At 27.9% G+C, this 57,671-nt stretch carries 54 protein-coding genes and 1 tRNA gene (1 of these 55 running past the window's edge); 37 read left to right on the top strand and 18 right to left on the bottom strand.

All coding sequences use genetic code 11. The features are described from left to right. The 4 genes in view from F1B92_RS01240 to F1B92_RS01225 are tightly spaced (at most 24 nt apart) and all read right to left on the bottom strand, a layout consistent with a single transcriptional unit that may run on beyond the window. Positions 1-519, bottom strand: partial view of a diguanylate cyclase domain-containing protein gene (locus F1B92_RS01240; protein ID WP_154570100.1) — the start only. It extends 576 nt beyond the left edge of the window; the window shows 519 of its 1,095 coding nt (coding positions 1-519); the start codon lies at positions 517-519; its stop codon lies beyond the left edge, outside the window. A 24-nt stretch (positions 520-543) separates the two neighbouring features. After that, positions 544-1,884: a DNA repair protein RadA gene (gene radA / locus F1B92_RS01235; RefSeq protein WP_154570099.1), complete on the bottom strand. Its 1,341-nt coding sequence runs from the start codon at positions 1,882-1,884 to the stop codon at positions 544-546. Then, complete coding sequence (ftsY, locus tag F1B92_RS01230) at positions 1,871-2,749, bottom strand: signal recognition particle-docking protein FtsY (RefSeq protein ID WP_154570098.1); 879 nt, start codon at positions 2,747-2,749, stop codon at positions 1,871-1,873. The genes radA and ftsY overlap by 14 nt, the downstream gene beginning before the upstream one ends. Beyond that, positions 2,749-3,297, bottom strand: coding sequence for a TlpA family protein disulfide reductase (locus F1B92_RS01225; protein ID WP_154570097.1), 549 nt, complete (start codon positions 3,295-3,297; stop codon positions 2,749-2,751). The genes ftsY and F1B92_RS01225 overlap by 1 nt, the downstream gene beginning before the upstream one ends. A 65-nt stretch (positions 3,298-3,362) precedes the next feature. Between F1B92_RS01225 and F1B92_RS01220 the strand changes: the two genes are divergently transcribed. From F1B92_RS01220 to F1B92_RS01205, 4 genes are read left to right on the top strand one after another with little or no spacing between them, the layout of a single operon-like run. After that, positions 3,363-3,989, top strand: coding sequence for a 5-formyltetrahydrofolate cyclo-ligase (locus tag F1B92_RS01220; RefSeq protein WP_154570096.1), 627 nt, complete (start codon positions 3,363-3,365; stop codon positions 3,987-3,989). After that, a complete protein-coding gene (gene rny / locus F1B92_RS01215; RefSeq protein ID WP_154570095.1) occupies positions 3,922-5,475 on the top strand; it encodes a ribonuclease Y in 1,554 nt (517 codons plus the stop codon). Before F1B92_RS01220 ends, rny begins: the two co-directional genes overlap by 68 nt. 8 nt (positions 5,476-5,483) lie before the next feature. Beyond that, positions 5,484-6,065 (top strand): lipid-binding SYLF domain-containing protein, encoded by a 582-nt coding sequence (locus F1B92_RS01210; protein WP_154570094.1) that lies wholly within the window; start codon positions 5,484-5,486, stop codon positions 6,063-6,065. Position 6,066: 1 nt separating this feature from the next. Then, positions 6,067-6,645, top strand: a complete 579-nt coding sequence (locus F1B92_RS01205; protein WP_154570093.1) for a DedA family protein — start codon at positions 6,067-6,069, stop codon at positions 6,643-6,645. A gap of 103 nt (positions 6,646-6,748) precedes the next feature. Here F1B92_RS01205 and F1B92_RS01200 read toward each other — a convergent pair whose 3' ends face one another. Beyond that, positions 6,749-7,393 (bottom strand): potassium channel family protein, encoded by a 645-nt coding sequence (locus F1B92_RS01200; protein WP_154570092.1) that lies wholly within the window; start codon positions 7,391-7,393, stop codon positions 6,749-6,751. Then, the gene (locus F1B92_RS01195) at positions 7,390-8,709 is read right to left on the bottom strand and encodes a TrkH family potassium uptake protein (RefSeq protein WP_154570091.1); all 1,320 of its coding nucleotides are present in this window, start codon (positions 8,707-8,709) and stop codon (positions 7,390-7,392) included. The genes F1B92_RS01200 and F1B92_RS01195 overlap by 4 nt, the downstream gene beginning before the upstream one ends. A 192-nt stretch (positions 8,710-8,901) precedes the next feature. Between F1B92_RS01195 and F1B92_RS01190 the strand changes: the two genes are divergently transcribed. The 16 genes from F1B92_RS01190 to F1B92_RS01120 all read left to right on the top strand — a co-directional run bounded on the left by F1B92_RS01190 (position 8,902) and on the right by F1B92_RS01120 (position 20,293). Continuing rightward, a complete protein-coding gene (locus F1B92_RS01190; protein ID WP_154570090.1) occupies positions 8,902-9,234 on the top strand; it encodes a hypothetical protein in 333 nt (110 codons plus the stop codon). After that, complete coding sequence (locus F1B92_RS01185) at positions 9,231-9,830, top strand: hypothetical protein (protein ID WP_154570089.1); 600 nt, start codon at positions 9,231-9,233, stop codon at positions 9,828-9,830. The genes F1B92_RS01190 and F1B92_RS01185 overlap by 4 nt, the downstream gene beginning before the upstream one ends. Positions 9,831-9,851: 21 nt before the next feature. Continuing rightward, a complete protein-coding gene (locus F1B92_RS01180; RefSeq protein WP_154570088.1) occupies positions 9,852-10,052 on the top strand; it encodes a hypothetical protein in 201 nt (66 codons plus the stop codon). 4 nt (positions 10,053-10,056) lie between these two features. Then, the gene (locus F1B92_RS01175; RefSeq protein WP_154570087.1) at positions 10,057-10,356 is read left to right on the top strand and encodes a hypothetical protein; all 300 of its coding nucleotides are present in this window, start codon (positions 10,057-10,059) and stop codon (positions 10,354-10,356) included. Beyond that, positions 10,353-10,643 (top strand): YtxH domain-containing protein, encoded by a 291-nt coding sequence (locus tag F1B92_RS01170; RefSeq protein WP_154570086.1) that lies wholly within the window; start codon positions 10,353-10,355, stop codon positions 10,641-10,643. Before F1B92_RS01175 ends, F1B92_RS01170 begins: the two co-directional genes overlap by 4 nt. Then, positions 10,633-12,690 (top strand): heavy metal translocating P-type ATPase, encoded by a 2,058-nt coding sequence (locus F1B92_RS01165; RefSeq protein WP_229770858.1) that lies wholly within the window; start codon positions 10,633-10,635, stop codon positions 12,688-12,690. Before F1B92_RS01170 ends, F1B92_RS01165 begins: the two co-directional genes overlap by 11 nt. Before the next feature lie 109 nt (positions 12,691-12,799). Beyond that, a complete protein-coding gene (locus F1B92_RS01160) occupies positions 12,800-13,033 on the top strand; it encodes a hypothetical protein (protein ID WP_229770861.1) in 234 nt (77 codons plus the stop codon). A 56-nt stretch (positions 13,034-13,089) separates the two neighbouring features. After that, positions 13,090-13,165 (top strand) — tRNA-Glu (locus tag F1B92_RS01155). Positions 13,166-13,436: 271 nt separating this feature from the next. Further along, positions 13,437-15,983, top strand: coding sequence for a TonB-dependent receptor plug domain-containing protein (locus F1B92_RS01150; RefSeq protein ID WP_154570083.1), 2,547 nt, complete (start codon positions 13,437-13,439; stop codon positions 15,981-15,983). Between the two features lie 12 nt (positions 15,984-15,995). Further along, positions 15,996-16,355, top strand: coding sequence for a MotA/TolQ/ExbB proton channel family protein (locus F1B92_RS01145; RefSeq protein WP_326833056.1), 360 nt, complete (start codon positions 15,996-15,998; stop codon positions 16,353-16,355). Continuing rightward, positions 16,333-16,416 carry a hypothetical protein gene (locus F1B92_RS09450; protein WP_326833058.1) on the top strand — a complete coding sequence of 28 codons (84 nt, stop codon included), beginning with the start codon at positions 16,333-16,335 and terminating at the stop codon, positions 16,414-16,416. The genes F1B92_RS01145 and F1B92_RS09450 overlap by 23 nt, the downstream gene beginning before the upstream one ends. Then, positions 16,413-16,799, top strand: coding sequence for an ExbD/TolR family protein (locus F1B92_RS01140; RefSeq protein WP_154570082.1), 387 nt, complete (start codon positions 16,413-16,415; stop codon positions 16,797-16,799). The genes F1B92_RS09450 and F1B92_RS01140 overlap by 4 nt, the downstream gene beginning before the upstream one ends. Then, positions 16,792-17,646 carry an energy transducer TonB gene (locus F1B92_RS01135; RefSeq protein ID WP_154570081.1) on the top strand — a complete coding sequence of 285 codons (855 nt, stop codon included), beginning with the start codon at positions 16,792-16,794 and terminating at the stop codon, positions 17,644-17,646. Before F1B92_RS01140 ends, F1B92_RS01135 begins: the two co-directional genes overlap by 8 nt. Positions 17,647-17,661: 15 nt before the next feature. Next, the gene (locus F1B92_RS01130) at positions 17,662-18,489 is read left to right on the top strand and encodes an ABC transporter ATP-binding protein (RefSeq protein WP_326833055.1); all 828 of its coding nucleotides are present in this window, start codon (positions 17,662-17,664) and stop codon (positions 18,487-18,489) included. Continuing rightward, positions 18,489-19,163 (top strand): hypothetical protein, encoded by a 675-nt coding sequence (locus F1B92_RS01125; protein ID WP_154570080.1) that lies wholly within the window; start codon positions 18,489-18,491, stop codon positions 19,161-19,163. The genes F1B92_RS01130 and F1B92_RS01125 overlap by 1 nt, the downstream gene beginning before the upstream one ends. Further along, entirely contained in the window at positions 19,160-20,293 is a 1,134-nt protein-coding gene (locus F1B92_RS01120; protein WP_154570079.1) for a DUF4857 domain-containing protein, read from the top strand. Before F1B92_RS01125 ends, F1B92_RS01120 begins: the two co-directional genes overlap by 4 nt. Positions 20,294-20,405: 112 nt before the next feature. Here F1B92_RS01120 and F1B92_RS01115 read toward each other — a convergent pair whose 3' ends face one another. From F1B92_RS01115 to guaA, 11 genes are all read right to left on the bottom strand, one after another. After that, on the bottom strand, positions 20,406-23,384 hold the full coding sequence (locus F1B92_RS01115) for a TonB-dependent hemoglobin/transferrin/lactoferrin family receptor (protein WP_154570078.1): 2,979 nt from the start codon (positions 23,382-23,384) through the stop codon (positions 20,406-20,408). 1,075 nt (positions 23,385-24,459) lie between these two features. Continuing rightward, positions 24,460-25,452 (bottom strand): CRISPR-associated endonuclease Cas1, encoded by a 993-nt coding sequence (gene cas1 / locus F1B92_RS01110; RefSeq protein WP_154570077.1) that lies wholly within the window; start codon positions 25,450-25,452, stop codon positions 24,460-24,462. Between the two features lie 9 nt (positions 25,453-25,461). Continuing rightward, entirely contained in the window at positions 25,462-25,740 is a 279-nt protein-coding gene (cas2, locus tag F1B92_RS01105) for a CRISPR-associated endonuclease Cas2 (RefSeq protein WP_154570076.1), read from the bottom strand. Positions 25,741-25,748: 8 nt separating this feature from the next. Beyond that, the gene (locus F1B92_RS01100) at positions 25,749-26,246 is read right to left on the bottom strand and encodes a Dna2/Cas4 domain-containing protein (RefSeq protein ID WP_154570075.1); all 498 of its coding nucleotides are present in this window, start codon (positions 26,244-26,246) and stop codon (positions 25,749-25,751) included. Then, on the bottom strand, positions 26,243-28,426 hold the full coding sequence (cas3, locus tag F1B92_RS01095; RefSeq protein WP_229770857.1) for a CRISPR-associated helicase Cas3': 2,184 nt from the start codon (positions 28,424-28,426) through the stop codon (positions 26,243-26,245). The genes F1B92_RS01100 and cas3 overlap by 4 nt, the downstream gene beginning before the upstream one ends. Continuing rightward, on the bottom strand, positions 28,392-29,096 hold the full coding sequence (cas5, locus tag F1B92_RS01090; protein WP_154570074.1) for a CRISPR-associated protein Cas5: 705 nt from the start codon (positions 29,094-29,096) through the stop codon (positions 28,392-28,394). The genes cas3 and cas5 overlap by 35 nt, the downstream gene beginning before the upstream one ends. After that, positions 29,080-30,015: a type I-B CRISPR-associated protein Cas7/Csh2 gene (gene cas7b / locus F1B92_RS01085; RefSeq protein WP_154570073.1), complete on the bottom strand. Its 936-nt coding sequence runs from the start codon at positions 30,013-30,015 to the stop codon at positions 29,080-29,082. The genes cas5 and cas7b overlap by 17 nt, the downstream gene beginning before the upstream one ends. Beyond that, a complete protein-coding gene (locus F1B92_RS01080) occupies positions 30,008-31,774 on the bottom strand; it encodes a TM1802 family CRISPR-associated protein (RefSeq protein ID WP_154570072.1) in 1,767 nt (588 codons plus the stop codon). Before F1B92_RS01080 ends, cas7b begins: the two co-directional genes overlap by 8 nt. 173 nt (positions 31,775-31,947) lie before the next feature. Continuing rightward, positions 31,948-32,619 (bottom strand): CRISPR-associated endoribonuclease Cas6, encoded by a 672-nt coding sequence (locus tag F1B92_RS01075; RefSeq protein ID WP_154570071.1) that lies wholly within the window; start codon positions 32,617-32,619, stop codon positions 31,948-31,950. A gap of 666 nt (positions 32,620-33,285) precedes the next feature. After that, positions 33,286-35,058: a DUF262 domain-containing protein gene (locus F1B92_RS01070; protein ID WP_229770856.1), complete on the bottom strand. Its 1,773-nt coding sequence runs from the start codon at positions 35,056-35,058 to the stop codon at positions 33,286-33,288. A 289-nt stretch (positions 35,059-35,347) separates the two neighbouring features. Next, positions 35,348-36,886, bottom strand: coding sequence for a glutamine-hydrolyzing GMP synthase (gene guaA / locus F1B92_RS01065; RefSeq protein WP_154570070.1), 1,539 nt, complete (start codon positions 36,884-36,886; stop codon positions 35,348-35,350). A gap of 167 nt (positions 36,887-37,053) precedes the next feature. Between guaA and F1B92_RS01060 the strand changes: the two genes are divergently transcribed. The 5 genes from F1B92_RS01060 to F1B92_RS01040 are packed head-to-tail and all read left to right on the top strand — an operon-like array spanning position 37,054 to position 44,396. After that, the gene (locus F1B92_RS01060) at positions 37,054-37,539 is read left to right on the top strand and encodes a hypothetical protein (protein ID WP_154570069.1); all 486 of its coding nucleotides are present in this window, start codon (positions 37,054-37,056) and stop codon (positions 37,537-37,539) included. Continuing rightward, complete coding sequence (uvrC, locus tag F1B92_RS01055; RefSeq protein WP_154570068.1) at positions 37,526-39,331, top strand: excinuclease ABC subunit UvrC; 1,806 nt, start codon at positions 37,526-37,528, stop codon at positions 39,329-39,331. Before F1B92_RS01060 ends, uvrC begins: the two co-directional genes overlap by 14 nt. Before the next feature lie 50 nt (positions 39,332-39,381). Further along, positions 39,382-40,194, top strand: coding sequence for a hypothetical protein (locus tag F1B92_RS01050; protein ID WP_195836263.1), 813 nt, complete (start codon positions 39,382-39,384; stop codon positions 40,192-40,194). Continuing rightward, positions 40,166-44,026, top strand: a complete 3,861-nt coding sequence (locus F1B92_RS01045) for an ATP-binding protein (protein ID WP_154570066.1) — start codon at positions 40,166-40,168, stop codon at positions 44,024-44,026. The genes F1B92_RS01050 and F1B92_RS01045 overlap by 29 nt, the downstream gene beginning before the upstream one ends. After that, entirely contained in the window at positions 44,019-44,396 is a 378-nt protein-coding gene (locus tag F1B92_RS01040; protein WP_154570065.1) for a response regulator, read from the top strand. Before F1B92_RS01045 ends, F1B92_RS01040 begins: the two co-directional genes overlap by 8 nt. Before the next feature lie 4 nt (positions 44,397-44,400). Here F1B92_RS01040 and dnaJ read toward each other — a convergent pair whose 3' ends face one another. Then, entirely contained in the window at positions 44,401-45,483 is a 1,083-nt protein-coding gene (gene dnaJ / locus F1B92_RS01035) for a molecular chaperone DnaJ (protein WP_154570064.1), read from the bottom strand. Between the two features lie 114 nt (positions 45,484-45,597). Here dnaJ and F1B92_RS01030 point away from each other — a divergent pair, with 114 nt between their 5' ends. From F1B92_RS01030 to hemE, 12 genes are all read left to right on the top strand, one after another. Then, positions 45,598-46,269 (top strand): response regulator transcription factor, encoded by a 672-nt coding sequence (locus F1B92_RS01030; RefSeq protein ID WP_154570063.1) that lies wholly within the window; start codon positions 45,598-45,600, stop codon positions 46,267-46,269. Then, positions 46,266-47,555 carry an ArsS family sensor histidine kinase gene (locus F1B92_RS01025; protein ID WP_154570062.1) on the top strand — a complete coding sequence of 430 codons (1,290 nt, stop codon included), beginning with the start codon at positions 46,266-46,268 and terminating at the stop codon, positions 47,553-47,555. Before F1B92_RS01030 ends, F1B92_RS01025 begins: the two co-directional genes overlap by 4 nt. Further along, on the top strand, positions 47,556-48,125 hold the full coding sequence (recR, locus tag F1B92_RS01020) for a recombination mediator RecR (protein ID WP_154570061.1): 570 nt from the start codon (positions 47,556-47,558) through the stop codon (positions 48,123-48,125). Positions 48,126-48,134: 9 nt separating this feature from the next. Beyond that, positions 48,135-49,847 (top strand): M3 family oligoendopeptidase, encoded by a 1,713-nt coding sequence (locus tag F1B92_RS01015; protein WP_154570060.1) that lies wholly within the window; start codon positions 48,135-48,137, stop codon positions 49,845-49,847. Continuing rightward, positions 49,844-50,248 carry a hypothetical protein gene (locus tag F1B92_RS01010; protein ID WP_154570059.1) on the top strand — a complete coding sequence of 135 codons (405 nt, stop codon included), beginning with the start codon at positions 49,844-49,846 and terminating at the stop codon, positions 50,246-50,248. The genes F1B92_RS01015 and F1B92_RS01010 overlap by 4 nt, the downstream gene beginning before the upstream one ends. A 65-nt stretch (positions 50,249-50,313) precedes the next feature. After that, complete coding sequence (locus F1B92_RS01005) at positions 50,314-50,853, top strand: YajG family lipoprotein (protein ID WP_154570058.1); 540 nt, start codon at positions 50,314-50,316, stop codon at positions 50,851-50,853. A gap of 9 nt (positions 50,854-50,862) precedes the next feature. Next, positions 50,863-51,432: a ComF family protein gene (locus F1B92_RS01000; protein WP_154570057.1), complete on the top strand. Its 570-nt coding sequence runs from the start codon at positions 50,863-50,865 to the stop codon at positions 51,430-51,432. 80 nt (positions 51,433-51,512) lie between these two features. Next, a complete protein-coding gene (gene gyrA, locus F1B92_RS00995; RefSeq protein WP_154570056.1) occupies positions 51,513-54,077 on the top strand; it encodes a DNA gyrase subunit A in 2,565 nt (854 codons plus the stop codon). Further along, positions 54,064-55,086, top strand: coding sequence for an aspartate-semialdehyde dehydrogenase (locus F1B92_RS00990; protein WP_154570055.1), 1,023 nt, complete (start codon positions 54,064-54,066; stop codon positions 55,084-55,086). The genes gyrA and F1B92_RS00990 overlap by 14 nt, the downstream gene beginning before the upstream one ends. Further along, entirely contained in the window at positions 55,086-55,832 is a 747-nt protein-coding gene (locus tag F1B92_RS00985) for a hypothetical protein (RefSeq protein WP_154570054.1), read from the top strand. Before F1B92_RS00990 ends, F1B92_RS00985 begins: the two co-directional genes overlap by 1 nt. Next, positions 55,813-56,322, top strand: coding sequence for a YqhA family protein (locus F1B92_RS00980; protein ID WP_154570111.1), 510 nt, complete (start codon positions 55,813-55,815; stop codon positions 56,320-56,322). Before F1B92_RS00985 ends, F1B92_RS00980 begins: the two co-directional genes overlap by 20 nt. 15 nt (positions 56,323-56,337) lie before the next feature. After that, positions 56,338-57,360 (top strand): uroporphyrinogen decarboxylase, encoded by a 1,023-nt coding sequence (gene hemE, locus F1B92_RS00975; RefSeq protein WP_154570053.1) that lies wholly within the window; start codon positions 56,338-56,340, stop codon positions 57,358-57,360. Positions 57,361-57,671 lie beyond the last annotated feature (311 nt).

Below are 57,671 nucleotides of genomic sequence, written 5' to 3'. Positions count from 1 at the left end.
TGAATTTTCTTCTTTAAATTTTTGGTTTATTAATAGTGCAGAATCTAAAATTTCATTAAAAATTTTAACAGTATCTGTTTGAAAATTTATCAAATTTGTCATTTCAAATGCCTCTTTTGGAGATTTTCCGCTATTTATCAAAAGTATTTGTTGCAACAAAATTTCATCTTGTTTTAAAATTTTAAAATCAGCAAAATATATTAAAAAATTTAGTAAAATTCTGACATTATTTGTATCTTCTTCTATTTTGGAGCATAAAACACTAAGCTCTTTTATAAATTTATCTTGACTTGTTTTATGGATTTGCACTTGTCTTTCGTCTATTTGGTAATTATGCATTAAATTTAATATATCTTCAAATTGATTTGCACTATAGTGTGCCATCTTTTTGAAAAATATCTGAATTTCAAAATAAGCTAAAGAGTTATTTACTAAATTTTTACCTAAATCGCTTACTAATTTCATATAATTAGAGTTTCTATTTTTTATATGATTTATTTGTTCAACACAATTTTTCATCTATTGCTCCTATAAATTTTTATTTTACATCCATTCTAAAATTTGTTTAATCTCTTTGGCTACAAATGTTTTTATTCCTTTTGTTTCAAGAGGTTTTGAGGGGGCGATTATAGTTTGAAAATTTTGCATTAAAGCCTCTTTTGCTCGTAAGTCCAAATTTGAAATCTCTCGTATCTCGCCATTTAAACTAACCTCACCCAAAAAAATACTCTCCTTGCTAAGCGGTCTGTTTCTAAAACTACTAACAATTGCCGCCACCACTGCTAAATCAGCCGCTGTTTCGCTAATCTTAACCCCTCCAGTTACATTCACAAAAACATCATAATGCCCAAGCAAAATTTCCATTTTTCTATCAAGAAGAGCAATTATCATATCTAAGCGATTTTTATCGTATCCAGTTGAGCTTCTTTTAGGATAAGAGCTCTCACAAACTAAAGCCTGAATTTCCACAATTAAAGGGCGAGTGCCTTCCATCACAACCGTGATTGCACTTCCACTAATTGCTTTTCCTCTTGTGAAAAATTTACTAGCTATATCTTTTGTGCTTATTAAGCCTTTAGCACTCATCTCAAAAATTCCAACCTCACTTGTTGATCCAAAGCGATTTTTAAATCCTCTTAAAATTCTAAGCTCTTTGCTTGCATCGCCCTCAAAATAAAGCACCACATCAACCATATGTTCCAAAATTCTAGGACCAGCAATTGATCCTTCTTTTGTAATATGACCTATGATAAATACGCAAATATCGCGTTCTTTTGCAATTCTCATCAACTCAAAAGTAATCTCTCTTACTTGTGAAATAGAACCAGGTGCTGATGAAATTTTATCACTAAATAAAGTTTGAATGCTATCGATTATTAAAATTTGATAATCTTTTTTTAATAGTTCCGATTTTATATTTTCTAGTGAAATTTCAGCTAAAAGATATAAATTTTGAGTTACACTATCAAGTCTGTTGGCTCTTATTTTTATCTGACTCAAACTCTCTTCGCCACTTACATATAGTACATTTAGCCTTTTTTTGGCTAAATTTGATGCTATTTTTAAAAGCAGGGTTGATTTGCCAATCCCAGGACTTCCGCCTATTAAAATCAAACTTCCTTTTACCACACCGCCACCCAATACCAAATCAAGCTCTTTATCATCTGTTGAAATTCTGCTTATATTTTCTACCTCTATATCGCAGATTTCTTGTGCTAGAGAGGGCTTTTTGTTAAATTTATTTTGACTTTCTATAAATTTAATTTGCTCTTTATTTAGTTCTATAAAGCTATCCCAAGATCCGCATTCTGGACATTTCCCCATCCATTTTGATTGTTTATTGCCACACGCTTCACACTCAAAAATTACTTTATTTTTCGCCATTATCAAAAATCGCTTCTAATATAGTTTCTATAAATTGATCTGCATCAAATTTAATTAAATCTTGCATTTTTTCACCGACACCTATATATAAAATCGGCAACTCCAACTCTCTTGCTATCCCAAATAAAGCTCCTCCTTTTGGTGTCCCGTCTAATTTAGTTATAATAACCCCATCTATTTTTACAATATCATTAAACGCATAAGCTTGATTTACGCTATTGTTTCCTTGTGTGCCATCAAGAACTAAAATTTTTCTATGAGGTGCATTTTCTAGAGCTTTACTTGAAATTCTAACTATCTTTTCTAACTCTTTTGCTAAATTTTTTTGATTTTGAAGCCTACCTGCCGTATCGATGATGACATTATCAAATTCCTTTGCAACAGCAGAACTTATCGTATCGAATGCAACAGCTGCTGGATCGTGACCTTGATTTGATGCGACAATTGGTATATTTAGGATATTAGACCATTGTCTAAGTTGTTCAATCGCTCCAGCCCTAAAAGTATCGCAAGCACCAAGCATTACTTTTTTACCACTATTTTTATATAAATTTGCAAGTTTTGCTATGGTTGTTGTTTTACCTGCACCATTTACGCCTAAAATTAACTCAACAAATGGCTTTTTTTTATCTAAATTCTTGTTTTCATACATAAAATACGTACTCATAACTCGCTTTAAATCACTTCTTTGAATTTCATCATTTGGCGGAAGATAGTAGATTATCTCCTCTACTATTTCATAATCGACATCAGCTTCTAAAAGCATCTCTTCTAAAATTTCTTTTGAAATTTTTTGATTTTGTTTTTTGACAGATTTGATTGCATTTGCAGTTTTTTCAAGCCCTTTTTTAAAAAAATTAAACATCATTCCATCCTCAATATCTCTTTATCTAACATCTCTTCAGCAATAATTCCTCTATAATGCCTAAAATAATCCCCATTTTTATGATATAAAATCATAAATGGAATTTGTGTTATATCATCAAAATGTTTTAAAAGAGATTCATTATTTAAGCTTATGCTAAATTTTATATCCATTTCTTTTAAAAACTCATCTAAATTTTGAGCCTTTAAAACAATACCTATTATATCCAAATCATCTTTATATCTTTCTTGCAAATTATTGAGTAAGGATATTTGGGCGTTACAAGGTGTGCAATTTTCTGTTAAGAAAAAAAACATAATATTTTTATTGTTGTTTATAAATTCAAACCCAGTTTTTGTTTTTTTGAGTGTTAAAATTTTTCCATTATTTAAATTTAAATTAAAAGGTGCAAATAAATTCTCACTAAGATAAGATTCTTGATTTTTTGTATCATTTAAATCATCGCTAATATCATCAACTGCTTTTTTATCATCACAAGCATTTAAAAAAAACATTAAAAATATAAAAAATATAAAACGAATTATCATTTAAATTCCTAAAAATTTATAATTAAAGCTAAAATTATACAAAATTATACTAAAATAAGCGTTAAATGGATAGTATAACAAAAGAAAAATTTAGAAAAATTGCCAAAATAAGTTTAAAAAAAGAGGTAAAAATTTCTGCTAAATGCAGGCATTACGCTATTTTGTTGAATTTAAAAGAAATTATTAAAATTACAAATTCAAAAGATATTTTATTTTTTGTTCCGACAAAATATGAACCAGATTTGTTACTTTTAAGAAGAAATTTATCAAAGAAACATCACATTTTTATTCCGTTTATGCAAAATCTTAGCTTTAAAATGGTAAAATTGAAACTACCTTTTTATAAATTTCGTTTTGGCATAAGACAAAATAAATTTAAAAACGAATTTAAAAAAAGATTAGATTTAGCCGTTGTTCCAGTTATTGGAGTTGATGGAAAAATGGCTAGAATTGGGCATGGAAAAGGATTTTATGATAGATTTTTTTCAGGCTTAAAATATAAACCTATTGTGGTATTTGTGGAGATAAAAGATATGTTTATAAAAGATATTATTTCAGAAAATCACGATGTTAGATGTGATTTTTATCTAACTCCAAGTAAAAATTATTTAATAAGAGGAAAATATGATAGAAATTTTAATAGGCTTAGGAGCCGGTGCAGTGGGAGTTGGCATAGGATACGGTGTAACTAAAAAAATTAACGATGCAAACTACTCAGTATTTGTAGAACAAGCAAAAGCAAAAGCAAAAGCTATTGAATTTGAAGCAGAAAGTATCTTAAAAGATGCTAAACTTAGTGTGCAAGAGGCGGAATTTTCAGCCAAAAAAAAGTATGAAGATAAAGAAATCAAACTTCAAAAGGAATTTGATTTAAAAGTAGATGAACTTGAAAAAGAGGGAAAAAATTTAATTACTGAAAAAGAAAATTTAGAAAAAAAATCAAAAGAGATTGAAAATTTTAAAATAGATGCTAAAAAAATATATGATGAGGGTCTAAATTTAAAAAAAGATTACGAAGATAAAATTAACGAAGCTTTAAGAGTTTTAGAGCATTCTGCTGGACTTACTCAAGATGAGGCAAGAGAGGAGATTTTAAGGCGGGTTGAGGAAAAAAGTAGAGGCGATATAGCTCATATAGTCAGAAAATATGAAGAAGAAGCTAAAAAAGAGGCCAAAAAAAGGGCAAATTATATATTAGCACAAGCTACGACTCGTTTTGCTGGAGAGTATGCTGCTGAAAGACTTATAAATGTTGTAGATATTAAAAATGATGATTTAAAAGGCAGAATTATCGGAAAAGAAGGGCGTAATATCAAGACTTTAGAGATGGTTTTGGGTGTTGATATTATAATTGATGATACCCCGCACGCCATAGTTTTAAGTAGTTTTAATCTTTATAGGAGAGCTATTGCTACAAGAGTGATTGAGATTTTAGTAGAAGATGGTAGAATTCAGCCAGCAAGAATTGAAGAAATTCATAAAAAAGTAAGTGATGAATTTGAATCAAGTATATTAGAAGAAGGCGAAAATATAGTGATGGATTTAGGATTAAATGGAATTCATCCAGAATTAATAAAGCTTATTGGAAAGCTTAAATTTAGGGCTAGTTATGGACAAAATGCTTTAGCACATAGTTTAGAAGTAGCTCATTTAGCAGGAATTATAGCTGCTGAAACGGGTGGCAATGAAAAATTAGCAAAAAGAGCAGGGCTTTTGCATGATATTGGTAAAGCTTTAACTCATGAATTTGAAGGAAGCCATGTTGATTTAGGGGCTGAAGTTTGCAAAAGATACAAAGAGCATCCAGTTGTAATTAATGCAATATATGCTCATCATGGACATGAAGAAGCCTTAAGTGTAGAGTGTGCAGCAGTTTGTACAGCTGATGCTTTAAGTGCTGCAAGACCGGGGGCTAGAAGAGAGGTTTTAGAGAGTTTTTTAAAAAGAGTAAGTGATATTGAAGAGATAGCTTTAAATAAAAATGGCGTTAAGCAAGCTTATGCTATAAATGCTGGTCGTGAAATTCGCGTTATGGTAAATGCAAATTTAATTAACGACGATGAGGCGGTTTTGGTGGCTAAAGAGATTGCAGAAGATATTAAAGCAAATGTACAATATCCAGGCGAAATAAAAGTAAGTGTTATTAGGGAAACAAGAGCGGTTAATTACGCTAAATAGAGGAAAATATGAAGAAAATTTTAATTTGTTTTTTAGTGATGTTTGGAAATTTATGGGCCTTAAATGAGGAAATTTTAATAAGCTCAGCAAATGCTTATGCTATAACAATGGAAGATGTGGATATTAAAAATAAGTTAGTCGAAAAATCAAAAGCAATTTTAATTTTTCCAAGCGTAAAAAAGGTGGGTTTTATAGTTGGCGGTCTTTTGGGAGATGGCGTTTGTTTGATGAAAAACTCAGATAGTTTTATACCAATGAAAGCCAAAATATCAAATGCTAGTATAGGTTTTCAAGTAGGATATGAGGATAATTATATGGTAATTTTTATTATGGATGATGAGACTTTAAACAATATACTCAACTCAAAAGCAAGTTTAAGCCTAGATGCAACAGCTTCTATTTATAAGCTTAGTGCAAACGTTGGTGCTATAAATGCTTTTAATAAAAATATTTATGCTTACACTAATAAATCTGGAATTTTTGCTGGTGCTAGTTTGGGTGGATTTAAAATAAGTGTTGATACAAAATCTATCTATAAAACACAAAGTTATGGTTTTAAAAATTTAATATCGGTTATAAATAAGGATTAGCATGGAAGATATGCTAACTTATTTATCAACTTATGGTTATATTATATTATTTGCCTACACTCTTGGTGGAGGTATGGTGGCTATCATAGCAGCTGGAGTTCTTAGTTATGCTGGTAAAATGGATTTAACTTTAATTATAATCGTAGCCTCTATTTCAAATTTCTTAGGCGATACTTTGCTTTTTTATTTGGGACGGTATAATAAGCAAGCCATTATGCCATATTTTAAAAAACAGACTAGAAATTTAGCTTTAGCACAAATTCTATTTAAAAAACATGGCGGTAAAATTATATTTTTTAAAAAATACATTTATGGACTTAAAACTTTAGTTCCTATTGCTATTGGTCTTACCAAATACTCTTTTGGTAAATTTAGCATTATAAATTTAATAAGCTCTATAATTTGGGCTATTAGCTTAGGATTTTTGAGTTATTATATGGCCGATTTATTGATTGATTTTTTTAAATTTATGGAAAAAAAACCTTGGATAACACCTCTTATTTTATTGTTTATTTTAGGAGTTATTGTTTTTTATTTTAAAAAAGCAACTAAAAAAGGTAAAGTTGTAAGTAAAATTTAGCTTTTTATTGAAATAGATAATTTAAATTTTACAAAGATAGGAAAATTTTATAATCATAAATTTAATCTCAATTATAAAGTTTTCTTTATTTAGCTAAATTTAATTAAATTTCATATTTTTTTATAAATTTATCAATCTCTTCTTTTGTGCCAATTATTATTAAAGTATCTCTAATTTTTAGAGTATTAAGTTCATTTGGATGTTGCGTCCACTTATTTTCATTTTTATGAGCAATCACGCTTACATTTTGATTAAAATCAGAAATCTTTTTTTCAGCCAATTTCGAGTCAATATGAAGTTTTAAAATTTTCATTGATGTAGTTATATTAAAAATAGTATAATTAGGATGAGCCAATAAATCATTTGCTAAATTTAATGCAATATCTCTGTTTGGATATATTACTTTATTTGCTCCAAGTTTTGAGTAAATTTGACCATATGTTGTATCTTCGGCTTTAACTATAATCTCTTTTACACCAAGTTCTTTTAATGCCATAAGGCTTAAAATAGCACTTTGATTATTATCTCCAAGACTTATGATTGCAGTATCGGCTTGAGTGACGCCACTTTGCTTGAGAATTTCTATATTGCTTGCATCTGCTATTACGCAATTTTCTGGTATGTGTGTTAAATTTTTAAAGCTATTTTTATTTTTATCTATACATATTAAATTCGAATTACTCTTAATAAGCTCATTGACCAGTACAGAGCCAAATTTTCCAACGCCTATTACCACATATGTTTTCATAATATAACATCCTCTTCTAAATATGAAATTTTTTCTTTATTCTTTTTTGTTATTATCACTACACTAAAAGCAAACACCCCAACCCTGCCAAGATACATCAAAATAATTATATAAATTTTACCAAAGTCGTTAAATTTAGATGTTAAAGATGCCGACCCTCCATCTCCTATGCTTAATCCTACTGTTCCAAAAGCAGAGCAAATTTCATAAAATATATCTAAAAACTGTTTATTTTCTCTATCTTGAGTAGCACTTAAGATTAAAGTAGATATCATTATATAAAATAAAGCACTTACTAAAATCAAAAAAGCTTTGTTTACTGTTTGTTTTGGAATTTCTCTTTTAAATACAACGCAATCCTCATTTCTAAAAGATTTAAATGTGTATATAAGAAAAATTGCAACTGTTACTGTTTTTATACCTCCAGCTGTTCCGCCAGGACTAGCACCTATAACCATTAAAATAGACGAAAAAAATATGCTTTGATCGTTTAAATTTGATATATCAAATGTATTAAATCCAGAAGTTCTTAAATTTACAGAATAAAAAAAAGCATTTGAAATTTTATTAAATATATCAAAATGGCTTAGAGTATTATTGTATTCAAACAAAAATATAAGAGCAAAACCAATAAATAAAAATACGATAGTAGATATTAGGACGATTTTTGAATGCACACTTAATCTATAAATTTGCTTTTTATAATACAAAATACACTCATCTATTACCAAAAATCCAAGACCGCCTAAAATTATTAAAATGCTAATTATAAAATTTAATATGAAGCTTTGATTGACTAAGTTATTTGAAAATGTAGAAAAACCTGCATTATTAAAAGCAGAAATAGAGTGAAAAACAGCATGAAAAATACTTTGTTTTATACTCATATTAAAAGATAAATCTAAAAATATCAAAAAAGCACCAATGCACTCTATCGTAAAAACAAAAATAAAAATTTTTATACTAAATTTTATAATTCCTTTAAAATTTGGATAGCTTGTTTGTTGTATTAGTAAATTTCTGCCAAAATAGCCTATTTTTTGCCTAAACAAAATAAAAATTAAAGCAGCCATAAGAATAAAACCAAATCCACCAATTTGTATGAGAGCTAAAATCACGCTTTGACCATAAATGCTAAGATCTGTAGAGATATTAAAAGTGCTAAGTCCAGTTACACAAATAGCAGAAGACGTTACAAAAAATAACTCCAAAAAGCTTAATTGTTTAGTTCTCATAATGTCCATATTAAGTATAAAAGCTCCAATCAAAGCCATACACACATAAGACAATAATATTATCTTAAAAGCTTTATTCATCTTTTCTCCAAAATCAGTGTAGAATTATATCATTTTTATTTAAATCTTAGCAATTTTAAAAAAGTTTATAAAATTTTAATATTAGCAAATTTGTATAAAATTTTATCCATATTTAAATAATAATGATTTTCAAATGATATTAAGTTTAAATTTAGGTTATTTTTGCATAATTACATCGCAAAAGGAAAAAAAATGGTAACAAAAGATTTTTTAATTAGTATTTTATCACATTGTTCGATAATTCACCATACTCATGGGCGTTTAAGAGTTAGGGTTTCTAGTAAAATAAAAGATGAGTTAAAAAAGATTAATAATGTAGAAAAAGTTGATTTAAACAAACTAAATCAAATGCTTCAAGAGATAAAAGGCATTAAAAATTTTAAATTTAACTCACTACTTGGCTTTATTACTATAGAATATGATAAAAATGAATATAGTAAGGAATTTTGGATCGATATAATTGAAAATAAAAAAGTCGAAAATTTCATATCTAAAATAGATGAAAAAATGAAAGAGGTTTTATGAAAGAGTTACAAATAGCATTAAACTATGAAAATGAAGGGATTTTGCTTTACAGTGAGCTTTTTAATAAATTTGGTTGTGAAATTTTTAATCAAATTTTAGAAATCAAAAAGTCTGGTTTAAATTTATTACAAAATTTCAAAACAGATGAAAGTTTAGATGAAATTGCACCACAAAATTTAATATCCTTAAAAGATGGAATTATACTTGCTTTAACTTATGAAAATAAAGCATCATTTATTTACGATGATATTACAAATTCCGTAACAGACAATGCTTTAAGAGATATATTTTTCAGACTTTGGGCAACATCTGAAAATGAGTATAAAAAAGCGTTAAATTTAGAGCTTTCAAAATGCGAAGATGTCTTAAAACAAGATTTTTTTGGTATTGAAAATTTAAAACAATTTGGTTTAAATTTAGATGTAAATTCTATCAAAGAATTGAGTAAAATTTTAAAAAAACTTAAAAATGGTAAAGCATCTCAAAATGAAATTCAATCATTTCTAAATCATCCATATTTTTCTTTTTTGTTGGGTGCTGGAGTTGGAGCGTTGGGCGGAATTTTTATAAATGAAATTCTCAAAGAAAAAATATAAATTTAGATTAAAGGAGATATTATGGCACTTCCATTTATAGCTGGTTTGGCTGTTGGTTCATTGGCAGTAGTTGCTTTTAAAAATAGAGACAAAATCGAAGATTTTTTTTATCAAAGCATTGAAAAAGGTAAAGATATAGCACAAAATTTAAAAGATAATTGTTGCACAAATACATGTGATGAAAATATCAATTCATCAACAAAAAATATCGATAAAGGATAATAATATGTTAAATTTACAAATATCAAATACAAGGCTTCCTGCTGATCATTTTATTAGTGGTGCTTTGATTGGCGGTATTACAGCTGGTGCTATTGAAATTCAAAACAAAAACACCACAAAAACACAAATTGCAAAAAATATTGCAAAATATTCATTAAAGAGTGCAATCGCAACCTCGCTTGCAATTAGTGCATCAAATAAAATCGTGCAAAAAAACTATCTCAAAGCTAGTTTTGACATAGCTCTTGGAATTGGTTTTATAATTGCTTTAGAAAATATTTTTAAACAAAAGGAGATAAAATGAAAAATCCATACATTCAACAAAATCAAGAAAAAATACAACATAATTTATCAAATTCTCAAAATAGCGGAATTTTAGGATCTTTATTGCCTAATAGCTTTAACTCTGCTAGTTTTTTTCAAGGTGCAGTTATTGGAGCAGTTGGTGCATATCTTTTAACAAACGAAAAAGCTCAACAAACACTATTTAAATCAATCCTTAAAATCAATCAATTAATTCAAGCTGGAAGTGAAGAGATAAAAGAGAGATTTGAAGATGCAAAAGCAGAGCTTGAAGAAAATGAGTTTTAAAATAGTTCATCAAACTAAAAATCGCGTTAGATTTTTGCATAATGGATTAAAACGCAATACTGATGAAAGAAATTTAGAAAATGAAATCTCAAATTTAGATGGAGTTTTTGGAGTTAGGGTTAATAAAATTTCTCAATGCATTGTTTTGAAATTCAATGGAAATTTAGATGAAATTTTGGAAAAAATTTCTAAAATTTCACTAACTACAAAACAACAAAATTCTATCAGCAAGAAAAATATAGCCATTGCTGGTATTTCTTGCTTGATAACTCCATTTTTAACAAAATCAAAAGCTTTGGTTAGTATATCTTCATCATTTCCTGTCCTAAGAGAGGGATTTTATGAGCTTTTAAAACAAGGTCTTACATCAAAAGTCTTAGAAGCTCTTGCAATTACAATATCTCTTTTTAGAAAAGATTATTTAGCAGCCAATAGTACAAATTTAATGCTAAGTATAGGCGAATATATGGAAGAAAGCACTATCCATAAAAGCGATGATTTAATCAAGGAATTAGCTAAGCCTAATATCAAAGAAGCTTGGGTCGAAATAATAGAAAACGAAAAAAAAGTTCTTAAAAAAATAAGTGCTAATGATATTAAAAAAGGTGATATTGTAGTAGTTGGGGCTGGAGAGAGTATTGCTATTGATGGATATATAGTTGAAGGTAGTGCTAGTATAAATCAAGTATCTATGACAGGAGAGGCAGGCTCTATTATAAAAGAACGCGGGCAACACGTAATGAGTGGAACTGTTGTTGAAGAAGGAAAGATTAAAATTTGGACAGAATTTTCAGGAGAAAATACAAGCACGCAACGTATAAAAAAATATATCCAAAATTCTCTTAATGAAAAGTCTCAAATAGGATTAAAAGCCACAAAACTTGCTGATAAATTAGTTCCTTTAACTCTAAGTTTAGCAGGCATTTCATATCTTATAAACAAAAACACAACAAGTGTAGCATCGGTTTTGCAAGCTGATTATTCTTGTGCTTTAAAACTTCCAACACCAGTTGCTTTTAAAAGTAGCATTTCAAAAGCAGGAAAAGCAGGAATTTTAATAAAAGGTGCTAAATCTATTGAAGCTTTAGCAAAAAGCGATGTTTTTGTTTTTGATAAAACTGGCACTTTAACAAATGGGGTTTTAAGGGTTCAAGATGTTATTAGCTTTGATGAATTTTGGGATAAAGAGAGTCTTTTAAATTTAGCCGCTAGCGTTGAAGAACATTATTTCCATCCAATAGCAGAAGCTGTTGTGGATGCTGCAAAGAAGCTAGGTTTTGAACATATGCACCACGATGAGGTTGAATTTATAGTAGCTCATGGCATAAAAACACACTATAATAAAAAAGAGGTATTAATTGGCAGTAGGCACTTTTTAGAAGATGATGAAAAAGTTTCATTTCAGGAAAATACTCAAGAAATTCAAAGTGCTTTAAATACGGGGTGTGCTGTGCTTTATATAGCTTATGATAAAAAATTACTTGGCATTATCACGTTAAAAGACGAGATAAGATCAAATGCAAAAGCTACCATTAAAAAACTAAAAAATCTTGGCGTAAAAGAGATTGTGATGCTTACAGGAGATATTAAGGATAAGGCTGCAAAAGTAGCAAAAGATTTGGGTATAGATAATTTTTATGCTGAGCTTTTACCAACTGATAAAGCAAAGATTATAGAAAATTTAATAAATAGCGGCAAAAATATTACTTTTTGTGGCGATGGAATAAATGATGCACCATCTTTAGTTAAAGCAAATGTAGGTATAAGTATGCAAAGAGGTGCTGATATAGCAAAAGTTACGGCTGATATTAGCTTGTTGAAAGATGATTTTTATGCAGTTGCAACGACAAAAGAGCTAGCAAACAAAACCATGAATTTAATAAATAAAAATTTTAAAATCACGGTTTTAATTAACTCATTAATTTTATTTGGTGCAACTATCGGTCGTCTAAGCCCTGCAATTACTGCAGTTTTACACAATGGAACTACAATTGGGCTTTTACTAAATTCAATAAAAGGTATAAATTTAAGCAAGAAATCAGAGTAAATTTAATACAATAGCATCTATCATAATTGAGGATTTTATATGCCATTTGTTTTAATAAATTCTGTTTTATTAGTGATTACAGGAGTGATGATTTATGAAGCTAGTTCAAATGCAAAAAGAAAATTTAGCAAAAGAAAAAAAGACGAAATTTCTTGATATAACAACTCAAAAAGAGATAGCAAAGCTTGGAATGACTATCTCTATGGGGCTTGTTGTTTTGAGTGCTTTTAACACAAAAAGTAAATTTGGTAAAAATTTACACATAATCTCAGGTGCTGCGTTGGTAGGATTTTCTTACTATCACACTAAACTTTACACAAAAAATAACACAAATAAGGAGTAAATTTGATAAAATTTTAAATTTATTTTAATAATCTAATTCTAAAATTGAACTTTCAAGACCCTTTCGTCTAGTGGCTCAGGACATTGCATTCTCAGTGCAAAAACGGCGGTTCAAATCCTCCAAGGGTCGCCATTTAAGACTTTTTTATATAAATTTATTATTTTTTAAATTCTCAACATTAGTATAAAATTAAGTTAAATTTTAAGTTAATTTCATTAAAATTACTGATAATAATTTTAAAAATTGAAAGTATATTTAAGATATTTTATAAATTTTTAAAAAGCTTGCAGAAAAATAGAGTTTGTTTTATGATTGGAAGTTTATATATTTGTAGCTAAACTTTATTATCTTAAATTTATAGTCTATTTTCTAATAAAATTACAAATTTAACGGAGGGAAAATTATGAATAAAATATCATTATTATTTTTAATAACAATATATAGTTTAAGTTATGCGGGGAGCGACGTAATCTTAGAAGATGTAAATGTTAATGCAAATTTAAACGATATAAATTTTAAAAATGGCATTATAAAAAGCAGTGCTTTTAATAGCTCTTTAACTTACACAAGAGAGTATTTAGACAATACAAATGCTGGCGATGGCACAATTTCAGATATCATAAAAAGAAACCCAAATGCTAGGGTTAGTAGAGGTGAGAGAACTTCTCAAAACTCAGGCGAGATAATCCAACAAAATATCTCAATAAACGGTGCTGAAGTTTATCAAAACAACTTCTTGCTTGATGGAGTAAATATAAACAACGATATTAATCCAAAAGGTGGTGTTTTATCAACTGGAAGTGTGGCAAATATAACACCATTTTTAACAAATCCATCCCAAGGCATAGGCGTTGATACCAATCTACTTGAAAGCATTGAGGTTATGGATAGCTCAGTTTCAGCTAAATATGGAAATTTCCAAGGCGGAGTTGTAAGGGCTAAAACAAGAGATCCAAGATATAGATTTAATGGAAAAGTAAGCTTTAGGCATACTTCTGATAGTTTGCAAAAATTTCATATCAACAAAAATAGACAAGATGATTTTGACTACGCTACAAATTCAAATTTTCAGCCTGATTTTAAGAAATTTAAAACAAGCATTATACTTGATGGATATGTAATTGAAAATTTTGGACTTCTTATGAACTATAATAGAACAAAATCTGAAATTTTGCAAAGAATGTATAGTAAAGATTACGATGATAAATCAAAACTAAATGAAAAAAGAGAGCTAAAAAGAGAAAATGAAAATTTCTTTTTAAAAGGAATTTACTTTGCAAATGATAATTTAATCATTAGACCAAGTATAATGTATGCACCTTATGAAGCAACTTATTATAGTATAGGTGGTGAAAATGCAAAAGCCGAAATTCAAGGCGGAGGACTAACAACTGCACTAAATATAGAATATAAATTTAATCTAGGAAAATTAACTCAAAACCTAAGCTATACAAAATCTGAGATGTCAAGAAACACTAATACAAATAAAATGCTTGTTTGGTATAAGACACAAAATCGTCTCGGATTTACACCCAGTAGAACTACAACTGTTATAGAAGGAGTGGGTGGAGATGTAGAACAAAAGCAAGATAAATTTAACTACAGTCTTGATATGGAGTTTAATGAGTTTGATTTAGGATTTACAACTCATAAATTTATTACCGGATTTAGTTTTGAAAAAACAGATGCTAAGTATGACATAACAAAGCCTTATTATCACGCAGTTGTTGCTAAAAATTTAGGTAGTTTTACTTGCAATAAAAATGATATATTTTGCTTAAACGAGCCTGTCATACCCACTAAAAAAATCAAAGGTTGGAATGGTCAGTATTTTGATGAATATAATTATTACTCAGGTAAAACTAAGGCTGATTTAAAATATTTTAGCTTTTATTTAGAAGATAGTATTGAGATTGAAAGATTTACTTTTAGACCTGGAGTTAGGATAGATAAAAATGACTATATGGGAGATTTAAATATTGCTCCTAGAATAAATGCAAATTTAGATCTTTTTAATGATGATAAAACAAATATTTTTGGTGGATATAATAGATACTATGGAAGAAGCATTTTTGCATATAAATTAAAAGAAAATAGACAATCCCTAAGAAGCACGTATAAAAGAGCAAATCCAAACTCACCGTGGATATATGATAGCACTAGGGCTAATAACTATAAATTTACAGATCTAGATGTTCCTTATGATGATGAGTTTGCATTAGGACTATCTCAAAAATTTAGGAATTTCCAATTAAATGCAAAATATTTAAGAAGAAAAGGAAGAGATTTAATTAGACAAATGACTAATCAAGCAGCCGGACTTCCTGCTGGCGATGGTGTAAATTTAGCAAGGAATTATAATATCTATACAAACAATGGAAGAAGTAATTCAAATATCTATACTATAAGTTTAAAAACTTTAAGCCCATTTGAGATAGCTAGCATAAAAAATAGCTTTGAGATATCTTATAACTATATAGATACAAATAGAAATTTTAATACCTATGATGATATCTATGATTTAGGGTATGAAAGAGCAAGTAGAGTTGCATATAAAGGAAATATAATCCACAAAAGCGAACTTCCTGATAACGATAACGATACTCCTTGGACTGTAACTTTATCAACCATAACTCAAATTCCTCTTATAAATTTAACTTGGTCAAATTTCTTTACTCTTCAAGGTGGTTTTAAAGCAACTGTAGCTGATGGCAGAGTTGATATTGGGGGAAGAAGATATATAAATTATATAGATAAAGATTTTGATGAAACATTTGTTTGGGACTCAAGAGTTGTTTTAGATATACCAACTGCTAAAAATCAAAAAGCTTACGTTTCGCTTGATATAAATAATGTTTTAAATGAAAAAAATGTAGTAATGCTTGATAAAGGCTATGAAAAATATGACAATGGGCGTCAGTTTTGGTTAGAATTTGGATATAAATGGTAACTTGGAGATAAAATGGAGTTTTTAAGCAAATATATTGATTTAATGATTTTTGGAACGCTTGGATTTATGGGGTTTATAATTATTACTTTAAGCATAGAAAGAATTATATTTTTTATGACTTTTGATATGAATAGATATAAGACTTTGCAAGATTTAGAAATAGATCTAACTAGAAATTTAACAGGTATTGGGGCAATTGGAGCAAATACCCCTTATGTTGGATTACTAGGAACTGTTATAGGCATAATTATAGTTTTTTATGATATGGGTTTGAGTGGGGATTTTAATACAGCAACTATATATGGCAGGTCTTTCAACTGCACTTTATGTAACAGCATTTGGGCTTTTAGTGGCTATACCTACGCTTTATAGTTTTTTTATAAGATTGGCTCAAAAAAACGTAACTATATATGAAAGAGATAATGAGTTATGAAAATAGAAAATGATTTTAAGCTCAATGTCGTTCCTTTGATAGATGTTATGCTTGTTTTGCTTGCTATAGTTTTATGTGCGGCAAGCTTTATAGAGTATGGCAAAATCGATATGACTCTACCTAAAAGTGGCGAAAGTAGCGATGACTTTCCTAAGCAAAGAGTTGAAATTTCACTTTATGATGATGGAAGTATTAAATTTGATGATATGGTGGTTGATTTAGAAACTTTAAAGCTAAATTTACAAGACTTAAATAAAGAAACTCCACTTATTTTTAAAGGAGATGAAAAGGCTCATTTTAAAAGTTTTGTTGAGATCGTTCAGCTTCTAAAAAAACATAATCTATCAAATTTTCTCATTATGACTGAGATAAAGAATGAATAAAGATACAAAAAGGCTTTTAATCTCTTTAGCTATCTCTATATCGCTTCACACTTTTGCACTAGGGATATACTATGCCATAACTAATAGCAAAGATGATGAGATAAATTTTGGAGATGAAGCGATGATGGGTGGGGCTTTTAGCTTAGTTTTTGTTCAAATAGCCTCCACTCAGACAAATACCGAATTAAGTGCTAGACAAGATTTAATAGATAAACAAATTTCAGATATAGATAGTATAGAATCAAATGATGATATGCCTAAAATAGTAGAAGATGTTGAAGCAGTAGAAGAAAATATTATAGATGAGGTTGTAGAGCTGATCGAGCCTATTCCTGAAATAGATGAGAGTATAGTAGAGAAAAAAACTCCCCTAAAAGAGCCCATAAAAGAGGTTAAAAAACAACCTAAAAAGAAAAAAGTTGAGAAAAAACCTATCAAAAAGCCCTGTAAGGATTGCAACGTAGCAAGCGTAAAAAGTAGTGCCTCAACTAAAGCCTCAACCGTAGTTGGCTTAAACGATGCAAATATAGCAGGTGGAAATTTAGCAAGTGGAATAAGTGGCTCTAGCGGTGGATTAAATTTAAACGGACTTATCTATCAAGCTATTTTAAAGCACAAAACATACCCAGATAGAGCAAAGAAAATGAGAGCAGAAGGTAGAGTAATAATTACTTTTCAATTAAGAAATAAAAATAGCTTTGAAATTTTAAAAATAAAGCAAAGTTCAGGGATAAAAATACTTGATGAGCACGCCTTAAAAATCATAGATAAAGCAAAAATTGATTTTCCATCTGAAGCAATTGGAAAAAGTATAACTGTGCCTATAAATTTTAACTTAAAGGAGTAAAATGAACGCAGTAGAGTGTATAAATTTAACTCACTATTTTGGAAAAAAAAAATCTATGAAAACCTAAATTTCACTTTAAAAAAGGGAAAAGTTGTAGGGCTTTTAGGCAAAAACGGAGTAGGAAAAAGCACAACGATAAATATCTTGATGGGAAATTTAGCCCCAACTAGTGGAAAATGCTTAATTTATGGCGAAGATAGTTCAAATTTAAGTGCTAAAACTAAAGCAAAAATCGGGCTTTTATATGAAGGACATATCACATATGATTATTTAAAAATCAAAGATTTATATCAAATTTATGCTAAGCAGTATAAAAAAACCTTTAAAAAAGAGAGATTTTTTGAGCTTTTTTCAAAACTTGGTGTTGATATGAGTCAAAAAATTTCTAGTCTATCTTGTGGGCAAAGATCTCAAGTCGTTTTAGGGCTAATTTTTGCAAGTAGCCCTGAACTTTTGATTTTAGATGATTATTCGCTTGGGCTTGATACTGGATATAGAAGGCTTTTTATTGACTATTTAAAAGAGTATTTAAAAAGTGGAGAAAAAAGCGTCTTAATGACAACTCATATCGTAAATGACCTTGACACGCTTCTTGATGAGATAATTATAATGCAAAAAAATAAGCCCCCTTTAAGTATGGATTATAAAGAATTTAGAGATAAATTTAAAGGCTATGCTTTAGAAAAAAGTACAAATTTAACCAGCATAAAAGGCATAACAAGTAGCCTTGAATTTGATAATAGACTTGAAATTTATGGTTTTATAGACAGCCCTCCATCAAATTCAAAAGAGTTAAATTTAAGTTTTGAAGATGCATTTTTAGGATATACAGGACGGTATTAATGATAAAAAAAGAGTTTTATAAATTTAAAGAGATTTATTTTGTATTTATAGGGATAATAGCTTGTTTTTTACTCTACATAGCTTTTGGGCTTGATAGCTTTGTTAAACAAAATGATGCAGTTATGCTAAATTTAAGCTTTTTGTATGAAAAAGGCTTTAGCTTTAATAGGCTTGATGATTTTAATCTCATCTTTGCTTTAGTTATAGGCATTTTGGTTTTTTCAAAAGAAAGGATAAACGGACGCTTAAGATTAAGCCTACATTTTCCAAATTCTACTTTTAAAAATATCTCTTATATAGTATTTATCGGACTTCTTTTTGTTTGTTTTGCATATTTTTTAGAGTTTGTTTTTTTAAATTTAATACTGTCAAATTTTTATCATAAAGAGTTTATAAGCATTATAAATTTATCACTTTTACAAAACTTTTATTTTGGAACTATTTTATATATTTTAGCAGGAGGAATTATAATAAATCCTATAAAAAAGCAAGTTATTTTAAATTTAGTAATTAGCTTAGCATTTTTATATTTATATTTTGAAATTTTACCTGATATTTATAAAAGCTTTTATCACAATGAGTTTGGATTTTTTTATATGAGTATAGCTTTGATTTATGCGATTTGTTCGTTAGTAGAAGCGTTTTATAACTATAAAAAAGGATATATAAAATGAAAATTAGTTATATTAAATTTATTAAAGCCATTATAATAGCCCTAATTTTAGCTATTTTTTTACCTAGAATTATTGATACAATTTTTGCTCAAAAAAGCCATAAAGCAAATGTCTATTACTCTGAAATTTATGATGAATTTATAGTTCAAACTCATAATCCAAATTTAAAAAAATCTTTTTATCTTAAAAATGGTGATGAAAATTTAACTCTTGATGAGTATTTAGAAGCACTTCCATTTAATCACTATAATTATCTAATCTCAAAAAACAAATTTCCATTTTTAGAGTGGGCAAATAGCGACAAAATCAAAAAGCACTCTCAAAGATTTAGTTTAAAACCAGAAATTTATAATCAAAAAAAATTGCCCGTTTTTACAATATTTGAATCAAATCCTAAATATCTAAAACTAGGTTATAATAAATTTGCTTTAAGTGGCGATGGAGATAAATTAATTTTTACAGATTTAACCACATTAAAAATTGATGAAAATCTCTCAACTATTTTCACAAAAGCCTTAAAAGAAAAAGACTTTATTTTTCCTATAAAAAATCACTATTCAAATCCTATAACCAAAAAACCTTTTGATGAGGGAGTTTTTCTAAAAGACTCTAAAGATGAAATTTATCATCTAAAAATGATAAACTCACATCCTTTTGTTAGAAAAACTAGATTAAAAGATATAGATTTTATCTTAGTTGATGAAAAAATCCAGCGTGAGTTTTACGGGCTAGCTATAACTAAAGATAATAAAATAAACTTAATTAGCTATGATGATTATAAGCTTATAAATTTGCCTTTTGCTTCTTATAATCCTAAAAAAGATAGCTTTAAACTATCCATCACTCCACTAAGCAAAAGCATCTCTATAAGTAGTGAAGATAAAATCTATTCATATCATCTTGATGATGAGTTTAAGCCTATAAAAAGCTTTGTTTATGAGATAAATCAAAACAAAAAAGCTAAATTTATAAAAGATTTATTTTTACCTTTTGAGTTAATTTTAGATAGCTCTTATGCTTATAAATTTAAATTTGCAAATTTTAGCCTCTTTGGTTTTATTTTAAATATCATACTTTTTGGGGTTATGTTTTATTTTTTGAAAGATAAAAATATTAAATTTAAAAGCTGAGTTTTGGAATTTATGGCTTTGATTTTATTGCTAAATATTTAAAATTTATTTAAAATTACACAAAAATTTAAAGATATGGTATTTAAACTGTAAATTTAAATACCATTTTGCTTTAAAATGCATATTCAAAAGTAAATTTGAAATTTCTTCCTGGCTCATAAAATCTCTCAATGCCCTCACCCGTTCTTTGATCTATTAAGTTGCTTGTTCCAAACTGCCTAATTGACCTAGCCGAACTCCAAGTTAAATATTTTTTATCAGTTATATTATAAGCTCCAAAAGTCAAAGTTAAATTTTCAAGTGGTTTTGCAAAAGCTAACAAATCTACAACATTATAACTACCACTTCTATGCCTTAACTGTTTAGTGTGATTAATTCCAGCACTTCCTCCATGCTCCCAGTACATATCATAAGTATCTTTGGCCTTTTTTTGACTAACGCTAGTTAGAAAAACATCAAAGCCATATCTTTTGTTAGGGCTAACATAACCTATTCCATAGACAAATTTCTTTGGATCTATTGCATTTATAGGAAGTTTTTCGCCATTTTCGTTTTCAAATCTACCCTTTTGATGAGTATGTTTAAAATTTAGAGAAAAACCTGCTAGCACATTAGTTATTTGACCTAAATTTAGTCTTGCATCTATCTCGTATCCATCAACTTTAGCTTTTTTTCTATTCACATTTTGATATCTATAAAAGTCAAGTCTTTGAACACCTCCTACTATTTGGAAATTTTGAGCACCCATATACTTTAAATCTATAAAATTCGTATAATTTTGCTTAAAAGCACTAAAAGATAAATACCCTAAATCATTATGAAAAATAACGGCCATCTCTTTTGTTTTAGCAATTTCTGTTTCTAAATTCCAATTTGGCGAAATTGTAAAATCAGGATGTTTATATGTGAAATATAGTTCATCGCTAGTTGGATTACGAAATCCTTTTGAGTATTTGGCTGAAATTCTAAGAAAATCAAGTGGATCTAAATCAACTCCTAAAAGATAAGAGCCGTTGCTATAATTTTTAGGGCGTGAAAAATACTCTATATTTTTTTGTGCGTTTTCTTGTAGTTCTTTTTCATTGTGTTTTTTGTTCTCTTTTATTTTTTCATCTATCTCAGATCTTTTTTGCCAAGGCAAATCCCAATAATTAGCTCCGCCTGTAAAATGCTTTCTTTCTATTGGCTTTAAATTTGGTTGGATAAAGAGCCCTTTAACCATATCATCAGGAATTTTTGGAGATGATTTTGGATCATATTTTGGTTTATGTTTTGATTTGTCGTATCTATATGATAGATCAAATGCAAGCCAGTCATTTACTCTAACATAGTCACCTATATAAAAGGCACTTGTAGTAGTTTCAACAGGTATTAAAAACGAACTTGTCTCTTGAACAGGGCATGCATAGCCATTGAAGCCAACATCACATTTAATTCCCTTTCCATTTTGAATTTGTTGAAAAGGTTGAGCCCACCACTTAGCATCACTTCCATCATATCCACTTTTATTTACCATAGATTTATCTTCTTTTGAAATTAGTCCACCATATGATAAATCGTGCTCAGTGTTTAACACCTCAAAATATTTTTCAAAATCTAAATTAAATTGTTTTGTATCAGTGTTTAAATCTCTATCTTTCCACTGCCTATCTAAATACCCTGAATTTGTAGGCATAATAACTGCATAATTTTTAACATCCCAGTAATCAGGTCTAGACTTTACATCTAAGCTATCCCAATCATAAGCACCATAAATTTTTTTACTATTTTCATCAGTCTGTCTTAAATTTAATTTTATTATTTTTTTGTCTTTATAATTACCATAAGAGTCTATTACATCAACTTCTAAAGCATCGCAGTTAAATAGACTGCAATCAAACCACAACTTTTCTCCTATAAGTTGTTTGTAACTCCAATAATTTTTATCTTGTTCTTCTCCTTTGCTATTAATTAGTTTTTTATTTATGCCAGAGCCTTCAACCGTAAACCCTCCCCCATATTGATCTTTTATTTGTCCATTTTTTACTTGAATATTTGCAGGATTTTTTATATTTGAGCAGTTTTCCCCATCTTGACATTTTTCTTCGGTATAGGCTTTAGCTTTGATTTTTTGATTAGAAAATGTAAATTTCATAGAGTCATAAAAAAAGTTTTCATCATAGTTTTCAAAAGTAATTGAGTAGTTTTTTCTTTTTGATTTATCATCTGTATGTCTAAGACCATCTTGCGATTTGACAATTCCCGTATTGTGATTTGATGGAGTAAAAGAGTAAGAGTAGTCATGTCCTTTTGAATTTACATCATATATGTCAGCCAAAAAGACAATTCTATTGTTTCCATTTGGATTTATAGCAAATTTAACCAAAGTGCTATCTTTTGATATATCGTAAGGATCTGCTTTTTTTCTTCTTTTACCTGCAATTTCTGGATAGCTTTTATATCCATAATTTTTAATATTTTTTGAAAATCTTTTTGTTTTAACGGCTAAAAAATCAATCCACTTAAGCTTAAATGCAAAAGATGTCGATGTGAAAATTTCATTATTTTTATCCATATATCCAGCTTTTATACCAAAATGCCAATCTTTATCTATTAGATAATCCCTTGCATCTTTTGTCTCAAAAATAACTGATCCTCCTAGCCCTCCGCTTCCTGATTTTACTGAATTTGCTCCTTTTTGAATAGTAGCTTGCTTTAATGTTTCAATTTCAACGCTATTTCTAGTGTTATTGAAATTTCCATAACCTAAAAATATTTCATTAAACCCTTGAGATGAGATAGTTTCAGCCTGAGAAACTCCATCCACTAAAATGGCTACTCTATTTTCATCAACTCCTCTAATTGTATAGCCACTAGTTCCAAATCTACCACTTTCAACTACGCTAATTCCTGTTTCATACTTAACTAAATCTTTAATATCGCTAACTTGTTGTTTTGCTAATATTTTATCTGATTTTAATATTTTTCCTATTTTTTTATCCTTGATTTCTTCTTGATTTCCAAAAATTTCAACTCGATCGAGTTCATGATGAGGTTTAGCACTTAAGATATCAAAACTTAAAATACATAGATAAAAAATAGATTTTTTCATAATAATCCTTAATTATGGTAATGATTTTCAGTAATTATATTATAAATATATTAAAAACTAATTAAATTCATAGAATAATTGATTAAATACAAAATGGATATAAATTATATTTTATTATCTTTGGCGATCATACAATTGGATATTTGAAAATAGATTTTAAATAAATTCTACACTTCATATATTTTGCTTATCTATAGATCTATCTAATAAATATCTTTTTCTTTTAATATTTTTTTGCAAAGAGTTTATACTTAATCGCTTTTTAATTATATTTAAATCAATATTTTTTTATTTGTATTTGATAAAATCAAAATATTTAATCTTTGTATATTAATTTTTCATCTGCCTATTACTATTTTATAGAAAAAACAAGTAGCTTTATTTTTATTTACTATATTATCCTTTAAAATAGTTTTGCATTTAGTAAAATCTCATTTATTTTCAATAAAAATTCTTATTTTAAATATTTTTTTTTAAATATCATGTTTCATTTTCTGTAATTTTAAAACAATATTTAGCTAAATTTATACTTCTGTATAATCTGCTACGAAGCTCCTATATGTTTTTCATTTTATCTACTCAAATTTATATATTTTTTTGATGCATAAGATAAGCTCTATTCATTTACTATCAAATTTTTTAATTGCAAAAAAAGACTTTATGTATTTAATATTTTTCAGTCAATCATATTTCAATATAACCTAAATTCCATAATTTATAAGACAACTAAATCAATAAAGCCTTTAAAATAAAAAGACAAAAGGTATCTAAGGATAAAAAATAACATTCAAAAAGAGATTAAATTTTTAATTAGTAGAATTTTAAAATTTATAGGATTAAATTTAAACGTATTTTCTATTATTTCATCAACCAAACTATATTCGTTTCAAAATCCATAGGATTAAATTTAAACAGCAACCAAACATCTATATATTTGAAATTGCTACGATGTATTATAAAATAAATATCTTAATAATTGCTTAAAAAAACTATTTGCAGATTCAAAAACCTGAAAATTAGGGAATTTTATATTATTAAGTTTAGCTTTAAAGAGATTTTGTAAATAAATATTTAGTTAATTAACATATCCTTCATAAGGATAGTTTTCACAAATAAATTTCTTTATTTGATTTGCTTCTCGTCTAATTATTTGTCTATAAGTCAAAAAATTATTTTCAAATTTTACTTGCGTAGTAAGAGATTTTATCATTTTTATCTCTATTTTTTGAACCGCTTCGTTTGTAAATTTTATCCTGCCAGCATCTATTTGAAAATCTTTTGGAGTTATTTCGCCAGTATTTAGCATATTAAAAATCAAATTATCTCCTAAAATGGGCTTAAAAATTTCAGCCAAATCAAGATGTAAGCTAAGGGATCTATAGTTTGGCTCGTGCAAAAATGATATCCTTGGGTCAAGCTCAGTTTTATAAATTTCACTTAAACAAACATTATAAATTCTGGTATTGATGTAGCTTATAAAAGCGTTTATTTTATCTATTGGTGGGCGTTTTGAACGAGTTGTAAATTTAAAGCTTTTTTGATTTTTTATGATTTCGTTCCATTTTGTAAAGTATTCTTTTGCAAAAGCTCCTTCACAAGCCATAATTTGTGCTATATTTTTGGCATTTCTTAAAGCCTCGAGGTGTGTATTGCTTTGAAATTTAACACCCCTTTTTGTGCAATTATTTATAGAATTTATCATCCTGGCTTTTGTTATCTCCTTTGCAATTGCAACTCTTTTTATCTCATCGTCAAAAGTTCTTACTTGATTTAAAAGTACAAATCCACTTTTATTAACCGAATTTGGTGAGTTTGGATAGAAATTTCCGCGAAAACTTCCATAGTGACTAAATATATGAATCAAGATATTATTTGTGCTTAAAAATGCCATAGTGTAAGTATCAAGCTCAACTTTCCCAAGGATGTAGATTTCATTTATAGAATTTATTGGTATGATTTTTGTATTTAAAACAGTGCCATCTTCGGCGTATTTGTCAAAATATATATTATTATCTTTTCTATAAAGTTTACCGCTGTTTAATAAAAAATGTGTTCTGTCTGTCTTCATAAATCTCTTTCAACTAAAAAGTGGTTCATTTTTATCTATTCCTATAACTTCTCTTTTTGTGTAGCTTTGTTTAGCAAATTTATATATGACAATTGAGTCAAATTTAATGTGGATGAGTTTTTTGAGTTGAGAGGTTAGTTTTTTATAATCACTCTCTCTGATCTCGCCTTCATATACGCTAAATTGAACTCTTGAGATATATTTTTCTACAAGTTTTCTTACTTTATTTGCATTATTTTTTTCTTTTTCTTCGCTGTTTGAAATATCGTAAAATAAAATTATATACATTAAATTCTCTAAAAACAATAGTCATTATAAGCACAGCTTTTACAAAATTTGCTCTTAATCACTTTTGGTGGGATTTTGGTGCTTAAAAATTTACTCATCTCATTTAAAAGTTCGCCCATAAGTTTAAAATTTTCACTATCATCATCTACCTTTATGACTTTTTTACCGCTTATTATTTTTCCATAAATTTTCTTTAAATTTAGAGAATTTTTAAGGGTGTAAATATAAAAAAGAAGTTGCATTTTAGCAGCATTTTCATTTTTTAAAGTTTTTTTATACTCAGTGATTATGTAATGCCCTTTTTGTTTTGCAATTTTATCAAATTTAAGATTTGAATATGGAAAATCGTGCAAATTTTCCTTTAAATCAGCTAAAACTTTGCCCATTAAAATATTTTCATCATCTTGGCGTGCGTGAATTTTTCTAGAATACAGCCAAGCCTCTCTTTTGCAGGTTGCATAATAATTTACCAAAGTTCCTGTTATATTTTCTTGTGAAAAAGTCATGAAAACGCCTCTTCTTTGAAGTTGAATTTTAAAATTCCTACATTTTTATCATATTCTGGCGAACTATATGGTAAATAATAAATATCGCAAAATTTTACTTTTTCTAGACAAGTGCCAAAATTTTTAATATCATTTTGGCTTATGTTTACACCATATTTTATAATTTTTTTAATGATATTATTTCTAAAATCTTTGATTTTAAACTCATCGTTGTTTTTGTAGCTAAAAAAATCTTTCTCTAAATTCGAAATAAAATTAGACTCTGGCTCTATGATAATAAGTTTTTTATAGTTACTTTCTTTTATAATTTTATCAATTTCATTATTTATAGTTTCAAATTCAAGTTTTGCCATATTGTCATTAAGGCGTAATTTTTCTAAATTTATATGGATTTTTTTAAAGTATAAATTAGAAAATTCTAAAATTTCACTCTCTTTTATCTCTTCTTTTTGCTTTAAAATTTTAAAGATATTATCGCTTATCTTTTGTAAATCTCCATATATCAAAGATTCAAATTTACTAATACTATTAAAGACATATAAAATGCCATTTTCAAATTCCCCGCTCCTATTTATCCTGCCTGCTGTTTGTATGATAGAACTTATCGGGCTTGTTTCTCTAAAACCAACTTCAAAACTAAGATCAACTCCAGCCTCAATGGATTGTGTAGAAATTAGAAGTATTTTTTCATTTTTATTTTTAAGATGCTTTTTAATATCATCTATGATTTGTAATTTATGCTCATCAGTCATATATCCATTTATGGAGTATGTTTTAAACTCATCTTTAAATTTAAAGTAAAGTTCTTGAGCTTTTTTGATAGTATTTACAACAACAAGAGTATGTTTATCTTTGGCGGTTAGTTTTATTTTTTCTATGATTTCATCTTCATTTTTATCTAAATATTTTATTTTATATCTATTTTGATCTTTGAAATAGCTTAGGTTTGAGATTTCTTTAAATTTAGGACTATTGATAACTGGCATTGTTGCTGACATAAATATAAAAACAGAGTTTAATTTCTCTGAGATGATTTCACAAAGCTTGATAAAATCTTGTCTAAATTTATACGGTAAAGCCTGAGCTTCATCAACTATGATGACGCTATTTTTAAGGCTATGAAATTTGACATTATCTTTGTTTGAATTACCAAATATAGCGTAAATTAGCTGATACATTGTTGTGATATTTATATCGGCACTAAATGAGTTTAACATAAATTTAACTTTTGAATATCTATCGCTATCTAAATCTATACCTTCGTTTTTATCATCTTGAATTGTGGTTTTATGGTGGATTTTTTGCACTTCTAAATGAGGATAAATTTTTGAGATGATATCATAAGTTTGGTCGATTATAGATGTGAAAGGAAGAGAAAAAATAACTCTTTCTTTTTTAAATTTAAGAGCGAAATTTAGAGCAGTTAATGTTTTGCCATAACCTGTTGGGGCAGTCAGGATATATAAAGAGTGATTTTTATCAAAATTTGATAAAACAAATTGTCTAAAATCTTCTCTTTTTTTGTTTTTTGGTAGGTTTTTTATATATTCTTCAAGTGGTTTTAGTTGAATGGGCTTTGATGGAGTAAATTTAGAGCTAAAAATAGCTTCAAATTTATCATTAAAGATTAAATTTGAGTAAAGAGATTTAAAATCTATAAAATCATCATAACTAAATTTATGCTTAAATTCGGATAATAATAAATATCTTGATAATTTTTTAGCTTTTTCGTGTATATTATCAAATTTTATATCTTTAAATTCATTAAAATTTTTTGCATTTTTTATAACTTCATTTGCAAAGCTAAACTCAATGCCATTTTGGTAGCATTCACCAAAGTTTTTGTTTGGATCTTTTAAAGAATAAAAATCTTTTATATATGCGTGATGAGAAATTATTGCTAAAAATCCAAAAAGAGTATCTTTGTCATCAAAGTCGCTATTTGAAACAAAAAAGTATCCGCTTAGCAAAGAGTGATCTTTATTTTTTGCTTTTGATTTATCTCTTATATAAATTTGAAAATTATTTTTAAGTTTTGCAATATCGTGATAAATTTTAACCTGTTTTTCTAGTTTAGTATCATTTTCATAAATCATTCCTAGAATGTGATTTATGAATATTTTATTTGGATGAGATAGAAATTTATCAAACAAAATAGAGTCTTTCACCATTGATTTCATAAATTTCGCCACTATTTTTAGTAAGAAGTTTGCCTAAGTTTATTTCTATGATGAAGTTTTTAAACTTTTTAAAGATTCTACCATTTTCTACATCGCAAGGCATCGTATAGGATGTAAGTTTAGCGTTAAAATTATCCTTTTGAAAAATAAAATCTTTTTCTAAAACAAAGCTAGAAACATAAATTTCTTTATCTTCTATTTTATTAAAGCTTTTTATTTCTTTAAATTTAAAGTCAGCTATGCAAAAATTTATACCAAGATAAGGCGTATAGATGCTTTTATGTTCTTTTAAATTTTTATAAATTTTATCTTGAAAACATTTATCTAAATTTTCTAAATTTAGATAAATACTGTAGTTTGGTTGGCAAATTAGTTCTTTATAAAACTGCTTTTTTTCGCTAGCATCTTGGTATCCATCAGCTAATTTCATGCTTGAGTTAAGAGCCTCTTTTATGCCATTAAAAATCATAGTTTTCTTTTTTAGGGGCGAGTTTAACTTAACACTATATTTTAAATTTGCAAGCTCTCCATACTCTTTTAATCCTATTACAGCCCCCAAAAGCCCCATTATGGTCGTTTTTGGTGGCACTGGGTAGGTTAAAGATGAGTAAATCGTCGCAGGATGGCTAAAATGTGCATAATCTCCCCATAAATCAAAGGCTATTAACATCTATTTCTACCCAACTTTTATCAAATTCATCTTCGTTTAAATTTTTAAAGTTAAAATCGCTAATGAATTCAATTTTTTCTATATCATTTTTGTATAGTTTAAGTTTTTCTTTTAAATTTAAAAAATCGATTTTAAAATCTTTTATACTTCTGATTGCTTCATCTTCTTTTTGTGAATTTATTGAAACTAGATTGTTTAAATCTCCTGTAAAAGCATTGTTTTTATAAGATATGATTAGCAAAAATCTAGGTATTTGACCTATTTTTGTACGAGTTGTTAAATTTTTAGTTCCATTCCAAAGAGCTTTTAGAATTTTTTTAGCATCATCTTCGCTAAAGTTTGTATTTTTGGCATTATTGTTATCAAAAATTCCATAAGTTGCAAAAAATGCGTAGTCCAAAAAAGACTCTTCTCTAAGTGTTTTTGCATCTTTATCGTTTCCGCTTGCAAAAGCTCCGCTTCCTTTTATATGTTTAAGCGAAACTTTATGTAGAGATTTTGAGATCCTAAACTGAACTGGACCTGTAAAACTTACACTTTTTGTTTTAATCTCTTTCTCTTTTTTATCAGAAATTGGCAATACCCCGCCAAAAGCACGAATATCAATGAAATTTGATAAAATTGCTTTCATAATTTCATCTTTATTTGCTTTTTTTATATCTATATTTAGTTTAGTTTCTTCTATCATTGCTGTTTTTGCATCTAATATTTTTCCATTGTTATCTTCGTATATTTTTATAAAAATCTGATTTGGATCATCTTTAATCAACTCATCTCTTATAGTCCTTTTGATTCTAACATCAGTAGCTTCTGCTAAACCTGTTTCTTCATCCATTCTAGGAGCATTATCATTTAGCATATCTCCGTTTGGATTAAAATTTTCACCATCCCAAAGAAATAAAATCTCTTTTTTAAGCATCTTCTTCTCCTGTTTTTTCATTTTTATTTATATCTTTTATATATTTATTAAAATCACTTCCACCCATCGCAAAAGCTATCGTAATGTGTGAGCTTTTTACTATTTCACTGCTTGTTACGGTTTCTGGTAGTGTTTTTAAAAGCTTTTCTTTTATGGTATTGATAGTTTTATTCAAAGCACCAGAAGTAGCACAAATTTTTCTTATAGTTTCATCGCATTTTTTATAAATTTTTTCAAGATTTGATCTGTTTATAACTCCTATATTATTTAGCCAATTAGCATATGAGCTTTTTTTAGAAACTCCAAATTGCCAGTTTATTGTGGCTGCTGATAGCATACCAAGAAGATATGCACTTTTTAAATTCGGATTTTGCAAAAAGCTACTATTTGCCATTAGTGAATCTAGTTTTTTATCTAGTGATAAATTTTCCACATCTATATCCTTTCTTAAATTAAATTTTATTTTGCCTATATCATTAAAGAAATTTATATACTTTTCTATGCTTTCTATAGTTCTATTATTATAGAAGTTATTAAAATATTTATCCCATTTAACATTGTTAAAATAAGCTATATTATTACTACCAAAAACTATCAAATTTGATAGTTTGGTAAGCAATATATCTAATTTTATTCTTTTATCGGTAAGTAAAATTTGCATAATTTCTAAGTTATCATTAAAAAGCTTTTGCAAATAAATTATATCTTTGAGATCACTTTTAGAATTAAAAGCTTTTATTTTATATTTAGCAAGATTTTTTGCAATGTAGGTTATATAAGATGGTAAAACATCATCTATAGTTAAATATAAATTTACAGCAGCATTGTTTTTATTAAAAAATAAGATAGTTGCTAAAACAGGATAATCTTTTAAAGAAAGTCCGCTATTTTCTAGAGTTAAATCAATCATCTCTTCGCCATCTTTAATGCTATTTATATCGCCATTTGTAGTTTTTTCTAAAATTTCTAAAATCTTTTTTGAGATATTTTTGTCATTTGTTAAAAATGTTGGTAAAATGGCCATTTTTAGACCATAAAAATTATGAGATAGTTTTTTATCCATAGCGTCATAGCCGATTTTAACGATTTTTGCATTTTTTGGATTAAGCGGTAAAAGTCTAGGTTTTACATATTGTAAATTTTTTGGAAGTTCATTTACTGAACAAAATGCCAAATTTGCATCTCCGCCAATTCCTTTATCGTTTGATATCATATCATAACCATAAATATTTAAATTTTCAATTTTAGAAATATGGCTTAAATAGATATCTTTAAAATATGCAGAAATTGGTTTTTGTTTATAAGATAAAGCTAAATAAGTTGCTGTTTTTGTGTCTTTTTCTTCTTGCAGTTTTGAGATTTCATCTTTTTTATCTTTAAAAAATTCTTTGTCTATATTTTTTAATGTAGTTAAAATTTCATATTGATCACAACTTGCATCACTAAAATCATCGCTAAATTTTGATAATAAATTTTTGCAAGCAGTTAAAACACCTTTTATAAATTTGTCTAAATTTAAATGCGTTTTTTTATCAAAAAATTGATTTGGAAAAAGATTTCCTGAGTTTGAGCCAACACCAAAGCGAGTGATAATTAAGTCATCTTTTAAGATATTAAAGCTTGGAGTTATCTCTTTTGTTTCTATGTCAAAAAGATAAGTTTTGATATTATCATATTTGTAAGCATCATTTTTTATAGCTAATTCGTCGCTTTTATAGATACTTCCTATATTGTAAAAAGTTTTTATAATATCGCTCATTATTGCTTCCTTTTGTTATTTTGCAAATTATAGTAAAAAATAATTTTTTTGTCAAATTTTATATTAATATATAATGAAATGATTTTGACATAAAATATATCTTTTGATATAATTTTACTTTGCAAGGCGACCTTTTAGGTTTTGAAATTATTATTATATTATGAAAAGCCTTGCTAAACTTTTTCTACAAACCCGCATCCATAGCTCATCACGCCACTTCCAAGCCCAGTAGAAAGGGCTAAATTTATTAAGTTGTTATCTGCTTTTATATTCCAAACTCCAAGCCAAGCTTTCATATAATTTTTATTGTTTCCATAGTAAAATTTTTGAAATTTATCAAAATCTTGCCATAAAAGCTCTATCTTAACCTCATCATCGTAGGCTTTATTGTAAAAAGTTTCATATTTTTGAATTAAATTTTTTGTCATCATTTCAAGATGTCTTGAATCATTTGGCTCTAAATATACTTTTTTATCCAAAAGTCCTTTTATATTGCAAACAACGCATCCCTTTACATTTATATTTGTTTCATTTGTAGAGTGATCGCTTAAATTTATGATTGTATCAATTATATGAATTTCCCCAAGTTTTAAGCCATTTTTTAACAAATAAACTGCAACCATCTCTTCTAGTTCTTTTTCCAAAGCACTAAATTTGATGTGTAAAAGCCCATCTTTAAGAGTGAAACAAAAATTTGTTTTTTTAAAAATTTTGCCACTGTTATGAGTGTAGCCCAAATGCTCTTCTTGTGGTAAGATATAATAAAAATATCCTTGAATCAGCCTTGATAAACCTTTATAAATTTCTAAATTTTTTGATGGAATTTTGCTTTTAATTTCTAACATTTTTAATCCTTAGAGTAAAAGTATTTTTTTATTAAATCAATTGATGCTTATTATACAATATTAAATTAATAAAAAACTCAGTTTAGCAGCTAAATTTTATCCACAATCAAAAATTATTTTGCTAAGAATTTTCTAATAAATATGATACTTTAAACAATAATAAGTCTAATATTTTTATAAAATTAAGATTAATTTTGTTTATTATTTTTTTATTTCACACCCATCATAAAAGATTTATTTTATCGTAACTAAATAATTTATTTATAATTTAAGGCAAATAAAACGTTTTATATGCCAAAAATTCAATCACAATTTATCATTTAAATTATGATTATTAGCAACTAATATCTATTTTAGCATTTTTACATATAAAAAATCATCCAAAAGAATTATTTTTTTGGTGATTCGTTTCTAAAATTTGCAAGTACAAATCCTATAAAATGGATATTTATAAGGCTTTAGTGTTTGTTTTAACTACCCTAAATCTTCTATATCCAAAACCGTTCAAAATAAAAGCTGTTTGTTGTGTACTGGGAATTTCTTCTAATTTAAGCTCGTTTTTAGATTTTTACCAGTTCTATTCCTAAATTTATAGTACCAACTAAATTAAACTATAGATATTTTTTCAAACCTTTGTTTTTAATTAACCTAATAGCCTCTATTTCCTCATTTTGATAATATATTATTATCGCTTACACTACTATCCCATGAATTAAATGTATCAATCACTTCATCAATTATTCTTATGTTGCGTTCCCTAATTTCTTCTAATTTCCAATCTTTAATATTACTATTACTCATTGCCTTTGTAATCGCTATATTAGATTTTGCATACTGTTCTTGTTTTTTTGAAAAGTATCCATTGCTAGCAATAATGTTTAATCTCTTCTCAAAAGGAATCTTATTACCTATAGTCTCTATTAATTCATTTACTTCATCATTATTTGTGTTAAAATAGCTTGGCTGCCATTTCAGCGGTAATATATGTTCAATTTCCCAATTATAAGGTAATAATTCATTTTGTTCTTCTGTATTGTAAGCAAGTAGTTTTAATAACATTCTAACAGCATTTTTATGCAAATGTTTAATGCCATTTTTCAACTCATCTTCTGTTACATTTTTAAAATCAAATTTTAACACTTTATCATGTAAAATAGACGAATTTAAATTCAAAACGCTTGTTTTAACTGAGTTTATTGTTGGCGATACTATATATACTTTAAATAAATTTACAAATAATTTTCTTAAAAATGTCAAAAATAATTCTTCAAAATTTTCACTATTCTTATTTTTTAAATAGTAAATAATTACTGGATATTTCCAGAATTCATTTGGGTATGAGCTAAGAATGTCTAAAATACTTAATATAGAAAAATTAGTTGTCCATTTTGATTCTTTTGCTTCTCTGCAATTAACAACCTCCCAAAATTCTAAAATATCTTTTAGGTTTTGTAATAGATTGTCCTTAAAAAGTCTAGAAAAGCTATCTTCTGCAAAATATTTTCTAAGTCCAGGTGTAGTTGTCTTTTTATCCTTGTCCATAGCTCTCAAGTAAAACATATAATAGTAAAACAACTTTTGAATACTTTCTGCTGCCGTTTCTGATCTTAATGTAAGGTTTTTCCATTCTTCCACAAATTTAGCTTTATTCTCTTCATTAAGTTTATTATATATTTTGGCTTTAAAAATATCAGCATCTGATAAAGGTAGGCCTCTATCATTTAAAGTAGAGAATATTGTTAATGCAGTTTCTTGAGTGTCAGCTTTAATTGGTAATACAATTGTCTTATTTAATGCATTATTTGTAAATCTATAGAAATTTAAAGGCTCATTATTTGCATATTCATCTAATAATTTTATTAGTAACTTGTAATTTAGCGAATATCTATCCTTGCTTTTATCCTCAACTTCTCCAGTTTTTAAAATATTTTCTAGAATCTGATTATATTCTACTTCTAATACTTTTGACTCAATAAGAACTGAACTATAGTCAGCAACGCTTGTTAATTCATCTATTTTCCAGATTGCCAGCTCAATCTGTCTAATAAAATTATCCTTTTCCTTGCTATCACTCATTTTTTGAAGTTTTCTATGAATTGCTCTTAATAGCAAAAATAAAGTAGTTATTCGTTGCTGTCCATCTATTATTTCTTGCTCCTTGTTTTTATTGCTAAAAGAAACAATACAGCCTAAAAAATATGATGACTCATTTTGATTATTTGTGTATTCCACTAAATCTTCAAAGAGTGTTAAAACTTGATCATCAGTCCAAGCATAAGGCCTTTGGTATTCAGGGATCAAAAATTTTTCTTTTGCCCCTGTCATTAACAGCTCTTTAATACTACTTTTATTTACCTCTATAGTAGTTGCCATATCTCCACCTCTCTTAAATAAAATTTTTCTTATTATACTTTCAATAGATTTTCTTATCTCTTCCATCGTCGGTTTTTGACGTTTTTTGCATGCTGGTAAATTCCTATCATCTCAAAACGCTTTTGTATGAGCATCCTTAAATTCGCCCAAAGCAGTTTTATTTCCGTATTCGCCCAATTCTTTTTGAAAATCTTTTGTTATATTGTTTATTACTTTACTTATAACCTTAGTCTTTCCAAAATCTTAGTATTCTTCATTCTTTAAACCAGAATGCACAAACAGCAATATTTTAGTACCATTTATATACATTTTGTGTGAAAAACCATTGATTTTAAAGCATTTCCAGGTTTTTTAACTACTCCCATTCAATCGTTGCTGGTGGCTTACTTGAAATATCATAGACAACTCTATTGATTCCATGGACTTCATTTATGATTCTACGACTTACATTTTCTAATAAATCATATGGAAGCCTTGAAAAGCTTGCTGTCATTCCATCGCTTGCATCTACAACTCTAACACAAACTGCATTTTCATACGTTCTATTATCGCCCATAACTCCGACTGAATTTACATTTAAAAGCACACAAAATGCCTGCCAAGTCTTATCATACCACCCACTTGATTTAAGCTCTTGCCTTAAAATCACATCGGCTTTTCTTAGAAGCTCCAACCTTTCACTTGTAACCTCACCCATTATCCTAATAGCAAGTCCAGGTCCAGGAAATGGATGGCGAAAAACTAAATCTTTTGAAAGTCCAAGCTCAAGCCCTAAAGCTCTAACCTCATCTTTAAAAATTTCTCTTAATGGTTCGATTAATTCAAATTTTAAATTTTCAGGAAGTCCGCCGACATTGTGATGAGATTTTATGGTTTTACTAGCTCCACCAAAGCTACTGCTTTCTATAACATCGCTATAAAGAGTTCCTTGTGCTAAAAATTTAACATTTTTATGTTTTTTTGCCTCTTCTTCAAAAATTTCTATAAAGGTATTTCCTATAATTTTTCTTTTAAGTTCTGGCTCGATTATACCGCTAAGCCTTTTAAGAAAAATTTCGCTAGCGTCGATTTTTATGATATCAATCCCAAGTCTTGATTTAAATGTATTTTCTACATTTTTAGCTTCATCCATTCTCAAAAGCCCATTATCCACAAAAACAACTACTAAATTTTGAGGTACTGCATGAGCTAGTAAAGCCGCCACAACAGAGCTATCAACCCCACCACTTACAGCACATAAAACTTTATCATTGCCAATTTTTGTTTTTAAATTTTCAATTTGAGTTTTTGCAAAACTCCCCATATTCCAAGTGCTTTCGCAACCACAAATATGTTTAGCAAAGTTTTTTAAAATTTTATCTCCAAATTCAGTGTGTGCAACTTCAGGATGGAATTGCAGGGCATAAATTTGCCTTTTTTCATCACAAATTGCTGAAAATTCACTATTTTGCGAAGTGGCTAAATTTGTAAAGCCATTTGGTAAATTTATAACTTTATCAGAATGACTCATCCAAACTATTTGATTTTTATCTATATCTTTAAAAAGATCGCTTTTTTTAACTAAATTTAAATCAGCCTTTCCATACTCTTTTTGAGTTGCAGGAACGACTTCCGCACCAAATTTATGTGCAATTAGCTGCATACCATAACAAATTCCTAAAATCGGTAAATTTAAATCAAAAATTTTATCATCACAAAAATACGCATCTTTTGCATAAACACTAGCAGGTCCGCCACTTAAAATAACCCCTTTTGGATTTTTTTCTTTTATGATTTCTAAATTTGAATCAAATGGTAAAAGCTCTGCATAAACACCTTGTTCTCTTAATCTTCTTGCAATTAATTGAGTGTATTGCGACCCAAAGTCTAAAATTACTATATCAGCTGTGTTCATAAATATCCTTTAAAACTTCAAATAAATAAAATTATATCAAATGTAAGCTAAATTTACTTTGATATATTGATATCTTTATTTGTTGAATAGACAGGCGGTGCTTTATATCCACAACCACTTGATAAACTTACAACTAAAATTAATAATAAAAATGTTAAAATACGTTTATGAAAAACACTAAAGATATCGTTAGAGAAATACATAAAACTCCTTTATATGATGAAATTAAAGATCTGCAAGACTTCTTTAATTGCTTAAGCCCAACCCATAAAGAGGTTACAGCTTTTATCTATCTTAAGAAAGAGGATAAAAATCAAGAAGTTCCAAATCTTTTAATGTTTGCTTGCAAACACAATGCAGGTTTGCAAGAGTTAAAAAGAGATAGTAGTATAAAAAACATAAAATATTTATTAAATTTATTTATAAAAGTGCGACCTGTTTCAAAATTAAACAAAATCAAAGATGTAAAATTTTTTGTTGCTACAAATTATATGAAAAGACAGCAAAAAGCGTTAAAAAATATCCAAAATACAATTTCACAAATTCCGCCATATTTTGAAAAAAGCAATGGCAAATTTAAAAATAACTTTAAAGATGAAAATCTTTATAATAAATTTGAAGAGATAAGGAAGATTATACTTGCTTCTAAATGAGATAAAATCCCTTCCAAACAGCCCTGGAGTTTATGAGTATTTTGATAAAAATGGCAAACTTTTATATGTCGGAAAAGCTAAAAATTTAAAAAATAGAGTAAGAAGCTATTTTAGCTTTACTCCAAATTTAGAACCTTCAAAAAGGGTTAGCTTAAGAATTAAAAATATGCTTTTACAGGTTGAGCACTTAGACTATATAGTTACAAAAAGCGAAGCAGATGCATTAATCTTAGAAAACTCATTTATCAAACAACTTAATCCAAAATATAATATCTTGCTTCGTGATGATAAAACATATCCATATATTTATATCGATTTAAACGATGAATTTCCACGCTTTGACATAACTAGAAAAGTCATAAAAGGCTCTCATATAAAGTATTTTGGACCGTATTTTAAAGGTGCAAAAGAGATTTTAGAAATTTTATATAACGAGTTTAAATTAGTTCAAAAAAAATCCTGTATAAAAGGAAAAAAATCTTGCCTTTTTTATCAAATAGATCGTTGCCATGCTCCTTGTGAAGGAAATATTTCAAAGTTAGAATATAAAAAAATAGTAAATGAAGCCATTTATGCCTTAAAAAACCCAACTTCATTAATACCACCTTTAACAGACAAAATGCTAAATCATGCCAAAAACGAAAACTACGAACAAGCAGCAAATTTAAGAGATAAAATTGAACTTTTAAAAAACATTGATACAAAAATAAAACTTGATTTAGCAAGTTTAGAACATTTTGATGTTATTAGTGTAGCTGAATTTAAAGGCTTTATTTGCTATGTTATGTTAAACATCAGAGAAGGAAAAGTAATAAATTCAAAATATAGTGTAGTAAATTTAAAAGACTTTACTCAGCATGATTTAGGCGAAATTTATAAACAAGTTTTAATTGACTCATACCCTTTAAATTCACCAATCACAACTACAAAAATTTATGTAAATGATGACTTTTTAGATAGGGAATTAGTTGGTGAAATTCTAACATCTCGTCATGATAAAAAGTTTCAAATCATTCATCCAAAAATAGGACAAAAAAGAAAAATTTGTCAAGTTGCTTATGAAAATGCTAAATTAAATATCAAAAAACATCTAAAAACTCACGATTACGAGTTTTTAAAAGAGATAAAAGAGTATTTTAAATTATCAAATTTACCTATAAATATAGAGGCATTTGATAACTCACACATCCAAGGAAACGCTATAGTTGGAGCAATGATAGCATACAACGAAAGTGGGTTTTTAAAACAAAACTATCGCCATGCTCATCTAAAGGCAAACAACGACTACGACCAAATGAGTGAGTTTTTAAATTTAAGAGTAAATAGATTTGGTAAGTTAAGCCCACCTGATTTGTGGGTAATTGATGGGGGAAAGGCACTTTTAGATTTAGCTATTTTAATGGTTGAAAGCAGTGGAGCAAATATAGATGTAATTGCCATTTCAAAAGAAAAAGTTGATGGTAAAGCTTATAGATCAAAAGGCGGAGCAAAAGATAAAATTTATACAAAGCAAGGAGTTTTTAATCTTCAAACTGATGATAAAAAACTTCAATTTTTTCAAAAACTTCGTGATGAAGCACATAGATTTGCCATTTCATTTCATAGAAAAACAAAAACAAAATCCGATTTAGAAAAATCAAAGCTTCTAAATTTAGGCTTAAGTGAAGCTAAAATTGTAAAGCTTATTAATTATTATGGAAGTTTTGATAAAATTTATAAAGCAAATTTTGATGAAATTTCAAATTTAATTGGAAAAAATAGTGCAAAAAAGCTATTTTATGATGAAAAATAAAAAATATATGCTAAAATACAAAACTATTTTATATTTTAAGAAAGGCTTGGATGGTAATTTATAATTCAAATTTTAAACTCATAGGCATGTCTAATAGTATTTTGAATTTAATTGGATATCCTAGTTTTGATAGTTTTTGTTCTAAATATAACGATATTTATGATCTTTTTTTAAATGACCAATGTTTTGCTGATTGCAAACACTACACTCAATACCTTTTGCAATCTCAAAAAACAACAATGATAAATATAAAAACTTTTCAAAACACAATAGTTAAATGCATTGTTTTTGTGGATATTTTGCATAAAAATGATAGTTGTGACGAGTTTTATATGGTTTGTTTTTTGCCACAGAATATTAAAAATGAAAAGATCTTATCAAATGTACTTTTATTAAATCAAAATTATAAAAATAACAATAAATTCATACCCAACAATTTAAATATTTTTGTTAAGGAGTATGAAAGAGAGATTTTAGCGAATCAAGAGAGAGAAAAAGAAAATGAACTTAATCTCAAAAAGAGCTGGTTAGATATAAATTTGCAAAGATTAGAATTAGATGAAAGTAATTTTATATTACTTTTAGAGGAATTTATAAACAAAACAGTAAAAACTGAGGAGTTTTTACATGAAATGTTACTTCTTGGCGAAAAAGAAAATTATATAAATTTGCTAATAAATTTAAAAGATTCCGCACAATCGTTGGGCATAAAATCTATTGTAAAAATACTTCATAAGTTAGAAAATTTAAAAAAAGATGAAATTTCAGCAACTTTTAGAGAATATCACTATATAATTACACAAATGAGAAAAAATATTATGAAAAGGAAAGATAATGAAGCTAAGTACCACTTCTATTATTAAGGTTATCACCGGTGTTCCAACGGCTATTATTTTGTTCGTGGCTGCTTTTTTTGTTTATGATTCTTATAAAAATTACGAATCATCAAAATACATTTCAGCAACCATAGAAGATATTGATAATGCAAAAGAGTTGGTTGAGCAAATAAGAAATGAAAGAGGGCTGAGTGTTATTTATGTCGCTAGCCAAGGTCGTTTCAATGTAAAAGAGATTTTAACAAATCAAAGATCAAACACAGATAAGATTATTGCTAAATTTAATGATTATTTGGTTAATTATAAAAATAGACAGCACTCTATTTTAGATTTTAATTCTAATAAAGAAATTCCAATTGAATTATCTAAAATAGCAAATTTAACTAGCCAAATAGGAAAGATTAGACAAAGTATTGATAATGTAAATGTTGATTTTAGTGAAGTTTTTGGTAAGTATTTTGAAGAGATAGAGAGTTTGTATATAAGCTATTTAAGTACTATACAAAATTATAAGACAACGCCCGAAATATCGGCAATTTCTTCTAACTTGGTATTAACATATGAAGTTATGAATGCTTCTGGTCTTCAAAGAGATTATGTTGTTACTCTATTGGGTAGCGGTAAAACACCAAGCTTTGAGACTATAAACAACTGGCAAGCAATCAGCAACAAAAGCTCTTTGATTTCTTATACGACTTTACCAGATTCTAAAATCAAGGATGATATTAAAAAACTTTTAGCATCTATAGAATCGCAAAGTATAATTTCAAACGTAAATACTCTCAATACAAAACTTCAACAAGAAGCATTGAGCGGAGATTTTACTGTTGGCTCGATGGAATGGTTCTCTGCTATAAGTGAGAAAGTGAATTTAATTAAGCAGATCGCTACGCAAATAGGGCAAGAGCTTGATAGTCAAGTTGATAATTACCAACAAAATTTGCAAGAACAACTTATAATAGCATTTATTGTATTTGTATTGGCGATTATCTTCTTATTAGTGGCTGCTAAATTTGTTGTTACTTTCCAAAAAAATATTTCGGAATTAGGCAAAGTATTAAATAATGTAAGCCATATTTCAAATCAAGATATAGAGATAGATTTAAGAACCTCAGACGGTCTTACAAAAGCTTATTCGGTAATACAAGATGCAATTGATGTTATAGCAGCACAGAAAGCTTCAGCAGAAGAAGCAAATAAAGCAAAATCAATATTCCTTGCAAATATGTCGCATGAAATTAGAACTCCTTTAAATGGTATTATTGGTTTTACGGAGTTATTAAAAAATACAGACTTAGATGAAGAAAAAAGAGATTATGTTGATATTATAGAAAAAAGCTCTGAAAATCTACTTACTATTATTAATAACGTTCTTGATGTTTCTAAGATTGAAAGTAATAAAGTTGAACTTGAAGATATACTTTTTGATCCTATTGCAGATATTGAAAGTGCAATTGAAATTTATGCAGCTAAATCAACAGAAAAAAATATAGATTTAATGTCCTATATAGATCCAAGTTTAGTAAATCATCTATATGGTGATATCACAAAAATTAAAGAAATTTTAATTAATTTAATGAGCAATGCTGTTAAATTTACTCCTGAAAATGGAACGATTTTGGTTGAGGTTAAAAGGCTAGAATCAGATATTGAAGGTATAGCAAATGTTAGATTTAGCGTAAAAGATAGTGGTATTGGTATAGCAAAAGATAAAATAAGTAAAATTTTTAGTGCGTTTTCTCAAGCAGATTCAACTGTTACTAGACAGTATGGCGGTACAGGACTTGGGCTTACAATTTGCTCTAAATATGCGTCAATGATGGGCGGAAATTTACAGGTTGAATCAGTGCAAGGAAAAGGATCTGAGTTTTTCTTTACTTTATCATTTAAAGAAACTAAAAAAACAAACGCACACAACTTATATAGCGTTATAAAAGGTAAAAGATTTGCTTTAATAACTGATTCTATAAACAGCAATTATAACGATATACTTAAAAATTATATCCAATACATGGGTGGTAAAATTAAAATTTATGACGATGATGAGAGTATAGATGTTGATAGTTATGATGTTTTATTTACTAGATTAAGCTCATATCCTAAGGTTAGCGATGGTATGAAGTTACCAATTATCTTAAGTGCTAATTTAAAAGAGCTTCAGATGCTTGATCTTACCGATAAGATAGGCATAACTACGATATCAGAGCCTGTCAATGTATCTAAATTATTAAAAACAGTAGAAAAACTATCTTTAGGAACAAAAAAATTCGATCAAACTTCAATAAAAAATGTAAATAGTGAAGACAGTGAAGAAAATGCAAAGAGAATGGGCATAAGAGAGATTTTGAAATCAAAAACTCAGCATGAAGAGATTATAGTTAAAGATACTCAAGATGATTTTTCGCAAAGTGACTTATCGCAGACTAGTGATAATGTTGAAGTAGAAAATATTCCTGAAGATTTGGTTGTAAAATTTGAAGACAACAACTTAGATCAAATTTCAATTCCTGAAGAAAAAGGTATTGAATTAGATATTAGTTTAGACGAACTCGAAATCGAAAAAGATACTAAATTTAATGATACCGTAGTTTTAGAAAAAGAAAAAAATTTAGCAATTCAGGATACCTTGGAAAATGAAGCAACTACAATTCTTGATGAATTAGAAAATTTAGAAGTAAAGAAAATTTTAGAACCTGCACAACAACCAATAAAAGAAATAGAAGAGGTATTAGCACCTGCAAAACCACTAACCAAAATAGTTGAAGAAACGATTTGGAAAGATGAGATAGTTAATGAAGAAGTAACTGAGTATATAGAAGTTGAAGAGCCTACTACTATATATGTTGAAGAAGAGGTTGAAATTGAAGTTCCTGTTGTTACAACCATTAAATCAACTCCAGGTCAAACAATGTATAAAGCAAATGCTTTGGTAGCAGAAGATAATGAGATTAATCAAAAACTTATCAAGCACACTCTTAGTAGTTTTGGACTAAATTTAACTATAGTTGAAAATGGTCAATTAGCGCTTGAGCAAAGAAAATCTAGAGATGATTTTGATATTATATTTATGGATATAGCAATGCCTGTTATGGATGGAGTTGAAGCTACGAAACAAATAAAGGCGTATGAGAGAGAAAATGGCTTAGAACATGTGCCTATTATAGCTGTTACTGCTAATGCTTTAAAGGGTGATAGAGAGAGATTTATGAGTGAAGGGCTTGATGAGTATTGCACAAAACCTATTAAAAAAGATATATTAGCAGAAAAGCTAGAAATGTTTATACCGGGTAGAAAAATAGGGGCTCAAACTGAAATAACTAAACAAAAAGTTGTTAAAAAAGTTCCAAAAACTATAATAAAAAAAGTAACAAAACCACAAACTGTAATAAAACAAGTTGTTAAAAAAGTGCCAGTTACTATTAAAAAAGAAGTTTTAGTTGATGAATTTGAGTTAAATACAAATGAAAATGTGTCAGCCTTACCAAATTTAGCTAATAGAGATATTTTAATATGTAAAAAAAGTACAATTGAAAATAAAATTTTTATGGGAATTTTAAAACAATTTTCAACTAATATTGATTTAGCTACTAATTTGGAAGAAGTTGTTAAATTTATGGATAAAAATTGCTATAAATTAATAATGATTGATAGTAAAAATATTCAAGGAAATGAGGATAAGATTAATTTTATTTTAAAATCTCAAAATAATAAAATAACTAAAACTATTGTATTTATAAATTCTCAAAATGATGATGAGGCATTATTTGCTGATAAATTTTCACTCGTACTTGGAAGCAATATTAAAAAATCAGAACTTGAAAGTTTAGCAAATACTTATATGGAGCAAAATAATGAATAATATAAATATACTAGTAGTTGATGATGATTTAGTAAATTTAAAATTAGCAGAGATTATGCTTAAAAAACATAGCAATGTTGGAGAGATAATTAAAGCAAATAATGGTTTAGAGGCTTTGAATGTTTTAACTGAGAGAAATGATATAAATATCGTTCTCTTAGATATTGTGATGCCCGTTATGAACGGGCTTGAATTTTTAGATAATATCCAGGTTAAGGAAAAAATTTCAAAAATTCCAGTTATTGTTCTTACGACTGATGAAACAGTTAAAAGAGAAGCTTTTAATAAGGGCGCAAATGATTTTTTAACCAAGCCTATTGTTGAGAAATTGTTAATAGAAAAAATTAATAAATTTACAGCACTTGATTAAAGTGCTACTTAAACCAGCCTTTTATTTTTTCAAAAAGGCTGGTCTCTGCTATTTCATTTGTTTTTACTCCGAAGCTTTCTTGTAAATTTTGTATCATTTTGATTTGTTCATCATTTAGTTTTGTAGGCATTTTGATTGAAATTTGTGCTATCAATTTACCAATTTCTTTAGTTCTAATGTTTTCTATACCTTCGTTTTCTAAAATAAACTGCTCTTTATCTTTTGTTCCAATATGAAGCTTTAAGTTTTTTTCGCCACGCAGGGTTGGTATCAAAATATTTTCACCCAACATAGCTTGAGTAACAAAAATAGGAATTTCTATATAAACATCATCGCCATGTCTTATAAATTTATCATCTTCTTTTACGGTTATATTTACATATAAATCACCATATTCTCCGCTTTTAGATAAATTTCCTTTTTGAGATATGCGAATTTTCATTCCATTATCAACACCTTTTGGCACATCAAATTTAAAACAAATCTCTTCTTCTTCATATCCAAGACCAGAACATTTTTTGCATTTTTCAACTATAATTTCACCTATGCCGTTACAATGAGGACAGGTGCTAACAAAGCTCATAAATCCACGGGTTTGAGTAAATTTTCCACTTCCTCCACAAGTTTTACAAGTATTTTTTTTACCGCCATTTCCATCGCAAGTTTTGCAAGGTTTTTTTATTTTATACTTCAGCTCTTTTTGAGTTCCAAAAACTGCATCTTTAAAATCAACTCTTAAATTTATCTCTACATCCAGCACATAATTATCAACCCTTTTTTTAGTGCTTCTTGAAAAGCCGTCTCCAAAAAATGATTCAAATATATCACTAAAATCTTCAAAACCCCTAAATCCACTAGACGAGCCAAGTCCCGCTTTACCGTATCTGTCATAAATTTTTCTTTTTTCTTCATCTCCTAAGCATTGATATGCTTCATTTATCTCTTTGAATTTTCTCTCTGCCTCTAAATTTCCTTGATTTCTATCTGGATGATATTTTAATGCAAGTTTTCTAAAAGCTTTTTTAATTGTATTACTGTCAGCATCTTTTGAAATTTCAAGAATTTCATAATAATCTAATTCACTCAATTTTCTCTCCTAATAATATTAAAAACGCAAATTTTATCTAAAAATACTAAAATATTTATAAATCTTTACGATTTTAAGATATAATATGCCAAATTTTAAACCAAAGGATTAATTATGATAAATGTTTTAATGATTGAAGATGATACAGAATACGCGCAATTTTTATCTGAATATTTACTAAAATTTAATATTAAAATTACAAACTTTGAAGATCCATATTTAGGTATAAGTGCTGGTATAAAAAATTATGATTTGCTAATTTTAGATTTAACTCTTCCTGGAATGGATGGTCTTGAAGTATGTAAAGAAATTAGAGAAAAGTATGATATTCCTATTATCATTAGTTCAGCTAGAAGCGATGTAAGTGATAGAATCGTGGGACTTCAAATAGGTGCTGATGATTATATGCCAAAACCTTATGATCCAAAAGAGATGCATGCAAGAATTATGAGTTTGATTAGACGTTATAATAAAACTCCAAAAGTTGAAGAAAACGTTGTAGACAGTATATTTAGAATAGATGAAAAAAGGCATGAAATTTATTTTAATGAAGAGGCTTTAGTCTTAACTCCGGCTGAATATGAAATATTAGAATATTTAATTAAACAGCATAGTTTTTCAGTCTCAAGAGAGCAACTTGTATATCATTGCAAAAGCTTAAAAGATAAAGACTCAAAAAGCTTAGATGTAATAATTGGTCGTCTTAGATCAAAAATAGGCGATAGTTCAAAAAGCCCTAAACACATTTTTTCAGTTCGTGGAATAGGATATAAGTTATTAGGATGAAATACTCTTTAAGCGTTAAGATAAGTTTTGTATTTGCTATCGCATTTACTCTAGTTTGCATTCTTTTTATTACTTTTGGTAATATGCAAAATAATCAAGCTTTTGATAGAATGCGAATAGCACAATTAAATTCTATTAATTATTTATTAAGCCTTTATGAAAGAGGCACACCGCCACAGGATTTAGAGCAATATTTTGGCAACTTTAATTTAACATTAGTAAAAGATAAAAATTTAATTTTAAATGCATTAAATAGTGGCAAGATTATGTTTAGAAACTTAACTCCAATAGGCGAATTTAGATCAATTAAATATCAAAATTCTCTATTTTTGTATATAGAAAATCAAGCTTTTGATATTGCTTTTGAGACTATGGGTGCCAATAATTTAAACGACCCGCTTTGGGTTGGGTTTTTTTTAACTATAGCTCTTTTATTTTCTCTATATTTTTCTGTGATGAAAAGTTTAGCACCTTTAAAAAAGCTAAATAAAAATATAAAAAAATTTGCAACAGGTAATTTAGAAAGTGTAACTTTAAATGAAAAAGGCGATGATGAAATAGCTCAGGTAGCACAAGAATTTGATAAAGCTGTTTTAAAAATAAAAGATTTAGTTAAATCTCGCCAACTTTTTCTAAGAACGATAATGCATGAGCTAAAAACTCCTATTGGAAAAGGTAGAATTGTATCAGAGATGATAGATGATGAAACTCAAAAAAAGCGTTTAGTAGATATATTTGAAAGACTGGAAATTTTAATAAATGAATTTGCAAAAATAGAGCAACTTTTATCAAAATCATACTCATTAAATTACCAAGAATACCATTTTAGTCTAATTTTTGAGCAAGCAAAAGATATGATGATGCTAGATGATCCATCTAAGCATATAGAGATAAATTATCAAAAAGATGTGATTTTAAATGTAGATTTTCAGCTTTTTACCCTTGCAATTAAAAATTTAATAGATAATGCTTTAAAATATTCAGATGATAAAAAAGTTTATATAAATTGCTTAGAAAATGAAATTTGTATTAGCAATGTTGCAAAGCCTCTTACAATGTCGATTGAACATTATAAGCAAGCATTTATTAGAGATAAAAACGAAAAAGCCACCGGAATGGGACTTGGGCTTTATATTGTAGATAAAATTTGTGCTATGCATAGATTTAAATTAGACTATTTTTATAATGATGGAAAACACCATTTTTGTGTAGTTTTTAATGATTTGATGGAAAAAGCTTGTGAAATACCTTTTAAAAGAAATTTTTTAAAAACAAAGAAAAAATAGATGAAGAATTTAGAAAAGTTTGAAAATTTAGTAAGCTCTTTTGAAAAACTTCCTGGGGTTGGCAAAAAATCAGCCCTTAGATTTGCCTATCATGTTAGTTTGGTGGATTCTTTTTCAGGGTTAAATTTAGCTCATAGTATAGAAGCAGCAGTTATGTCGCTTAAACGTTGTCAAAAATGTGGTTTTTTAAGTGAGAATGAAATTTGTGATATTTGTATTGATGAAACAAGAGAAAATAGTTTATTATGTATAGTTGAAAATCCAAAAGATGTGTTAATTTTAGAAAAAAGCGGAATTTATAATGGGCTTTATTTTGTTTTAGATGATGTTAATAATGAAATTATCCAAAAGCTAGTAAATTTAGTATCTCAAAATTCCATCAAAGAGATAGTTTTTGCATTGACTCCTGGTATAAATAGCGATGGCATTATGCTTTATGTTGAGGATAAATTAAGTCAATTTAACATACATTTTACTAAAATTGCTCAAGGAATTCCAACTGGTGTTAGTCTTGAAAATATAGATATGATTTCGCTTACAAAAGCGATGCAAGATAGAATGAATATTTAAAGGAAATATATGAAATGGAATCTAAAAGAGTTTTTTAAAAACGATAATGAATGCATGGAATTTATAAATTCAACAGAGAAAAATTCTATTGAATTTAATCAAAAATACCAAAATAATCTTCAAAATCTAACCAGTAGTGAGTTTTTAGAGGCGTTAAAAATTTATGAAAAAATTAATGAAAATTTAGCTAAATTCACAACTTATGCTTATCTTAATTTTGCTATTGATACAAAAAGTGGTTCTAAATTGGCAAAAATCGAAGAGTTGTATAATAAAATTTCAGAAAATTTACTATTTTTTAGTATAGAATTTAATCTACTAGATGAAAATTTAAAACAAAATTTCATTGAAAATTCTAGTAATTATAAATATTATTTAAATTTGATTGTTAAGCAAAAATCTCACGAGCTTACTTTTTTAGAAGAGAGAATTTTACTTAGAGTTAGCTTGGTTGGATCTAGTGCGTTTGCTAGATTATTTGATGAAACGATGAGTAATTTAAGATTTGAATTTGATGATAAGCTTTTAAAGGAAGAGGAAATTTTAAGCTTATTACATAGCAAAGATAGAGAAGTTAGAAAAACAGCAGCTCTTAGTTTAAGCAATACTTTAAAACAAAACAGCCATCTTTTAAGCTATATTTTTAATATGATAAAAACAGATTTAAAAATTACATGCGACTTAAAAAACTATAAATTTGGCGAAGATGTTATGCATGAAAATAATCAAATAGAAAAAGAAAGTGTTGATAGTCTAATAAAAGTTACTCAAGAAAATTTTGATTTAGTTAGTGACTTTTATAATAAAAAGCGTGAAATTTTAGGTTATGATGAACTTTATGATTATGATAGATATGCACCACTTGGAGATGATAAGTATTATAGTTTTGAAGATTGTAAAGAGATAATTTTAGAAGCTTTCAATGGATTTAGTAAAGAATTTGGTGATATTGCAAAAACGGCTTTTGATGAAAATTGGATAGATGTATATCCAGATGATAATAAAATTGGTGGAGCATTTTCTCACTCAGCAGTAAGTAGCATACATCCTTTTGTATTGTTGAATTTTACATCAAAAAGAAGAGATCTTTTTACGCTAGCTCATGAATTAGGACATGCAATACATCAAAAATTAGCTTATAAAGTTGGTTTTTTAAATTCTAACACTCCGCTTACTACGGCTGAGACTGCTTCTGTTTTTTGTGAGATGCTGGTATTTGATTATGTTTATAAAAAATCCGATAAAAAAGAGAGATTGAATTTATTATCATCAAAGCTTGAAGATATTTTTGCTACTCTTTATAGACAGATAAATTTTACTACATTTGAGCGTGAAATTCACTCTTATAAAAATGAATTAAGCAGTGATGAGATAGGCGAAATTTGGTATAAACATTCTAAAGATATGTTTGGAGATTGCCTTATTTTAAATGATTATTATAAATTTTGGTGGAGTTATATACCTCATTTTATACACACTCCATTTTATTGTTATAGTTATTCATATGCCCAACTTTTAGTTTTGGCTTTGTTTGAACTTTATAAAAGCGGTAAATGTGAAAATTTTGTAGAAATTTATACTAAATTTTTAAGTCTTGGAGGAAGTAAAAGTCCTAGGGATATGTTGGCTATGTTTGGTCTTGATATACAAAGTAAGGAGTTTTGGGAGATTGGTATAAAAATGGTTAGAAATCTAGTAAGCGAATTTAAGGAACTAAAATGATAAATCAGATATCAAAAGATATAAAATTTGGAAATCTTATGAGTTCTCACGCAAAAGAGTGTTTGGCATATTTAATAAATAACATTTCAAATTTTAAAATTGTTGTAAATTTAAAATCAGTAAAGTTTGATCCAATTCTTCCAGAAAAAATAATGAAAAATTTTAATTTGCCTATTATTGTTTTTGAACTTGGCGGATACACTCTTGAAACTGCTAAAATTCAAGACGATTGCCTTACTTTCGAGGCTGCTTTTGGCGAGGAGGATTTTGTGAGTTTTTTAAGTATTCCATACTATTGTGTTTTGCAAATTTTAGTAGATGAAACTCCTATTTTTTTAAATCTTGCTACAAATAATCAAAGTAGCAAAGAGAGATCAAAGAGAGCTTTTAGTTTAGATTGATAAAATTTTATATAAAACTCTCGAATTTTTGTTTTAAATTTGATTAAATTTTTTAAAGGAGGGTTATGAAAAATTTATTTTTTATTGCTATTTTTGCGATTGTATTTAGTGGATGTTTTTACCAAAAAAGCGGTATTGTTTTAAATCCTTATATTAATAATAAAAATTTAAATTCTCATCAAAATTACAAAGAGATTTCATTTATAAAATATGTTGTTGATAATAGGCGTGATAAAAAAGCTGTATTTTTAAATGGCGATAATTTAAATAAAGATATTTTTTTGGAAAGTGATTTAGAAATTTGGTTTAAAGATGCATTGATTAAAGAGCTAAAATCAAACGATATAATTTATAATTTAGAAAAATTAAGTATAGGTTTAACTATTAATAAATTTCATATAAATATAACTCCAGATGAGGACAAAAATTTAAATGCAATTGGTGAAATTTTTGTAGAGATCAAGAAAAATTCTGTTACAACGACTAAGCGAATTTTGAAAAATATTATCGAGTTAGCAGATGCAAAAGATGTTTTGAATTTGAAGTTAATTTTAGAAGATTTGGCTAAAAATTTGGTTAAACAAGTGGTAGAAAATATAAAATAAGTATTTGATTTGAGATGTTTAAATTGTGGTAAATTAAATTTTAGTTTTATTTGTAAAGATTGTATTAGAAATTTAAGCGAATTTACACCAAATAAAAGAATGGCTGGAAAATTAAATGTGTATTCTTTTTATAAGTATAGTGAAATCAAACACTTAATCCACACAAAACATAGCCTTAGCGGAGTTTTTGTTTATAAAATTTTAGCAAATTTGAGTTTTAAAAATTTCGCTAAAACGCTAAATTTATATGAAAAAGTATATGCAATTGGCGTTGATAACGATGTAACAAGTGGGTATTCTCATACGGCCATTTTAGCAAATTCGCTAAAAACTAGCGAAATTTATCCGCTATTTAACTCATTAAAAATGAATTCCAAAATAAAATACAGTGGCAAAACTCTAAATTTTAGGCAAAAACATAAAAGAGAATTTAAGATTTTAAAAGCAATAGATAGACCAGTAATTTTGGTGGATGATATTATAACGACTGGCGAAACACTAAAACAAGCTCACGAAATTTTAGATAAAAGTGACATAAGGGTTCTTTTTGGATTGGTTTTGGCAGATGCAAGGGAGTAAATTTAAAAAATATACAAATTTAACCAAACTAAAAGATAAGCTTTGATATAATAAGAGGTTAATTTAAAGTAGGAAATATTATGGAAAAAACACTTTTTGAAGAAGATATTCAGATTATAGATGTAGAAGATTCTATTAAAACTAGCTATCTTGATTATTCTATGAGCGTTATTATTGGTAGGGCACTTCCTGATGCTAGAGATGGTTTAAAGCCTGTTCATAGAAGAATTTTATATGCAATGAATGATCTTGGTGTTGGAAGTAGAAGTCCATATAAAAAATCGGCTCGTATAGTTGGGGATGTTATTGGTAAATACCATCCACACGGTGATACTGCTGTTTATGATGCATTAGTAAGGATGGCACAACCATTTTCTATGAGAGTTACTATAGTTGATGGTCAGGGAAACTTTGGTTCTGTTGATGGCGATGGTGCTGCTGCTATGCGTTATACAGAGGCTAGAATGACAAATTTAGCAGAAGAGCTTTTGAAAGATTTAGATAAAGATACTGTTGATTTTGTTCCAAATTATGATGAGAGCTTGAATGAGCCAGATGTTTTACCATCAAGAGTGCCAAATTTACTTTTAAATGGAAGTAGCGGTATTGCTGTTGGTATGGCTACAAATATACCTCCACATAGTCTTGATGAACTCATTGATGGCTTACTTCTTCTTCTTGAAAACAAAAATGCAACACTTGAAGAGATTATGAAGCATATTAAGGGTCCTGATTTTCCAACAGGTGGTATTATTTTTGGCAAAAAAGGAATAATTGATGCATATAAAACAGGCAGAGGTCTTATAAAAATTAGAGCCAAAACTCATATCGAAAAGAAATCAAATAAAGATATAATAGTTATAGATGAGCTTCCATATCAAGCCAATAAAGCAAATTTAATTAAAAAAATTTCAGAATTAGTAAAAGATAAACAAATTGATGGCATTAGCGAAGTAAGGGATGAGAGTGATAGAGATGGCATTAGGGTTGTTATAGAACTAAAAAGAGATGCGATGAGTGATGTTGTGCTAAATCATCTTTTTAAATCCACCATAATGGAGACAACTTTTGGCGTTATTATGCTAGCCATTGATAACAAAGAGCCTAAAATTTTTGCATTAAAAGAGCTTTTAGAGTTATTTTTAAATCATAGAAAAACAGTAATCATTCGAAGAACTATTTTTGAACTTCAAAAAGCTCGTGCTAGAGCTCATATATTAGAAGGTTTAAAAATAGCTCTTGATAATATTGATGATGTTATAGAACTTATTAAAAATAGTCCTGACACCATAAGTGCAAGAGACTCTTTAGTGGCAAAATTTGGTTTAAGTGAGCTTCAAGCAAATGCTATTTTAGATATGAGACTTAGCCGTTTAACGGGTCTTGAAAGAGATAAGATAGAGGCTGAATTAAAAGAAATTTTAGAAACGATTCAAAATTTAGAAAACATCCTAAAAAGTGAAAAATTGATTGAAGAGATTATTAAAAATGAGCTTTTAGAGATGAAAGGTAAATTTAAATGTCCTAGAATCACTGAAATAGTTGATGATTATGAGGGAATTGATATTGAAGATTTAATTCCTAATGAAAATATGGTTGTAACCATAACTCACCGCGGATATATAAAAAGAGTTCCAAGTAAAACCTATGAAAAACAAAAAAGAGGTGGCAAAGGAAAGGTTGCACTTACAACTTATGATGATGATTTTATAGAAAATTTCTTTATTTGTGATACTCATGACACTCTTATGTTTATAACTGATAGAGGGCAATTATATTGGTTAAAAGTATATAAAATTCCAGAAGGTAGCAGAACTGCAAAAGGTAAGGCAGTTGTAAATTTAATAGATTTGCAACCAGATGAAAAGATTATGGCTATTATCCCAACAAATGATTTTGATGAGAATAAATCTTTAGCATTTTTCACAAAAAATGGCATAGTAAAACGAACTAAATTAAGCGAGTATTCAAATATCAGAAGCGTTGGAATCAAAGCTATAAATTTAGATGAAAATGATGAAGTTGTAACGGCTTTAATTATAGAAAAAGATGAATTTGAGTTAAATTTAACTAATCAAAATTTAGAAGAAAACATTGATGAAACAGAAGAGGTTAATCAAATAGAAGGAGATGAAATTCCTAGCGGACAAATGCTTTTAGTAGCTACCAAAAAAGGTATGTGTATTAAATTTAATGTAAGTAGTCTTAGAGAGATAGGTAGGGTAAGTCGCGGTGTTACTGCTATTAAATTTAAAGAGGATGAAGATAGCGTAATAGGTGCAACAGTCATTCAAAATGATAATCAAGAAATTTTAAGTGTTTCATCAAAAGGCATTGGTAAAAGAACAACTGCTGATGAATATAGGCTTCAAAAAAGAGCAGGCAAGGGCGTGATTTGTATGAAGCTAACAAATAAAACAGGGGATTTAATAGGTATTGTTATTGTTGATGATGAAATGGATTTGATGGCTTTAACAACTAGCGGTAAGATGATAAGAGTCGATATGCAAAGCATTAGAAAAGCAGGGCGAAATACAAGCGGAGTTAAGGTTGTTAATGTGGATGGAGAAGAGGTCGTTAATATAGCCATTTGTCCAAAAATAGAAGAAGATGAAGAGATGGGAGATGAAAATGAAGAGATATAATGTAGCTATTGTGGGTGTTACTGGTGCTGTTGGAGAGGAAATTTTGTTGCTTTTAGAAGAATATGATTTTCCTGTAAATAATCTTTTGCCTCTTGCTAGTGCAAAAAGTGCTGGTCAAGTAGTTGAATTTCAAGGAAAAGATTATCAAGTAAAAGAGCTTACTGAAACCGTATTTGAAGAAAATGAGATTGATATTGTATTTTTTAGTGCTGGTGGATCTGTATCGGCTCATTTTGCTCCTTTTGCTGCTAGAAGCGGAGCAGTTGTGATAGACAATACAAGTCATTTTAGAATGCAAGAAAATGTTCCTCTTGTGGTTCCTGAATGTAATCCAGATGATATAAATGCATGGCAAGAGACAGGGATTATTGCTAATCCAAACTGTTCAACCATCCAAATGGTTCAAATTTTAAAGCCACTTGATGATGCTTTTGATATAGAGCGTGTTGATGTTAGCACATATCAAGCAGCAAGTGGAGCTGGCAAAAAAGGAATGGATGAGCTAGTAGATGAGCTAAAAGAATTTTTTGCTTTTAGACTTGATGAGTATGAAAACAAGGTTTTTCCGCACCAATTAGCACTAAATGTGATTCCTCATATTGATGTTTTTTTAGATAATGACTATACAAAAGAAGAGATGAAAATGGTTAATGAAACGTCTAAAATTTTACATAAAAATATTAAAGTTTCAGCAACTTGTGTTAGAGTACCAGTTTTAAGAAGTCACAGCGAATCTATAACTATTAAATTTGCAAATGATTTTAGCGTAGAAAAAGTGAAAGAAATTTTAAAAAATGCTATAGGCGTGAAATTATATGATGACGTAAAAAACAATATCTATCCTATGCCGATTATCTCTTCTAATACAAATGAGACTTTTGTGGGTAGGATAAGAAAAGATAATTTTGATGATAAAATTCTTCATTTATGGTGTAGCGCCGATCAAATAAGAGTTGGTGCTGCAACAAATGCAGTTAAAATTGCACTTAAATGGATAGAAAATAACTAATGAAATTTGAAATTCTCATCCCTTGCGGAAATCCAACTGCCCTTGTTTGGGATGAAAATTTCTCTAAAACTGACAAATATGAAATTAATAAAAATTTAATGAATAAATTTAATTTCATAGAGCAAGTAGGATTTTTAAATAAAATTGATGGTGGCATTAAACTTGAAATGGCTGGCGGAGAAACGTGTTTGAATGCCATTAGAAGTGCTGCTTTTTTGGAAATGAGCGATAATACAAATTCTTGCATAGTTAATAGTTGTGGTGAAGATTATCAGTGTGGCAAATTTCAAAATTTAATTTATATTAGTAATAAATTAAATTCTATTAATTTTAAATTTTTAAAAGATAATCAAATCCTTGTAAATTTAAAAGAGATTTCTCACATTGTGAGTTTTGAAAAATTTAGTTTTAAAGATGATGATGAATTTAAAAAATTTGCTTTTTTAGAGCTTCAAAAACACGGTCTTACTAAATTTAAAGCTTGCGGATTTATCATTTGTGATGATGATTTAATTTTTCCTGCTGTTTATGTAAGAGATGTTGATACTTTATTTTTTGAAAGTGCTTGCGGAAGCGGTAGTTTGGCTGTTGGTATTGCAAAAAATTTAACTAAAGGCATTAATTATTGTAAGCTTATACAGCCAAGTCAAAAAACAATTTTTGTAGAAATTTTTAAACAAAATGATAATTTTGATAAATTTAAATTATATGGAGAGGTTAAAATATATGATAGAAAAAATTTTTGAAAAGATTCTTTGGAATTCAAGAATTATAACAATTTTACCTGTTATATTTGGACTAATTGGTGCTATTATTTGTTTTGTGATAGCTAGTTATGATATTGTTAAAGTTTTGGTTGGAGCGTGGCAATATTTTGCAATAGGAAATAAAGCGCTAGATCTTCACTCAGATGCTGTTGGTGCGATAGTAGGGGCTATTGATCTATATTTAATGGCTTTAGTTTTATTTATATTTAGCTTTGGTATATATGAGCTTTTTATATCTGAAATAGAGCCAATGAAATTATCAAAACACTCAAAAGTTTTAGAAGTAAAAAGTTTAGATCAGTTAAAAGATAAGATAGGAAAAGTTATAGTAATGGTATTAATAGTAAATTTCTTCCAAAGAGTTTTGCATACAAAATTTGAAACACCTCTGGAAATGTGCTATTTGGCTTTATCGATACTTGGATTGTGTGTTGGGTTATATTTTTTACATAAAGGTAGTAATCATTAAATTTAAAGGATAGATATGATTTTTGTGGATGCGTGTTTTAAAAAAGATGTAGCTTATACGCCTATTTGGATGATGCGTCAAGCTGGACGGTATTTGAATGAATATATGGTTGTTAGAAATGAAGCTGGTGGGTTTTTAAATCTTTGCAAAGATTATAAAAAAGCAGCCACTGTTACCTTGCAACCTGTAGAAATTTTGGGCGTTGATGCTGCGATTTTATTTAGTGATATTTTAGTTGTTCCTCTTGAAATGGGAATGGACTTAGAATTTGTAAAGGGTGAAGGGCCTGTTTTTAAAAATCCCATAAAGACAATTAATGATTTAAATAAACTCGATATTGAACAAGGGGTTAAAAATTTAGACTACGTTTATGATACCATTAAATGCGTAAGGGAAAATTTAGCTTATGAGAAGGCTTTGATTGGATTTTGTGGGGCACCTTGGACTGTTGCGACATATATGATTGAGGGAGCTGGAACTAAAACTTATGCAAAATGTAAAAAATTGCTCTACCAAAACCCCGAATTTTTGCATCAAATTTTAAATTTAGTGACTCAAGCCACAAAAATATATTTAGAAAATCAAATTAAAGCTGGAGTAAATGCTGTTCAAATTTTTGATAGTTGGGCTGGAGCTTTAGAAGAGGGTGCATTTTTTGAGTTTAGTTTTAAATATATTTTAGAAATTTGCGATTATCTGAAGGCTAAATATCCACAAATTCCTATTATAGTTTTTCCAAAAGGCATTAGTGGATTTTTAGAAAAAATAGATGGAAATTTTGATGTTTTTGGGGTTGATTGGAGTACGCCTATGGAGCTAGCCGCAAATAAATTATCTCATAAATTTACACTTCAAGGAAATATGGAGCCTTGTCGTTTGTATAGCAAAACAGCCATTAAAGAGGGTGTTTTAAACATCCTTGAAGTTATGAAAGGTAGATCTCATATTTTTAATTTAGGGCATGGAATTTTACCCGATATACCTGTAGAAAATGCAAAATATCTGATAAATTTAGTCCATGAGTTGTCAGTAAAATAATCTATAAAAACCAAAGAAATAAGTTTTCTTTGGTTGATTTATAAAACTTTATTGAATTTTTGATAATGTTGTTAAAATCTAAAATACTTTTTTAACATATTTTATTAATAATTTTAATATAATTAAATATAAATTTATACTAAATCACATCTTCAACTTTTCTTTTAATTTAATTCAAACTCCAGCCAATAAAATTATTTTCAAAATTTTATAAATTAAATTTAATTTATAGCTTAAAATGCTTGTCAGATGAGGTTTTTAAATTTAAAACCTTTATTTAAAATTTACAAAAAATCCACTTTATCCAACCC

Source organism: Campylobacter portucalensis, from assembly GCF_009690845.1.
Lineage (GTDB): Bacteria > Campylobacterota > Campylobacteria > Campylobacterales > Campylobacteraceae > Campylobacter_B > Campylobacter_B portucalensis.
The sequence above is the reverse complement of the archived record's forward strand: the minus strand, read 5'-3'. Positions and strand labels throughout refer to the sequence as shown.

Coding starts and splice junctions, on each gene's coding strand:
- F1B92_RS01175 (WP_154570087.1), top strand. CDS start 10,057: ATGTTAAATTTACAAATATCAAATACAAGGCTTCCTGCTGATCATTTT.
- F1B92_RS01010 (WP_154570059.1), top strand. CDS start 49,844: ATGATAAATCAGATATCAAAAGATATAAAATTTGGAAATCTTATGAGT.
- F1B92_RS01005 (WP_154570058.1), top strand. CDS start 50,314: ATGAAAAATTTATTTTTTATTGCTATTTTTGCGATTGTATTTAGTGGA.
- cas7b (WP_154570073.1), bottom strand. CDS start 30,015: ATGCTTAAAAAAGAGATTTTATTTCTTTGGGATGGTGAAAATTTTAAT.
- F1B92_RS00980 (WP_154570111.1), top strand. CDS start 55,813: ATGATAGAAAAAATTTTTGAAAAGATTCTTTGGAATTCAAGAATTATA.
- F1B92_RS01160 (WP_229770861.1), top strand. CDS start 12,800: ATGCAAAAAGAAAATTTAGCAAAAGAAAAAAAGACGAAATTTCTTGAT.
- F1B92_RS01220 (WP_154570096.1), top strand. CDS start 3,363: ATGGATAGTATAACAAAAGAAAAATTTAGAAAAATTGCCAAAATAAGT.
- F1B92_RS01015 (WP_154570060.1), top strand. CDS start 48,135: ATGAAATGGAATCTAAAAGAGTTTTTTAAAAACGATAATGAATGCATG.
- cas3 (WP_229770857.1), bottom strand. CDS start 28,426: ATGAAATCAATGGTGAAAGACTCTATTTTGTTTGATAAATTTCTATCT.
- F1B92_RS01150 (WP_154570083.1), top strand. CDS start 13,437: ATGAATAAAATATCATTATTATTTTTAATAACAATATATAGTTTAAGT.
- F1B92_RS01190 (WP_154570090.1), top strand. CDS start 8,902: ATGGTAACAAAAGATTTTTTAATTAGTATTTTATCACATTGTTCGATA.
- F1B92_RS01100 (WP_154570075.1), bottom strand. CDS start 26,246: ATGACTTTTTCACAAGAAAATATAACAGGAACTTTGGTAAATTATTAT.
- recR (WP_154570061.1), top strand. CDS start 47,556: ATGAAGAATTTAGAAAAGTTTGAAAATTTAGTAAGCTCTTTTGAAAAA.
- guaA (WP_154570070.1), bottom strand. CDS start 36,886: ATGAACACAGCTGATATAGTAATTTTAGACTTTGGGTCGCAATACACT.
- F1B92_RS01075 (WP_154570071.1), bottom strand. CDS start 32,619: ATGTTAGAAATTAAAAGCAAAATTCCATCAAAAAATTTAGAAATTTAT.
- F1B92_RS01225 (WP_154570097.1), bottom strand. CDS start 3,297: ATGATAATTCGTTTTATATTTTTTATATTTTTAATGTTTTTTTTAAAT.
- F1B92_RS01120 (WP_154570079.1), top strand. CDS start 19,160: ATGAAAATTAGTTATATTAAATTTATTAAAGCCATTATAATAGCCCTA.
- F1B92_RS00990 (WP_154570055.1), top strand. CDS start 54,064: ATGAAGAGATATAATGTAGCTATTGTGGGTGTTACTGGTGCTGTTGGA.
- F1B92_RS01205 (WP_154570093.1), top strand. CDS start 6,067: ATGGAAGATATGCTAACTTATTTATCAACTTATGGTTATATTATATTA.
- F1B92_RS01200 (WP_154570092.1), bottom strand. CDS start 7,393: ATGAAAACATATGTGGTAATAGGCGTTGGAAAATTTGGCTCTGTACTG.
- F1B92_RS01070 (WP_229770856.1), bottom strand. CDS start 35,058: ATGGAAGAGATAAGAAAATCTATTGAAAGTATAATAAGAAAAATTTTA.
- F1B92_RS01125 (WP_154570080.1), top strand. CDS start 18,489: ATGATAAAAAAAGAGTTTTATAAATTTAAAGAGATTTATTTTGTATTT.
- F1B92_RS01185 (WP_154570089.1), top strand. CDS start 9,231: ATGAAAGAGTTACAAATAGCATTAAACTATGAAAATGAAGGGATTTTG.
- F1B92_RS01060 (WP_154570069.1), top strand. CDS start 37,054: ATGAAAAACACTAAAGATATCGTTAGAGAAATACATAAAACTCCTTTA.
- ftsY (WP_154570098.1), bottom strand. CDS start 2,749: ATGTTTAATTTTTTTAAAAAAGGGCTTGAAAAAACTGCAAATGCAATC.
- cas5 (WP_154570074.1), bottom strand. CDS start 29,096: ATGTTAATAGCCTTTGATTTATGGGGAGATTATGCACATTTTAGCCAT.
- F1B92_RS01050 (WP_195836263.1), top strand. CDS start 39,382: ATGGTAATTTATAATTCAAATTTTAAACTCATAGGCATGTCTAATAGT.
- F1B92_RS01045 (WP_154570066.1), top strand. CDS start 40,166: ATGAAGCTAAGTACCACTTCTATTATTAAGGTTATCACCGGTGTTCCA.
- F1B92_RS01140 (WP_154570082.1), top strand. CDS start 16,413: ATGAAAATAGAAAATGATTTTAAGCTCAATGTCGTTCCTTTGATAGAT.
- F1B92_RS01025 (WP_154570062.1), top strand. CDS start 46,266: ATGAAATACTCTTTAAGCGTTAAGATAAGTTTTGTATTTGCTATCGCA.
- F1B92_RS01210 (WP_154570094.1), top strand. CDS start 5,484: ATGAAGAAAATTTTAATTTGTTTTTTAGTGATGTTTGGAAATTTATGG.
- F1B92_RS01180 (WP_154570088.1), top strand. CDS start 9,852: ATGGCACTTCCATTTATAGCTGGTTTGGCTGTTGGTTCATTGGCAGTA.
- F1B92_RS00985 (WP_154570054.1), top strand. CDS start 55,086: ATGAAATTTGAAATTCTCATCCCTTGCGGAAATCCAACTGCCCTTGTT.
- F1B92_RS01165 (WP_229770858.1), top strand. CDS start 10,633: ATGAGTTTTAAAATAGTTCATCAAACTAAAAATCGCGTTAGATTTTTG.
- F1B92_RS01195 (WP_154570091.1), bottom strand. CDS start 8,709: ATGAATAAAGCTTTTAAGATAATATTATTGTCTTATGTGTGTATGGCT.
- hemE (WP_154570053.1), top strand. CDS start 56,338: ATGATTTTTGTGGATGCGTGTTTTAAAAAAGATGTAGCTTATACGCCT.
- F1B92_RS01040 (WP_154570065.1), top strand. CDS start 44,019: ATGAATAATATAAATATACTAGTAGTTGATGATGATTTAGTAAATTTA.
- F1B92_RS01170 (WP_154570086.1), top strand. CDS start 10,353: ATGAAAAATCCATACATTCAACAAAATCAAGAAAAAATACAACATAAT.
- F1B92_RS01135 (WP_154570081.1), top strand. CDS start 16,792: ATGAATAAAGATACAAAAAGGCTTTTAATCTCTTTAGCTATCTCTATA.
- F1B92_RS01145 (WP_326833056.1), top strand. CDS start 15,996: ATGGAGTTTTTAAGCAAATATATTGATTTAATGATTTTTGGAACGCTT.
- radA (WP_154570099.1), bottom strand. CDS start 1,884: ATGGCGAAAAATAAAGTAATTTTTGAGTGTGAAGCGTGTGGCAATAAA.
- rny (WP_154570095.1), top strand. CDS start 3,922: ATGATAGAAATTTTAATAGGCTTAGGAGCCGGTGCAGTGGGAGTTGGC.
- cas1 (WP_154570077.1), bottom strand. CDS start 25,452: ATGAAGACAGACAGAACACATTTTTTATTAAACAGCGGTAAACTTTAT.
- F1B92_RS01030 (WP_154570063.1), top strand. CDS start 45,598: ATGATAAATGTTTTAATGATTGAAGATGATACAGAATACGCGCAATTT.
- F1B92_RS01080 (WP_154570072.1), bottom strand. CDS start 31,774: ATGAGCGATATTATAAAAACTTTTTACAATATAGGAAGTATCTATAAA.
- gyrA (WP_154570056.1), top strand. CDS start 51,513: ATGGAAAAAACACTTTTTGAAGAAGATATTCAGATTATAGATGTAGAA.
- F1B92_RS01115 (WP_154570078.1), bottom strand. CDS start 23,384: ATGAAAAAATCTATTTTTTATCTATGTATTTTAAGTTTTGATATCTTA.
- cas2 (WP_154570076.1), bottom strand. CDS start 25,740: ATGTATATAATTTTATTTTACGATATTTCAAACAGCGAAGAAAAAGAA.